At 73.6% G+C, this 48,907-nt stretch carries 40 protein-coding genes and 2 pseudogenes (1 of these 42 only partly in view); 22 read left to right on the top strand and 20 right to left on the bottom strand.

Annotated features, from left to right (window positions below; translation table 11 throughout):
• Nucleotides 1-374: 374 nt before the first annotated feature.
• Nucleotides 375-1,586 carry a tyrosine--tRNA ligase gene (gene tyrS / locus ML340_RS03535; RefSeq protein WP_240096725.1) on the bottom strand — a complete coding sequence of 404 codons (1,212 nt, stop codon included), beginning with the start codon at nt 1,584-1,586 and terminating at the stop codon, nt 375-377.
• 171 nt (nt 1,587-1,757) lie between these two features.
• Here tyrS and ML340_RS03530 point away from each other — a divergent pair, with 171 nt between their 5' ends.
• Together ML340_RS03530 and ML340_RS03525 are read left to right on the top strand one after the other, a co-directional pair.
• A complete protein-coding gene (locus tag ML340_RS03530) occupies nt 1,758-3,200 on the top strand; it encodes a M23 family metallopeptidase (RefSeq protein ID WP_240096688.1) in 1,443 nt (480 codons plus the stop codon).
• A gap of 24 nt (nt 3,201-3,224) precedes the next feature.
• A complete protein-coding gene (locus ML340_RS03525; protein ID WP_240096686.1) occupies nt 3,225-4,343 on the top strand; it encodes an anhydro-N-acetylmuramic acid kinase in 1,119 nt (372 codons plus the stop codon).
• Here ML340_RS03525 and ML340_RS03520 read toward each other — a convergent pair.
• The 3 genes from ML340_RS03520 to ML340_RS03510 all read right to left on the bottom strand — a co-directional run bounded on the left by ML340_RS03520 (nt 4,331) and on the right by ML340_RS03510 (nt 6,775).
• Nucleotides 4,331-4,600, bottom strand: a complete 270-nt coding sequence (locus ML340_RS03520; RefSeq protein ID WP_240096684.1) for a hypothetical protein — start codon at nt 4,598-4,600, stop codon at nt 4,331-4,333. The two genes, ML340_RS03525 and ML340_RS03520, sit on opposite strands and share 13 nt — an antisense overlap.
• 64 nt (nt 4,601-4,664) lie before the next feature.
• Entirely contained in the window at nt 4,665-5,960 is a 1,296-nt protein-coding gene (locus ML340_RS03515; protein ID WP_338064406.1) for an AmpG family muropeptide MFS transporter, read from the bottom strand.
• The gene (locus ML340_RS03510; protein ID WP_240096682.1) at nt 5,957-6,775 is read right to left on the bottom strand and encodes an exodeoxyribonuclease III; all 819 of its coding nucleotides are present in this window, start codon (nt 6,773-6,775) and stop codon (nt 5,957-5,959) included. Before ML340_RS03510 ends, ML340_RS03515 begins: the two co-directional genes overlap by 4 nt.
• 335 nt (nt 6,776-7,110) lie before the next feature.
• Here ML340_RS03510 and pyrE point away from each other — a divergent pair, with 335 nt between their 5' ends.
• On the top strand, nt 7,111-7,764 hold the full coding sequence (gene pyrE / locus ML340_RS03505) for an orotate phosphoribosyltransferase (protein ID WP_240096680.1): 654 nt from the start codon (nt 7,111-7,113) through the stop codon (nt 7,762-7,764).
• An 18-nt stretch (nt 7,765-7,782) separates the two neighbouring features.
• Nucleotides 7,783-8,472, top strand: a complete 690-nt coding sequence (locus ML340_RS03500; protein WP_240096678.1) for a hypothetical protein — start codon at nt 7,783-7,785, stop codon at nt 8,470-8,472.
• 42 nt (nt 8,473-8,514) lie between these two features.
• Here the strand turns inward: ML340_RS03500 and ML340_RS03495 are convergent, their stop codons facing one another.
• The 3 genes and pseudogenes from ML340_RS03495 to coaBC all read right to left on the bottom strand — a co-directional run bounded on the left by ML340_RS03495 (nt 8,515) and on the right by coaBC (nt 12,536).
• Entirely contained in the window at nt 8,515-10,848 is a 2,334-nt protein-coding gene (locus tag ML340_RS03495; protein WP_240096676.1) for a phosphomannomutase/phosphoglucomutase, read from the bottom strand.
• Nucleotides 10,849-10,858: 10 nt separating this feature from the next.
• Nucleotides 10,859-11,320, bottom strand: a complete 462-nt coding sequence (dut, locus tag ML340_RS03490; protein ID WP_240096674.1) for a dUTP diphosphatase — start codon at nt 11,318-11,320, stop codon at nt 10,859-10,861.
• A pseudogene (gene coaBC, locus ML340_RS03485) lies at nt 11,317-12,536 on the bottom strand (bifunctional phosphopantothenoylcysteine decarboxylase/phosphopantothenate--cysteine ligase CoaBC). Before coaBC ends, dut begins: the two are co-directional and overlap by 4 nt.
• Before the next feature lie 94 nt (nt 12,537-12,630).
• Here coaBC and radC point away from each other — a divergent pair.
• From radC to ML340_RS03465, 4 genes are all read left to right on the top strand, one after another.
• A complete protein-coding gene (gene radC / locus ML340_RS03480) occupies nt 12,631-13,305 on the top strand; it encodes a RadC family protein (protein ID WP_240096673.1) in 675 nt (224 codons plus the stop codon).
• 61 nt (nt 13,306-13,366) lie between these two features.
• Nucleotides 13,367-15,055: an arginine--tRNA ligase gene (argS, locus tag ML340_RS03475; protein ID WP_240096671.1), complete on the top strand. Its 1,689-nt coding sequence runs from the start codon at nt 13,367-13,369 to the stop codon at nt 15,053-15,055.
• Nucleotides 15,055-15,822, top strand: coding sequence for an SPOR domain-containing protein (locus tag ML340_RS03470; RefSeq protein ID WP_240096669.1), 768 nt, complete (start codon nt 15,055-15,057; stop codon nt 15,820-15,822). Before argS ends, ML340_RS03470 begins: the two co-directional genes overlap by 1 nt.
• A 458-nt stretch (nt 15,823-16,280) precedes the next feature.
• Nucleotides 16,281-17,042, top strand: coding sequence for an SDR family NAD(P)-dependent oxidoreductase (locus tag ML340_RS03465; protein WP_240096667.1), 762 nt, complete (start codon nt 16,281-16,283; stop codon nt 17,040-17,042).
• Between the two features lie 32 nt (nt 17,043-17,074).
• On the opposite strand, the gene speA is transcribed toward ML340_RS03465, so the two are convergent.
• Nucleotides 17,075-18,964: an arginine decarboxylase gene (gene speA, locus ML340_RS03460; RefSeq protein WP_240096665.1), complete on the bottom strand. Its 1,890-nt coding sequence runs from the start codon at nt 18,962-18,964 to the stop codon at nt 17,075-17,077.
• A gap of 114 nt (nt 18,965-19,078) precedes the next feature.
• Between speA and speE the strand changes: the two genes are divergently transcribed.
• Nucleotides 19,079-19,933, top strand: coding sequence for a polyamine aminopropyltransferase (speE, locus tag ML340_RS03455; protein ID WP_240096663.1), 855 nt, complete (start codon nt 19,079-19,081; stop codon nt 19,931-19,933).
• Between the two features lie 115 nt (nt 19,934-20,048).
• Nucleotides 20,049-21,926: a GGDEF domain-containing protein gene (locus tag ML340_RS11965; protein ID WP_240096662.1), complete on the top strand. Its 1,878-nt coding sequence runs from the start codon at nt 20,049-20,051 to the stop codon at nt 21,924-21,926.
• 25 nt (nt 21,927-21,951) lie between these two features.
• Here the strand turns inward: ML340_RS11965 and ML340_RS03445 are convergent, their stop codons facing one another.
• Complete coding sequence (locus tag ML340_RS03445; RefSeq protein ID WP_240096660.1) at nt 21,952-22,290, bottom strand: P-II family nitrogen regulator; 339 nt, start codon at nt 22,288-22,290, stop codon at nt 21,952-21,954.
• A gap of 200 nt (nt 22,291-22,490) precedes the next feature.
• Between ML340_RS03445 and ubiK the strand changes: the two genes are divergently transcribed.
• Together ubiK and ML340_RS03435 are read left to right on the top strand one after the other, a co-directional pair.
• Complete coding sequence (gene ubiK / locus ML340_RS03440; RefSeq protein WP_240096720.1) at nt 22,491-22,757, top strand: ubiquinone biosynthesis accessory factor UbiK; 267 nt, start codon at nt 22,491-22,493, stop codon at nt 22,755-22,757.
• 11 nt (nt 22,758-22,768) lie between these two features.
• Nucleotides 22,769-24,286: a YifB family Mg chelatase-like AAA ATPase gene (locus tag ML340_RS03435; RefSeq protein ID WP_240096658.1), complete on the top strand. Its 1,518-nt coding sequence runs from the start codon at nt 22,769-22,771 to the stop codon at nt 24,284-24,286.
• A gap of 30 nt (nt 24,287-24,316) precedes the next feature.
• Here the strand turns inward: ML340_RS03435 and aceA are convergent, their stop codons facing one another.
• Nucleotides 24,317-25,618: an isocitrate lyase gene (gene aceA / locus ML340_RS03430; RefSeq protein ID WP_240096656.1), complete on the bottom strand. Its 1,302-nt coding sequence runs from the start codon at nt 25,616-25,618 to the stop codon at nt 24,317-24,319.
• Between the two features lie 39 nt (nt 25,619-25,657).
• Nucleotides 25,658-27,292, bottom strand: a complete 1,635-nt coding sequence (aceB, locus tag ML340_RS03425) for a malate synthase A (RefSeq protein WP_425608273.1) — start codon at nt 27,290-27,292, stop codon at nt 25,658-25,660.
• A 120-nt stretch (nt 27,293-27,412) separates the two neighbouring features.
• Here aceB and ML340_RS03420 point away from each other — a divergent pair, with 120 nt between their 5' ends.
• Nucleotides 27,413-28,381 carry a LysR family transcriptional regulator gene (locus ML340_RS03420; RefSeq protein WP_240096652.1) on the top strand — a complete coding sequence of 323 codons (969 nt, stop codon included), beginning with the start codon at nt 27,413-27,415 and terminating at the stop codon, nt 28,379-28,381.
• A 21-nt stretch (nt 28,382-28,402) separates the two neighbouring features.
• Here ML340_RS03420 and ML340_RS03415 read toward each other — a convergent pair whose 3' ends face one another.
• Both ML340_RS03415 and ML340_RS03410 read right to left on the bottom strand, forming a co-directional pair.
• Nucleotides 28,403-29,407 (bottom strand): isoaspartyl peptidase/L-asparaginase family protein, encoded by a 1,005-nt coding sequence (locus tag ML340_RS03415; protein ID WP_240096719.1) that lies wholly within the window; start codon nt 29,405-29,407, stop codon nt 28,403-28,405.
• Nucleotides 29,408-29,587: 180 nt separating this feature from the next.
• Nucleotides 29,588-30,151: pseudogene (locus ML340_RS03410) on the bottom strand (cyanophycinase); the annotation flags it as partial.
• A gap of 270 nt (nt 30,152-30,421) precedes the next feature.
• Between ML340_RS03410 and ML340_RS03405 the strand changes: the two are divergent.
• The 3 genes from ML340_RS03405 to ML340_RS03395 all read left to right on the top strand — a co-directional run bounded on the left by ML340_RS03405 (nt 30,422) and on the right by ML340_RS03395 (nt 35,190).
• Nucleotides 30,422-31,003 carry an RNA polymerase sigma factor gene (locus ML340_RS03405; RefSeq protein ID WP_240096650.1) on the top strand — a complete coding sequence of 194 codons (582 nt, stop codon included), beginning with the start codon at nt 30,422-30,424 and terminating at the stop codon, nt 31,001-31,003.
• A complete protein-coding gene (locus ML340_RS03400; protein ID WP_240096648.1) occupies nt 30,984-32,060 on the top strand; it encodes a FecR family protein in 1,077 nt (358 codons plus the stop codon). The genes ML340_RS03405 and ML340_RS03400 overlap by 20 nt, the downstream gene beginning before the upstream one ends.
• Before the next feature lie 94 nt (nt 32,061-32,154).
• Nucleotides 32,155-35,190 (top strand): TonB-dependent receptor, encoded by a 3,036-nt coding sequence (locus tag ML340_RS03395; RefSeq protein ID WP_240096646.1) that lies wholly within the window; start codon nt 32,155-32,157, stop codon nt 35,188-35,190.
• 37 nt (nt 35,191-35,227) lie between these two features.
• On the opposite strand, the gene ML340_RS03390 is transcribed toward ML340_RS03395, so the two are convergent.
• From ML340_RS03390 to oleC, 7 genes are read right to left on the bottom strand one after another with little or no spacing between them, the layout of a single operon-like run.
• Nucleotides 35,228-35,848 carry a lysophospholipid acyltransferase family protein gene (locus ML340_RS03390; protein ID WP_240096644.1) on the bottom strand — a complete coding sequence of 207 codons (621 nt, stop codon included), beginning with the start codon at nt 35,846-35,848 and terminating at the stop codon, nt 35,228-35,230.
• A 5-nt stretch (nt 35,849-35,853) separates the two neighbouring features.
• On the bottom strand, nt 35,854-36,297 hold the full coding sequence (gene arfB, locus ML340_RS03385) for an alternative ribosome rescue aminoacyl-tRNA hydrolase ArfB (RefSeq protein ID WP_425608272.1): 444 nt from the start codon (nt 36,295-36,297) through the stop codon (nt 35,854-35,856).
• A gap of 16 nt (nt 36,298-36,313) precedes the next feature.
• Entirely contained in the window at nt 36,314-37,033 is a 720-nt protein-coding gene (locus ML340_RS03380) for a pseudouridine synthase (protein ID WP_240096640.1), read from the bottom strand.
• A gap of 2 nt (nt 37,034-37,035) precedes the next feature.
• Nucleotides 37,036-38,700, bottom strand: coding sequence for a ubiquinone biosynthesis regulatory protein kinase UbiB (ubiB, locus tag ML340_RS03375; protein ID WP_240096638.1), 1,665 nt, complete (start codon nt 38,698-38,700; stop codon nt 37,036-37,038).
• Entirely contained in the window at nt 38,697-39,335 is a 639-nt protein-coding gene (locus tag ML340_RS03370) for a ubiquinone biosynthesis accessory factor UbiJ (protein ID WP_240096636.1), read from the bottom strand. Before ML340_RS03370 ends, ubiB begins: the two co-directional genes overlap by 4 nt.
• 35 nt (nt 39,336-39,370) lie before the next feature.
• The gene (oleD, locus tag ML340_RS03365) at nt 39,371-40,369 is read right to left on the bottom strand and encodes a 2-alkyl-3-oxoalkanoate reductase (protein WP_240096634.1); all 999 of its coding nucleotides are present in this window, start codon (nt 40,367-40,369) and stop codon (nt 39,371-39,373) included.
• Nucleotides 40,366-42,021, bottom strand: a complete 1,656-nt coding sequence (gene oleC / locus ML340_RS03360; RefSeq protein WP_240096632.1) for an olefin beta-lactone synthetase — start codon at nt 42,019-42,021, stop codon at nt 40,366-40,368. Before oleC ends, oleD begins: the two co-directional genes overlap by 4 nt.
• Before the next feature lie 98 nt (nt 42,022-42,119).
• Here oleC and ML340_RS03355 point away from each other — a divergent pair, with 98 nt between their 5' ends.
• From ML340_RS03355 to cas5e, 6 genes are all read left to right on the top strand, one after another.
• Nucleotides 42,120-42,500 carry a YkgJ family cysteine cluster protein gene (locus ML340_RS03355; protein WP_240096630.1) on the top strand — a complete coding sequence of 127 codons (381 nt, stop codon included), beginning with the start codon at nt 42,120-42,122 and terminating at the stop codon, nt 42,498-42,500.
• A 116-nt stretch (nt 42,501-42,616) separates the two neighbouring features.
• Nucleotides 42,617-45,184 (top strand): CRISPR-associated helicase Cas3', encoded by a 2,568-nt coding sequence (gene cas3, locus ML340_RS03350; RefSeq protein WP_240096628.1) that lies wholly within the window; start codon nt 42,617-42,619, stop codon nt 45,182-45,184.
• Nucleotides 45,165-46,766: a type I-E CRISPR-associated protein Cse1/CasA gene (gene casA, locus ML340_RS03345; protein ID WP_240096627.1), complete on the top strand. Its 1,602-nt coding sequence runs from the start codon at nt 45,165-45,167 to the stop codon at nt 46,764-46,766. Before cas3 ends, casA begins: the two co-directional genes overlap by 20 nt.
• A complete protein-coding gene (casB, locus tag ML340_RS03340) occupies nt 46,763-47,281 on the top strand; it encodes a type I-E CRISPR-associated protein Cse2/CasB (protein WP_240096626.1) in 519 nt (172 codons plus the stop codon). Before casA ends, casB begins: the two co-directional genes overlap by 4 nt.
• A gap of 22 nt (nt 47,282-47,303) precedes the next feature.
• Entirely contained in the window at nt 47,304-48,446 is a 1,143-nt protein-coding gene (gene cas7e / locus ML340_RS03335) for a type I-E CRISPR-associated protein Cas7/Cse4/CasC (RefSeq protein WP_240096624.1), read from the top strand.
• 9 nt (nt 48,447-48,455) lie between these two features.
• Nucleotides 48,456-48,907, top strand: partial view of a type I-E CRISPR-associated protein Cas5/CasD gene (gene cas5e / locus ML340_RS03330; RefSeq protein WP_240096622.1) — the 5' portion only. It continues 265 nt past the right edge of the window; only the first 452 of its 717 coding nucleotides appear in the window; it begins with the start codon at nt 48,456-48,458; the stop codon falls past the right edge of the window.

Here is a 48,907-nt window from a genome sequence, read left to right as displayed (position 1 = left end):
GCTGTACGTGTACTTGCGTACGAATACTTCAAGAATTGAGGTTCTGTTCGAACGTCTGCCATGGACAACCGTCCACTGCCAGACGCCCGCACAAGTCACCTGCGCACACTGTCAAAGATCCGAAAGACCAGCCTCAGCGCCGTCTCCCATCCCCTCAGATCGCTTACCGCCCGAGGGAGCCGCACATCATACAGGGCTTTGCAAGAACGTCAACACCCTAGATGCCGGTTTTTTGCGGCCCGGTGCCGCAGGTCTGCGGCGCCGGGTCGAAAAGAATAGCGCACCCTGCGGCGCCGCAGCAAGCCCTGTTCGCCACCGGCACGGTCGCCATGGCGCCCAGCGGGCGGACGCCGCGCCGGCCGCGAGCGCAAGGCTCAGGCCGTGCGCAGGCGCACGCGCGCGAAGGTGCGCTTGCCGACGGCGAGCACGCCCTCGAAGCCGGGCGCGAACACCCGCGCCGCGTCCTCGAACACCACGCCGTCGATCCGCACCGCGCGCTCCCTGAGCTTGCGGTGGGCCTCGGAGTTGCTGGGCATCAGCCCGGCCGCGACCAGCAGCGCGGCGATCCGCAGCCCCTCGGCCGGCACCACCACCTCCTGCAGCGGCAGGCTGGACAGGTCGCCCTCGCCGCGCACCGCGGCATGCCAGCCGGCGACCGCGCGCTCGGCGGCTTCCGCGCCGTGGAAGCGCGCGGCCAGCTCGCGCGCCAGCCGCAGCTTGACGTCGCGCGGGTTGAGCGCGCCCGCCTCGACCTCGGCGCGCAGCCGGCGCGCTTCGCCGATCCCGATCTCGAAGCTGAGCAGCTCGATCCAGCGCCACATCAGCGCATCGCCGATCTTCATCGCCTTGGTCACGATGTCGATCGCCGGCTCGTTGATGCCGATGTAGTTGCCGAGCGACTTGCTCATCTTGTGCACGCCGTCGAGCCCTTCCAGCAGCGGCATGGTGAGCACCACCTGCGGCGGCTGCCCGTAGTGCTCCTGCAGGCCGCGGCCCATCAGCAGGTTGAACTTCTGGTCGGTGCCGCCGAGCTCGACGTCGGCGTTGAGCGCGACCGAGTCGTAGCCCTGCACCAGCGGATACAGGAACTCGTGGATGGCGATCGGCTGCTGCGCCGCGTAGCGCTTGGCGAAGTCGTCGCGCTCGAGCATGCGCGCCACGGTGTGCTGCGCGGCCAGCCGGATCATGTCGGCCGCGCCCATCTGCCCGAACCACTCGCTGTTGAAGCGCACCTCGGTGCGCGCGCGGTCGAGCACCTTGAACACCTGCTCGGCGTAGGTGCGGGCGTTGGCCTCGACGTCCTCGCGGGTCAGCGGCTTGCGGGTGGCGCTCTTGCCGGTGGGGTCGCCGATCATCCCGGTGAAGTCGCCGATCAGGAAGATCACCTGGTGCCCGAGGTCCTGGAACTGGCGCATCTTGTTGAGCAGCACCGTGTGGCCCAGGTGCAGGTCGGGCGCGGTGGGATCGAAGCCGGCCTTGACCCGCAGCGGGCGGCCGAGCGCCAGGCGCGCCTGCAGCTCCTCGGGCTTGAGGATTTCCTCGCTGCCGCGGGCGATCAGGTCGAGGGCATGGGCGATGTCGGACACGGCGATCTCGCTGGCGGGCACGCCCGGAGCGTGACCGGAGTGTTTGGAAGGGGTTAAGGTAGCGTTAAATCCGCTCGACGAAAAAGTCTTGCGGATTCAATGGGTTGACGCACCCATGGCCGGCCCCTATGGTAGCGCGTTGACGCCATCGTCACGCGAGGCCATCACCCAATGACGGATCCGACGCAGGCTGCGGCGCACGAGGCCGTTCTCCAGCACAACCTCGCCCGCGCCCGTGCCGACGCCGCCCGTGATGCCGCGCAGCCGCCGCTGGCGCGCGCCTTCAACGGCCGCTGGACGCGCCGCCACTGGGCGCATGCCAGCCTGTTCGCCACCATCGGCATGCTGTGCGCCGCGATCGTGCCGGGTTTCTCCGGCGCGCTGGCGCCCGCGCCGGCGCACACCCAGCGCATGGTGCTGGCGCTGCCGCTGCCGCGCCTGAAGGCCGGCGCCGACGACGGCGACCGCTGGCAGTCGGTGACCCTGCGCCCGGGCCAGACCCTGAGCGAGGTGTTCGCCGAACTGGGCATCCCCTACAGCCAGCTGCAGGCGGTGATGCAGCATCCGAAGATCGCGCCGGCCCTGCGCCGGCTGCGCCCGGGCACCCAGCTGAGCTTCAACCTGCCGGCCGACGGCACCGTGCGCGCGATGCGGATCGAGGCCGCCCCCGCGATCGGCGACGACCCGGTCGAGCTGCAGTTCGACGGCAGCGCGGTGCGCGAGCAGGCGCTGCCGCAGGAAGTCACCACCCGCACCGTGGTCCTGACCGGCAAGGTCGGGCGCTCGCTGTTCGCCTCCGCGCGCAAGCTCGGGCTCGGGCGCGAGCAGCTGCGCCAGCTGACCGACGAGATGTTCAAGTACGACATCGACTTCGATTCGGACCTGGACGCCAACGACCGCTTCAGCGTGGTGGTCGACCAGACCTGGAAGAACGGCCAGCTGGTGCACACCGGGCCGGTGCTGGCGGCGACCTTCACCGTGGACGGCCAGCTCAAGAGCGCGTTCCGCTTCGAGCGCGACGGCAAGCCGGAGTACTTCACCGCCGACGGACGCTCGCTGCGGCGCCCGTTCATTCGCATGCCGATCCCGTACGCCCGCGTGACCTCCGGCTTCGGCATGCGCCGGCACCCGGTGCTCGGGCTGATGCGCGGGCACATGGGCATCGACTATGCGGCCGGCACCGGCACCCCGATCATGGCCGCGGGCGACGCGCGGGTGGCGTTCGTCGGGCGCAAGGGCGGCTACGGCAACACCGTGATCCTCGACCACGGCGGCGGGCGCACCACCCTGTACGGGCACATGTCACGCTTCGCCAAGCTGCGGGTCGGCCAGCACGTGGCGCAGGGCACGGTGATCGGCTACGTCGGCAGCACCGGGCTCGCCACCGGGCCGCACTTGCACTACGAATTCCGCCTCAACGGCGTGCACGTCAATCCGCTGAAGATGACCCTGCCACCGCCGGCGCCGCTGTCCGGGCCGGCGCTGGTCGCCTTCAAGCAGGAGACCCGGCGCGCGCTGGAGAAGATCCGCGAGGTCGAGGACGTGGTGTTCCAGCTCGACGACACCCGGGTCGCCGACACCACGCCCGCCGGCCGCCACGGCCGCCGCGGCTGATCCGCCCCGCCACAGGCCATCCCGATGCCGGGCGAGCTGTACCTCGGCCTGATGTCCGGCACCAGCGCGGACGGCATCGACGCGGCGGTGGTGGAGTTCGACGACGGCGCCGACGGCCGCCTGCAGGCGCGGCTGGTCGCGGCCCACACCCGGCCCTGGGATCCGGCGGTGCGCGCGCGCCTGGTCTGGCTGGGCCAGGGCGGCGCGCTGGATTCGCTGGACGAGCTGGGCGAACTCGACGCGCAGGTCGGCGAGGCGTTCGCCGCCGCCGCGCTGGCGGTGCTGGCGCAGGCCGGGCTGCCGCCGGCGGCGATCCGCGCGATCGGCTCGCACGGCCAGACCGTGCGCCACCGCCCGTACGCCGCGCATCCGTTCACCCTGCAGATCGGCGATGCCGGGCGGATCGTGGAACGCACCGGGATCACCACGGTCGCCGACTTCCGCCGCCGCGACCTCGCCGCCGGCGGCCACGGTGCGCCGCTGCTGCCCGCGCTGCACCACGCCCTGCTGCATGCCGCCGAGGAGCCGCGCGCAGTGCTCAACCTGGGCGGCATCGCCAACCTCACCCTGCTGCCTGCGCACGGCCCGGTGCGCGGCTTCGACACCGGCCCGGCGAACGCGCTGATGGACCTGTGGTGCCACGAGCACACCGGCCGCCCCTACGACGAGGCCGGCGCCTGGGGGGCGACCGGGCAGGTCGATCCGGCGCTGCTGGAGCGCCTGCTCGAGGACCCCTGGTTCGCCCAGCCGCCGCCCAAGAGCAGCGGCCGCGAGCACTTCCAGCGCCGCTGGCTGGCCGCGCGCCTGCAGCCCGGCCTGCGCCCGGCGGACGTGCAGGCCACCCTGCGCGCGCTGACCGTGCGCACGGTCGCCGAGGCGCTGCGGCGCGAGCAGCCGGACACCCGCCGCCTGCTGGTGTGCGGCGGCGGCGTGCACAACCCGGTGCTGCTGCAGGCGCTGGCGGAGGCGCTGCCGGAGCTTGCGGTGCAGTCCACCGCCGCGTTCGGGCTGGACCCGGACCACGTGGAGGCGATGGGCTTCGCCTGGCTGGCGCGGCAGACCCTGCGCGGCGCGCCCGGCAACCTCGCCAGCGTGACCGGCGCCGCCGGCCCGCGCGTGCTGGGCGCGGTCTACCCGGCCTGAGGCGGGATCCCCGGCAGGCGCCCGATCAGGCCGAAGCCGGGGTCGTCGGGCACCTGCTGCAGGGCGCTGATCGCGCGCCGCAGGGCATCCTCCTCCTCCGCATCCAGACGCCGGCGCAGCGCGTCCTCGCAGGCGCGCAGGCCCTGCTCCAGCACCTCCACCAGCACCGCGTGGGTGGTGATGCCCTGGGCCTCGGCCAGCCGCCGCAGGCGGCCGGCCAGCTCCGGGGACAGATCGCGCAGCACCAGGTCGGTCATCGGGCCTCCTGCGGGACGCGGCAGCAAGGGGATTGTGTACCCGCGCGCCGGGGCGCCGGCAAGGTCATCCATCGGCGTGCGCGGCGCGGCCGTCGCCGCCGAGGTCCAGCCGCGGCAGCACCCGGAAGAACAGCAGCATCGCCGGCACCCCGGCCAGCGCGGTGATCCAGAAGTAGGTGCCGTAGCCGGTGACGGTCACGATCGCGCCGGACACCGCGCCCAAGAGCTTGCCCGGCAGCATCACCAGCGAGGAGAACAGCGCGTACTGGGTGGCGGTGAAGCGCTGGTTGACCAATGCCGACAGGAACGCGACCAGGGTGGTGCCCTGGAAGCCCTGGGCGAGGTTCTCGCCGGAGATCACCACGGTCAACCGCAGCAGGTCGCCGTGCGCGCCGACCAGCCAGACGTACAGCAGGTTGCTGGCCGCGCCCAGCACCAACCCGGCCAACAGCGGCCCGCGGATGCCCCAGCGCGCCACCGCGACGCCGCCGAGGAACACCCCGCCGATCCCGACCCAGATGCCGTAGACCTTGCTGATCGCCGCGATCTGGGTCTTGCTGTAGCCCTGGTCGAGGTAGAACGGGGCGAGGATGCCACCGCCGAGCGACTGGTCGGAGACCTTGGCCAGCAGGATGAAGGCCAGCACCGCCAGCGCCAGCGCGCCGCCGAAGCGCCGGAAGAAGTCCGCGAACGGCTCCACCACGCCCTCGCGCAGGCCGGCGCGCCAGCCGGCCGCGCGCACCCGCGCCACCGCCGGTTCGCGCGCCAGCAGCACCGCCGCGACCGGCACCAGCATCAGCGCCGCCATCAGCCGGTACACGCTGCTCCAGTCGATGTGGTCGGCCAGCACCAGCGCCAGCGCGCCGGTCATGATCAGCGCGATCCGGTAGCCCAGCGAGTAGGTGGCGACCAGCGCGCCCTGCGCCTCGGCCGGGGCGATCTCCACCCGGTAGGCGTCCACCGCGATGTCCAGGGTCGCGCCCGCGAACGCGACCGCCACCGTCACCCACACGAAGCCGGCCAGCCGCAGCGGAGTCAGCTGCGCCATCACCAGCAGCCCGGCGATCACCGCCGCCATCGCCAGCAGCAGCCAGCCGCGGCGCTGCCCGAACCGCCCCAGCAGCGGCAGCCGCCAGCGGTCGACCAGCGGCGCCCACAGGAACTTCAGGGTGTAGGCGAGGCCGGCGCTGGCGATCAGGGTGATCTCCTTCAGCTCGATCCCGCGCTCCTTGAGCCAGTAGGCCAGGGTGCCGGCGACCAGCAGGAACGGCAGCCCGGAGGCGAAGCCGAAGAAGAACATCGTCCACGCCGCCGGCTGTGCGAACGCCTGCCACACCCGCGGGCGCGCCGCGCGGCTCATCGCGCGTGCCCCGGGGCGCCGTAGTCGACCAGCACCGGCGCATGGTCGGAGAACTTCGGCTCCGGGAAGATCGCCGCGGCGCGGATGCCGGCGGCGATCCCCGGCGTGCACAGCTGGTAGTCGATCCGCCAGCCCACGTTGTTGGCGCGCGCGGCGCCGCGCTGCGACCACCACGAATACTCCACCGCCTCGCCGCGCGCGACCCGGAACGCGTCCTTCCAGCCGTACGCCGGCGGCGGGGTGAGGCCGTCGCCGTAGGGATCGGCGATCAGCGCATTGAGCCAGGCGCGCTCGTGCGGCAGGCAGCCGGAGTTCTTCTGGTTGCCGCTCCAGTTCTTGATGTCGCGGCGCGAGCGCACGATGTTCCAGTCGCCGCACAGCACGTACTGGCGGCCGCTGGCCAGCCAGCCGTCGAGGATCGGCCGCAGCCAAGCCATCACCCGTTCCTTGAACGCCTGCCGCTCCGGCCCCGAGCTGCCCGAGGGCAGGTACAGGCTGACCACGCTGAGCGCACCGAAGCGCAGCTCGAGGTAGCGGCCCTCGTCGTCGAACGCGTCCCAGCCGAGGCGGTCGCGGACCGCGTCGGGCGCGTGCCGGCTGTAGATCGCCACCCCGCTGTAGCCCTTGCGCGTGGTCGCGTCCTTGAACCAGGCGCGGTAGCCGGCCGGGCGCAGCGCCGGCACGTCCAGCTGGTGTTCCTGGGCCTTGGTCTCCTGCACGCACAGCACGTCCACGTCCTGCGCGGCGAACCAGTCGAAGAAGCCCTTGCTCGCCGCCGAGCGCAGGCCATTGGCGTTGAAGGTGAGGATGCGCATGCGCGTCCGCCGGCCGCAAAGCGGCGAGGGTAGCCGAACCCCGCCGCCGCCGCACCCGCCATCGCCGCACCCGCCATCGCCGCACCCGCCATCGCCGCACCCGCCATCGCCGCACCCGCCATCGCCGCACCCGCCATCGCCGCACCCGCCATCGCCGCACCCGCCATCGCCGCACCCGCCATCGCTGCTCCCGCCATCGCTGCTCCCGCCATCGCTGCTCCCGCCATCGCTGCTCCCGCCATCGCTGCTCCCGCCATCGCTGCTCCCGCCATCGCTGCTCCCGCCATCGCTGCTCCCGCCGCAGCGGATCACCTGCGGCATGGGACAATCCCGGCATGACCGAGGACCACCGCACCCGCTTCCTGCGCCTGGCGCTCGCCGCCGGGGCCCTGCGCTTCGGCGAGTTCACCCTGAAGTCCGGGCGGCGCAGCCCGTACTTCTTCAACGCCGGGCGGTTCGACTCCGGCGCCGCGCTGGCGGCGCTGGCGGCCTGCTACGCCGACGCGGTGGACGCCGCCGGGCTCGAGTTCGACCTGCTGTTCGGCCCGGCCTACAAGGGCATCCCGCTGGCCACCGCGCTGGCCTGCGAATACGCCCGCCGCGGGCGCGACCTGCCGCTGGCGTTCAACCGCAAGGAGGCCAAGGACCACGGCGAGGGCGGGCACCTGATCGGCGCCCCGCTGGGCGGGCGCCGGGTGCTGCTGGTGGACGACGTGATCACCGCCGGCACCGCGGTGCGCGAGGCGCTGGCGCTGCTGCGCGAGGCCGGCGCCACCGCGGCCGGGATCGTGGTCGCGCTCGACCGCCAGGAGCGCCTGCACGAGGCGGACGGCGAATCCGCGGCGGCCGCGCTGCGCCGCGAGTACGGCCTGCCGGTGCTGGCGGTGGCCGGGCTCGACGACCTGCTTGCGTTCGCCGGGCAAAGCGCGGAACTTGTGGCGCACCGCGACGCCCTGCGCGCCTACCGCGCGCGCCACGGCAGCGCCTGATCCCGCCGGAGAGCCCGCATGCGTGCCGCCCCTCGCCTCCTGCCGCCGTCCCTGCTGGTCGCCGCCGGCCTGCTGGCCGCCGGCATGGCCGGCGCCACCCCGCAGTCCTCGCCCGCACAGAAGAAGATCTACTGCTGGGACGAGGGCGGGCGCCGGGTGTGCGGCGACGCCCTGCCGGCCGAGGCCGCCGACCGCGCGCGCACCGAGATCAACCCGAAGAGCGGGCTGGCGACCGCGCGCATCGGGCGCGCGCTGACCCCCGAGGAGCGGCTGGCCGCGCAGCAGGCCGAGGAGGCCGCGCGCCGCCAGCAGGAGGCGCTGGCGCAGGCCAAGCGCCGCGACCTGGCGATGGTGGAGTCGTACCAGACCGAGGCCGACCTGCGGCGCGCCTTCGGCGAGCGCATCGCGCTGGTGGACGAGGCGATCAAGACCAGCCGGCTGGGCGTGGCCAACCTGCGCAACAGCCTGAGCAGCCTGCTGCGCCAGGCCGGCGACCGCGAGCTGGGCAGCGAGCCGGTGCCCAAGGGGCTGGCCGACGCGATCCAGTCGCGCCACGGCGAACTGCTGCTGCAGCAGCGCATCCTCGCCGACCAGGAACGCGAGCGCGCGAGCCTGGACGCCGAGCTGAACGACGCGCTCGCCCGCTACCGCGCGATGAAGGCCGGCCAGCCGGTCGCGCCGGCGGCCACCGCCAACGTCACCCCCTGAGCCTGCGCCAGCGCCCGGTCCGCGCGCGCGACCGCGCCGGGTTCAGAACGGCAGCGCCAGCCCCGGATCCAGCGCCAGCAACTGGGCGCGGAAGGCCTCCTGGATGCGCGCCATCGCCGCCGGGCTGTCGGCGTCGAAGCGCATCACCACCACCGGGGTGGTATTGGAGGCGCGCACCAGGCCCCAGCCGTCCGGCCAGTCCACGCGCACGCCGTCGATGGTGGTGATGCGCGCGCCCTCGAAGCGCGCCTGCGCGCGGAAGCGCTCCACGAACGCATGCGGGTCGGCATCCGGCGCCGGCAGCTTCAGCTCCGGGGTGGACACCCCCGACAGCACCGACTCCAGCAGCGCGGTCGCCGGCTGGTCCGCGGCGTCCACGATCTCCAGCAGGCGCGCGGCGGCATAGAGCCCGTCGTCGAAGCCGTACCAGCGTTCGCCGAAGAAGAAATGGCCGCTCATCTCGCCGGCGAGGGCCGCCTCGGTCTCGCGCATCTTGGCCTTGATCAGCGAGTGCCCGGTCTTCCACATCAGCGGGCTGCCGCCGTGGCGCAGGATGTGCCCGGCCAGCTGGCCGCTGCACTTGACGTCGTAGATCACGGTCGCCCCCGGGTTGCGCTGCAGCACGTCGGCCGCGAACAGCATCAGCAGGCGGTCGGGGTAGATCACCTTGCCGCTCGCGGTGACCACGCCGAGGCGGTCGCCGTCGCCGTCGAACGCGATCCCGAGGTCGGCCTGCAGGCGCTGCACGATCTGCACCAGCGCCTCCAGGTTGCGCGGGTCGCCGGGGTCGGGATGGTGGTTGGGGAAGTCGCCGTCGATGTCGCAGTACAGCCGCTCGACCTCGGCGCCGATCGCCTCCAGCACGCGCGGGCCGAGTTCGCCGGCGGCGCCGTTGCCCGCGTCCACCACCACCTTCAGGCGGCGCCCGAGCTGGATGTCGCCGGCGATCCGCGCCACGTAGTCCTCGCCGATGTCGCGCTGCTCCAGCCCGCCCGGGTGCGACGCGGTGTACAGGCGGTCCTCGGCGATGCGCGCGTGCAGGTCGGCGATCGCGTCGCCGGACAGGGTCTCGGCACCGACCACGATCTTGAAGCCATTGTAGTCCGGCGGATTGTGGCTGCCGGTGACCGCCACCCCGCAGCCGGTGCGCAGGTGGTAGGTGCCGAAGTAGACCACCGGGGTCGGCACCAGGCCGATGTCGACCACGTTGCGCCCGGCCTTGCGCAGGCCGGCGATCAGCGCCTCGGCCAGCATCGGCCCGGAGTGGCGGCCGTCGCGGCCGACCACGATCTCGTCCAGGCCCTGTTCGTGCATCAGGCTGCCGATCGCCTGCCCGATCAGTTCGGCCACCCCGGCGTCCAGGGTCTGCCCGACCACCCCGCGGATGTCGTAGGCGCGGAAGATGCCGCGGTCGATCGCCACCGCGGCGGTCGGCGCGGCCGCGGCGGGCGCCGCCACCGGCGCGGGCTTGGGCGCGGCCGCCGGCGCCGGGGCCGGCTGCTGGGCCTGCAGTTCGGCCAGGGTCGGCGCGGGCGGGCCGGCCTCGCCGCCGGCCTGCAGCAGGCGCGGACGCACCACCAGCCACAGCATCAGCGCCAGCCCGACCAGCACTCCGCCGGCGACCAGCGCCGCCCCGCCCGGCAGGTCGAACGGGGTGTGCGCCACGTCCGGCGCGGCCGCGGCAATGCGCAGATCGGTCCCCGGCACCGGGGTGCCGAGCGCCTCGGCGGCATCCGCGCGCGCGTCCTCGCCGCGCGCGACCACGCTGCGCCCGCCCTGGCGCAGGGCCAGATAGGTGTGCTCCGGCAGCGCCACCGCGGTCACCGCATCGGCGATCCGCCCCAGCGGCAGCTCGACGTAGGCCAGCACGGGAGGATCGGCATCCGCGACCGGCGCGGCCAGTGCCAGCCAGTCGCGGCCATCGTGGCGCACCGCGCGCGCCACCGGCTTGCCGGCCGCCAGCGCCGCCTCCGCCACCGCCAGCCGGCCGTAGCCGGTGCGCGGCAGGCCGGCGTACTGCGCATCCAGGTCCTGCGGCCAGACCTCCGCCTGGCGCGCCTCCGGCCAGCCCTGGCGGAGCGCCTGCGCGGCCGCGGCCGGATCCCCGGCCTGCAGCGCGGCGCGCACCGCCGGGCTGGCCAGCAGCGCCTGCAGCTTGCCGGTGTCGGCCGCCAGCGCGCGCTGGACGCCGGAGGCGGCCTCGTCGCGCGCCAGGGTGAGGGTGTCCACCCGCGCCTGGTCCCACCAGCGCAGGCCGCCGCTGACCGCCATCCACAGCCCCAGCCCCAGCAGCAGCAGCGCCAGCCACGGCAGCGCGCGCAGCGACTGCTCGCGGCCGAGCCGGATCGGAAGCCCGCGCTTGTCTTGCTCGTCCATGCGCTCCCCTTCAGCGCAGCCCGGTATGGCCGAAGCCCCCGGCGCCGCGCGCCGTTGCGTCGAAAGTATCCACCACCTGCAGCATCGCGCGCACGACCGGCAGCAGCACCAGCTGCGCGATGCGGTCGCCCGGCATCACGGTGTACGGCATCCGCCCGCGGTTCCAGACGCTGATCAGCAGCGGGCCCTGGTAGTCGGCGTCGATCAGGCCGGTGCCGTTGCCGAGCACGATCCCGTGTTTGTGCCCGAGCCCGGAGCGCGGCAGGATCACCGCGCACAGCCCGGGATCGGCGATGTGGATGGCCAGCCCGCTGGGGACCAGCGCGGCATCCCCGGGCGCGAGCCGCAGCGGCGCCTCCAGCGCGGCGCGCAGGTCGAGGCCGGCGCTGTGCGCGGTGGCATAGGCCGGCAGATCCCATTCCGCGCCGAAGCGCGGATCGAGCAGCTTGACCTGCAACTGGTGCGGGCTCATGCCAGCCGCTCCGCGAACAGCCGCACCAGCTGCGCGGCCAGCACCGCCTTCGGCGCCGGCCCGAGCGCCTGCGCCGTGCCGGCGCGGTCGAGCACCAGCAGCGCGTTGTCGTCGCTCTCGAAGCCCTGCGCGCCGGGGCCGACCCGGTTCGCGCACACCAGATCCACGCCCTTGCGCTCCAGCTTGGCGCGCGCGTAGGCGGCCACGTCGTGGGTCTCGGCGGCGAAGCCGACCACCAGCCGCGGCCGCTGCGGGTGCGCGGCGACCGCGGCCAGGATGTCGGCGGTGCGCACCAGCTCCAGCACCAGCCCGTCCTGGCCGGGCGCCTTCTTGAGCTTCTCGCGCGCGACCGTGCGCGGGGTGAAGTCGGCCACCGCGGCGGCCCCGACATAGACGTCGCAGGGCAGCGCCTGCAGCACCGCGGCGTGCATCTGCGCGGCGCTGCGCACGTCGGTGCGCGCCACCCCGGGCGGGGTGGGCAGCTGCACCGGGCCGGCCACCAGCTGCACCTGGGCGCCGGCGGCCTGCGCGGCGGCGGCGATCGCAAACCCCATCTTGCCGCTGCTGCGGTTGCCGAGGAAGCGCACCGGGTCGATGTCCTCGTAGGTGGGGCCGGCGCTGACCAGCACCCGCCGCCCGGCGAGCAGGCCGCTCATGCCGCCACCTGCGCCAGCGCGGCCACGATCGCCTCCGGCGCGGCCATCCGTCCGGGGCCGGATTCGCCCTCGGCCAGCGGGCCGTCGTCCGGGCCGACCAGGCGCGCGCCGCGCGCCTGCAGGGTGGCCACGTTGGCCTGGGTGGCCGGGTGCCGCCACATCCGGTGGTTCATCGCCGGCGCCAGCAGCAGCGGCGCCTCGCTGGCCAGGCACAGGGTGCTGACCAGATCGTCGGCCAGCCCGTGCGCCAGCCTCGCCAGCGTGTTCGCAGTGGCCGGGGCGACCACGAGCTGCTGCGCCCAGCGCGCCAGCTCCAGATGGCCCATCGCGGCCTCCGCGGCGGCGTCCCACAGCGTGGTGCGCACCGGCCGGTGCGAGAGCGCCTGGAAGGTCTGCGCCGCGACGAAGCGCTGCGCGTTCTCGGTCATCGCCACCTGCACCTCGGCGCCGGCCTCGCGCAGCCGGCGCACCAGCTCGGCGCTGCGGTAGGCGGCGATCCCGCCGCACACGCACAGCAGCACGCGGCGATCGCGCAAGGGGCCGGACGCGGCGGCGGACATCGGGGTTCCCTGACTGACGGCTCGGGCCGCAGCTTACCCGATGCGCCCGCCGCTTCCGATCCTGCCGATGCGCGCGCGGGGCGATGCTGGCGGCATGTCGATCCGCACCTGGCCCTGCGAGGAACGCCCGCGCGAGAAGCTGCTCGCGCGCGGCGCCGGCGCGCTCTCGGACGCCGAGCTGCTGGCCGTGCTGCTCGGCTCCGGCAGCGGCGGGCGCGACGCGGTGGCCTGCGCGCGCACGCTGCTGGCGGCGCAGGGCGGGCTGCGCGGGCTGCTGGACCGCCCGCCGCGGGCCCTGACGTCACTGCCGGGGCTGGGGCCGGCGCGCGCCTGCGCACTGGCGGCGGCGCTCGAGCTCGGCCAGCGCCACCTCGCCGCCGGCTTGGCGCGCGGCGAACTGCTGGCGGATCCGGCCGCGGCCGGGCGCTACTTCGCGCAGCGCCTGCGCGCGCGCGAGCGCGAGGTGTTCGCCCTGCTCTACCTCGACACCCGCCACCGCGCGCTCGGCTTCGAGGAGCTGTTCCACGGCGGCCTCGACGGCGCCGAGGTGCACCCGCGGGTGGTCGTGCAGCGCGCGCTGGCGCACGGCGCGGCGGCGGTGATCGCCGGCCACAACCACCCGAGCGGGAACCCGGAGCCGAGCGCCGCCGACCACGCGCTCACCCGGCGCCTGGCGCAGGCGCTGGCGCTGGTGGACATCCGCCTGCTCGACCACCTGGTGATCGGCGACGGCCCGCCGGTGTCGCTGGCGGCGCGCGGCCTGCTGTGACGGCCGCGGCGGGCGGCTCGCGTACAATGCGCGTCCGTCGAACCGCCGTCGTCCGCGTCCCGTGAAAGCCCCGCTGCGCGCCCTGATCGACCAGGGCCTGACCGCCCTGCGTTCCGCCGGCACCCTGCCGGCCGACCTACCCACGCCGGAGTACGTGGTCGAACGCCCGAAGGAGCGCGCGCACGGCGACTTCTCGACCAACGTCGCCATGCTGCTGGCCAAGGCCGCGCGCAGCAACCCGCGCGCGCTGGCGCAGGCACTGCTGGACGCGCTGCCGCCCTCGGACCTGGTCGCGCGCGCCGAAATCGCCGGCCCCGGCTTCATCAACTTCCACCTGAGCGCCGCCGCCTGGCAGCAGCAGGTGCGCCAGATCCACGCCGAGGCCGACCGCTACGGCCACAACACGAGCGGCGGCGGCAGGACGGTGGGCGTGGAATACGTCTCCGCCAACCCGACCGGCCCGCTGCACGTCGGCCACGGCCGCGCCGGCGCGATCGGCGACTGCATCGCGCGGGTGCTGGCCGCCAACGGCTGGGACGTCCGGCGCGAGTTCTACTACAACGACGCCGGGGTGCAGATCGAGAACCTGGCGCGTTCGGTGCAGGCGCGCGCCAAGGGCGTGAAGCCTGGCGACGCCGGCTGGCCGGCGGAGGCCTACAACGGCGACTACATCGCCGAGGTCGCGGCCGCCTACCTGCGCGGCGAGCGCGTGGAGGTGGACGGCCACGTGGTCGTCGCCCAGGCGGACGCCGACGACCTCGACGCCATCCGCCGGTTCGCGGTGGCCTGGCTGCGGCGCGAGCAGAACGCGGATCTGGCCGCGTTCGGGGTCGCGTTCGACGTGTATTTCCTGGAGTCCTCGCTGTACGCCGACGGCAAGGTGGAGGAGACCGTGCGGCGCCTGGTCGCCAACGGCCACACCTACGAGGAGGGCGGCGCACTGTGGTTGCGCACCACCGACTTCGGCGACGACAAGGACCGCGTCATGCGCAAGTCCGACGGCAGCTACACCTACTTCGTGCCGGACGTGGCCTACCACCTGTCCAAGTGGCAGCGCGGCTACGTGCGCGCGGTCACCGAGCTCGGCGCCGACCACCACGGCTCGCTGGCGCGCGTGCGCGCCGGGCTGCAGGCGCTGGACTGCGGCATCCCGCCGGGCTACCCGGACTACGTGCTGCACCAGATGGTCACGGTGATGCGCGGCGGCGAGGAGGTGAAGCTCTCCAAGCGCGCAGGCAGCTACCTGACCCTGCGTGACCTGATCGACGAAGTGGGGCGCGATGCCACCCGCTGGTTCCTGGTCGCGCGCAAGCCGGATTCGCAGCTGGTGTTCGACATCGACCTGGCGCGCGCGCAGAGCAACGACAACCCGGTCTACTACGTGCAGTACGCGCATGCGCGCATCTGCAGCCTGCTGCGCCAGGCCGAGGAGAAGGGGCTGGCGCACGATCCCGCGCGCGGGCAGGCCGCGCTCGCCCGCCTGGACGACACCCCCGCGCTGGAGCTGCTGCGCGCGCTGTCGCGCTTCCCCGAGGTGGTGGAGGCGGCCGGCGCGACGCTCGAGCCGCACCTGGTGGCGCAGTACCTGCGCGAGCTGGCGCAGGCCTTCCACGGCTGGTACCACCAAAGCCCGGTGCTGGTGGACGACGCCGACCTGCGCGACGCGCGTCTGGCGCTGGCGCTGGCCACCCGCCAGGTGCTGGCCAATGGCCTCGACCTGCTGGGCGTGTCCGCCCCGGAGCGCATGTGATGGCGGCGCGGCGCGGCAAATCGCAGGCGCGCCGGCACGGCAGCGGCGGCCTGCCCGGCTGGGCCTGGCTGCTGCTGGGCGTGCTGATCGCCCTGCTGGCGGTGCTGCTGGTGCCGCGCTGGCTGAAGTCCGGCGGCGGCGACGGCTTCTTCCGCCCGACCCCGACCCCGAACCCGGACGCGCGCCCGGCCGCGCCGAGCGCGGAGGGCGAGGCGATCGCCCCCGACGTCGCCCCGGCAGCCGCGCCGGAGAAGCCCAAGGCGCCGCAGTTCGACTTCTACACCCTGCTGCCGGGGCAGGAAGTGGCGATGAGCGATGCCGAGCTGGCCGCCAGCGCCAAGGCCGAGGCCGCCGCGCAGGCGCGCGCCGCGCGCGAGGCCGCCGCCGCGGCCCAGGCCGCCGGCCAGGCCGCGCTGCCGGCCCCGCTGGAGGACGCGGCCGCCAGCCCGGCAGCGGGCACCGCCACGACCGCCGCGCCGGCACCGGCGTCCGCGCCCGCCAGCACCCCCACCCCGGCGGCCAGCGCACCCGCGCCGGCCCGCTACCTGCTGCAGGCCGGCGCCTACGGCGCCTCCGGCGATGCCGAGGCGATCAAGGCCAAGATCGCCCTGCTCGGCCTGAACGCCCGGGTGGAATCCGCGCAGATCGGCGGCAAGACCGTCTACCGCGTGCGCCTGGGGCCGTACGGCAGCGCCGCCGAACTGGCCGAGGCCAAGGCCAAGCTCGCCGACGGCGGGCTGCCGGCGATCGCGGTCAAGACCCAGTAGGCGCCGCGCCGGTCGCAGCGCCTGCGCCAGCCGCCGCGCCGGCTGGCGGCGCGGAGGGCGCGATGGCGATCGAGGCGGCGCTGATCAAACCGGCGCTGGCGGCCGTGCTCGCGCTGCTGCGCCGCGGCCGCGAGGCGCGCCTGCGGCGCCATGCCGAGGCAGCGGTGCGCGAGGCCATCCGCGAATGCTGGCCGACCCCGACCACAACCGGGTGCAGGCCAAGATCGCGATCGCCCGCGCGGCCGGCCTGCTGTCCGCCGACGTGCTGCTGGCCGAGGCGATGCTGCGCAAGCACTGCCGCAACCCTGCAGCACGGCGCACGCACGCCGCCGCCCCGACGCGGCGACCGCACCGGAGCCGCCCGCGCCCCGCCGCCGTTCGCCCGGGGCCTGGGCGCACCGCGGCGATCCGCCTGTGCTGCGCTCCGCCGCGGGCGCTGCCTTGCCTACAATCGCGCGATGGACACCCCCGCCCCGCGCACCGCCCTGGTCACCGGCGCCACCGCCGGCTTCGGCCTCGCCATCGCCCGCCGCCTGCATGCCGCCGGCTGGCAGGTCATCGCCACCGGCCGCCGCCGCGAACGCCTCGACGCGCTGCAAACAGAACTGGGCGAGCGCCTGCACCCGGCCTGCTTCGACATCCGCGACGCCGACGCGCAGCGCGCCGCGCTCGAAGCGCTGCCGGCCGGCTTCCGCGACATCGACCTGCTGGTGAACAACGCCGGCCTCGCGCTCGGGACCCGGCCCGCGCAGGAGGCCCAACTGGCGGACTGGACGACCATGATCGCGACCAACGTCACCGCGCTGGCGACCCTCACCCACGCCCTGCTGCCGACCATGATCCGCCGCCGCGGCGCGATCGTGAACATCAGCTCGGTCGCCGGCCACTACCCCTACCCCGGCGGCAACGTATACGGCGGCACCAAGGCCTTCGTCAGTCAGTTTTCGCTCGGGTTGCGCTCCGACCTGCACGGCACCGGCGTGCGCGTGACCAGCATCGAGCCGGGCATGGCCGAGACCGAGTTCACCCTCGTGCGCACCCATGGCGACCAGGCCGCCTCCGACCGCCTGTACGCCGGCGCGCATCCGCTCCGCGCCGACGACATCGCCGAGGCGGTGCACTGGATCGCGCACCTGCCCGCGCACGTCAACATCAACCGGCTCGAGCTGATGCCCACCACCCAGTCGTTCGCCGGGTTCCAGGTCGCGCGCGAGGGCTGACCCGGCGCCGGGGCCGCGCGCGGCCCCGGTGGTCAGGCCAGCGGTTCGTCGCTGAGGTAGGTGTAGGCGGTCAGGCCGCGCTCGAGGGCTTCGTTCAGGCGCTCGGCCTCGGGCTTGCTGAGGTCGGCGGCGCCGACCAGGGCGCGGTAGCGGCGGCGCAGGTCGTCGAGCTTGTAGCCGACGTAGTCGAGCATCACGTCGGTGGTGTCGCCGCGGCGCTGCTGCGCCAGCCGGTAGCCGTCGCCGTCCAGGCGCACCTCGATCGCGTCGGTGTCGCCGAACAGGTTGTGGATGTCGCCCAGGATCTCCTGGTAGGCGCCGACCAGGAAGAAGCCGATGCGGTAGCGCTCGCCGGGGCGCAGGGCGTGCAGCGGCAGCGCGCTGTCGAGGTCCTCGTTCTCGACGTAGGTGTCGATCCGGCCGTCGGAGTCGCAGGTGAGGTCGGCGATCACCCCGCGCCGGGTCGGGGCCTCGTCCAGGCGCTCGATCGGCGCGATCGGGAACACCTGGTCGATCGCCCACACGTCCGGCACCGACTCGAACACGCTGAAGTTGACGAAGTACTTGTCCACCAGCCGCTGGTTGAGCTCGTCCAGCAGGTCGCGGTGGCTCTTCTCGTCGTAGCGCAGGCGCGCCTTGACCGCGTGCGCGATGGCGTAGAACAGGTCGTCGATGCGCGCGCGCTGGACCAGGTCGATCTGGCCGAGCGCGAACAGGGCCTGGCCCTCGCTATGGGCCTGCGCGGCGTCGTGGAAGATCTCGGTCGGCGGGCGCTGGCCGAGCTCGGCGTGCAGCTCGCGCAGCTGGCGCACCGGGTGCGACTCGTCGGGGTTGTGCGGCGGCACCCGTCCCTCCGGCGCGCGCTCGACCTCGCTGACGTTGGCCACCAGCACCGCGTGGTGCGCGGTCATCGCGCGCCCGCATTCGGTCACGATCCGCGGCGGCGCCAGCGCGTGCGCGGCGCAGGCCTCGGCCAGCGGCTGCACGATGCTGGAGGCGTAGTGCGCGAGGTTGTAGTTGACCGAATTGTAGGAGCGCGAGCGGGTGCCCTCGTAGTCGATGCCGAGGCCGCCGCCGACGTCCATGTAGCGGATCGGCGCGCCCAGGCGCGAGAGCTCGACGAAGTAGCGGGTGGCCTCGCGCATGCCGTTGGCGATGTCGCGCACGTTGCTGATCTGGCTGCCCATGTGAAAGTGCAGCAGCTGCAGGCAGTCGCCGAGGCCGGCGTCGCGCAGGTGCTTCCAGGTGTCCAGCAGCTGGCGCGGGGTCAGCCCGAACTTGGCCTTGTCGCCGCCGCTGTTCTGCCACTTGCCGGCCCCCAGCGAGGCCAGCCGCATGCGCACGCCGAGCGCGGGCTGGACCCCGAGCGCGGCGGCCTCCTCCAGCACCAGGCGCAGCTCGGAGGGCTTCTCGATCACGATGAAGGTGGCCAGCCCCAGCTTGCGCCCGATCAGCGCCAGGCGGATGTACTCGCGGTCCTTGTAGCCGTTGCACACCACCATCCCGCCCGGGCGCGAGAGCGCCAGCACCGCCATCAGCTCCGGCTTGCTGCCGGCCTCCAGGCCGAAGCCCTCGCCCTGCTGCGCGGCCAGGGTGCCGGCCACGCCGGCGTGCTGGTTGACCTTGATCGGGTACACCGCGGTGTAGCCGCCGGCGTAGTCCCAGTCCTGCTGCGCCTGCGCGAACGCGGCCTGCAGCCGGCGCAGGCGGTCCACCAGGATGTCCGGGAAGCGCACCAGCAGCGGCAGCTTGGCGCCGGACTTCATCGCCGCGTCCACCACTTCCGGCAGCGCCACCTGCGGGCCGTCCGCGCCGCGCGGGCGCACCGCGATGCGGCCGGCCGGATCGACGTCGAAATAGCCGTCCGCCCAGTGCGGGATCGAATAGGTCTTGCGGGCGTGGTCGGGCGACCAGGAGGACATGGCGGCGGCGCCTGCGGCGTGGGGGAGGCGCATTGTAGGGCCTGCCCGCGGCGCGGTCGTGGCCGCCATCGCCGCTCCGCTACAATCCGGCCCCCTTCCCCGGAACCGATGCCCATGCCCGACGCCCGCTGGCTGCACGAATGCTTCGACAAGACCGGCTCGGCGATCGGCTTCCGGGTCGAGGCCAAGCTCGACGAGGTGCGCTCGCCGTTCCAGCACATCGAGATCTACCGCTCCAGCGACTGGGGCAACGTCATGCTGATCGACGGCGCGATGATGCTGACCAGCCGCGACAACTTCCTCTACCACGAGATGATGGCGCACCCGGCGCTGTTCACCCATCCCGATCCCAGGCGGGTGGTGATCATCGGCGGCGGCGACTGCGGCACCCTGCGCGAGGTGCTGCGCCACCCGGGCGTGGAGCAGGCCGTACAGTGCGACATCGACGAGCAGGTCACGCGCATGGCGGAGAAGTACTTCCCCGAGCTGTGCGAGTCCAACGGTGATCCACGCGCCGAGCTGCTGTGGGACGACGGCATCGCCTACATGGCCCACTGCGCGCCGGCCAGCGTGGACATCGTGATCGTGGACTCCACCGATCCGGTCGGCCCCGCCGAGGGGCTGTTCAACCGGGCGTTCTTCGAGAGCTGCCACCGCGCGCTGAAGGACGATGGCATCCTGGTCCAGCAGAGCGAGTCGCCGCTGGCGCTGCTGGACCTGATCCAGGCGCTGCGCGCGGAGATGGGCAAGGCCGGCTTCGGGAGCTTCCAGACCCTGCCGTTCCCGCAGCCCTGCTACCCCACCGGCTGGTGGAGCTGCACGATGGCGAAGAAGGCCGCGAACGCCAGCTTCGCCTTCCGCGAGGCCGATGCCCGCGCCAAGCCCTTCCCCACCCGCTACTACAGCGCCGACGTGCACAAGGGCGCGCAGGCGCTGCCGCCGTTCGTGGCGGAGGCCCTCGGCGGCTGACCGCCGCCGCGCCGCCGGCGCGGCGTATGCTCTGCGAAGACGCCGGCGCGGCCGGCGCGGGGGAGCGGCGCAGGTGCAGGGCAGGCAGCCAGCGTGCGGCGGTCGGCGGCGGCGTGTGGCAGGGGCCGCCGCGCTGGCGTGCGCGCTGTGGCTGACGCTACCCGCCGCGCCGGCCCGCGCCGATCCGCCCGCCGCGACCCGCGCGCAGGCGTTCGACGCCACCCTCGCGCGCTTACAGGCCCCGGCGTCGCTGAACCTGTCCAGTGACGCCTACGAGGCCGAGCTGCAGCGCCTGCGCGTGCAGCTGCCGCCCGGCGACCGCGCGCGCGAGGCGCGCCTGCGCGCCTACGACTGCGGCAGCCTGCGCTGGCAGGACGCGCAGGCCAGGCTGGCCTATTCCGAACAGGCGGTGGCGCTGGCGCGCGCGATGCGCGACCACGAGTCGGAGGCCCGCGCGCTGCTGTGCCAGGCGGTCTACCTCGGCCGCACCCGTGGCAGCGTGCGCGCGCTGCCGCTGCTTACGCGCGCGATCGCACGCCTGGACGACGGCCGCTTCCCGCGCCTGCAGGCGGAGGCGCTGGAACTGCGCGGCAGCCTGCTGTCGGACCTGGGCGAGCAGGCGCGCGCCCTGCTCGACTTCCAGCGCGCGCGCGCCGCCTACCGGCGCGCCGGCATCCCCGGCGAGGTCGAATCGCTGCAGCTGCAGCTGGCGGCCAGCTACCGCCGGATCGGCGACTGGGACCAGGCCGCGCGCCTGCTGCAGCCGCTGCTGGCGCTGCGGGCGCAGCGCGGCGATGCCGAGGGCATCGCGACGGTGCGCATCCAGCTCGGCTATCTCGCCGTCGAGTCCGGGCACGCCGACCGCGCGGCGCGCGAGTTCCGCGCCGCGCTGGCCGCGGCGGCGCCGCTGCAGAACCGCTATTCCGCCAACGCCGCCCGCCTCGGCCTGGCCGAGGCGCAGCTGGCGCAGGGCGACACCGCCGGCGCGCAGGCCAGCCTGCGCGCGGCCGCGGCCGGCTTCCACGCCGACCGCGACGACGAATCCGATGCCCTGCTGTTGCTGCTGGAAGGCCAGGCGCTCGCCCGCGAGGGGCGGCACGCCCAGGCGCTCGAGCGCTACCGGCGCGCGCAGCCGCTGATCGAACGCGACGGCAACCTGCGCTACCAGGCGCTGCTGTACCGTGCGCGCGCGGCCAGTGCGCAGGCCCTGGGCCGGCTGCCGCAGGCGCTGGCCGACTACCAGCGCTACATGGAGCTGCAGGCGGCGCTGCAGGCGCGCATGCGGCTGGAGCAGAGCCGCCTGCTCGAGCAGGAGAACGAGATCCACCGCCGCGACCTGGAGAACCAGCGCCTGCGCGCGGAGGCCGCCCTGCGCCAGGCCGAGCTGGACGCGGCGCGGCGGGTGCGCCGCTGGCAGGCGCTGGCGCTGGTCTCCGCCGGCCTGCTGCTGGCGCTGCTGGCCGCGCTCGCCTGGCGCCAGCGCGCACGCTCGCGCGCGCTGGCGCGGCTGGCCCTGCAGGACCCCCTGACCGGGGTGGCCAACCGCGCCGCTCTGGAAGCGACCGCGGCGCGCTGGCTGGCCGCGGCGCGCCGCGAACAGTGGCCGCTGTCGGCGCTATTGCTGGACCTGGACCACTTCAAGGCGGTCAACGACCGCTACGGGCATGCCGCCGGGGATGCGGTGCTGCGCGCCTGCGCCGCGGCCTGGCAGGCGCAGCTGCGCGGCAGCGACCTGCTGGCCCGCACCGGCGGCGAGGAGTTCTGCGTGCTGTGCGCGCAGACCGACGCCGAGGCCGCCGCCGCGGTCGCCGCGCGCCTGCTGCAGGCGACCCGCGCGCTGCGCCTGCCCGCGGTCGATCCGCAGCTGCAGGTGCGGGTCAGCATCGGCATCGCGCAGTGGGAGCGCGGCGAGAGCCTGGCCGTCCTGCTCGACCGCGCCGACGCCGCGCTCTACCGCGCCAAGCAGCGCGGGCGCGACCGCTGCGAGCGCTGAGCGCCGCGCTGCGGCGCGCGCCGGCTCAGAGCGCGTCGGCGTCCAGTTCGCCGGTGCGGATGCGCACCACCCGCTCCAGGTCCCACACGAAGATCTTGCCGTCGCCGATCTTGCCGGTGCCGGCCGCGCGCATGATCGCATCGGTGACCGCCTCCACCTGGTCGTCGGTCACCGCCACCTCGAGCTTGATCTTGGGCAGGAAGTCGACCACGTACTCGGCACCGCGGTAGAGCTCGGTGTGCCCCTTCTGGCGGCCGAACCCCTTGACCTCGGTGGCGGTGATGCCGGTCACCCCGACCTCCGCCAGCGCCTCGCGCACGTCGTCCAGCCGGAACGGCTTGATGACCGCCATCACCATCTTCATCCGCGTCCTCCGATGCCTGCCTGCGCGCGCCGCGCGCGCCGGCGCCGAGCATAGCGCGCCGCGGCGGTGCATACTGGCCGCGCGGCGGGCGGTTCCCCGACCCGCCGCCGGGCCGCGCGCCGACGGCAGGCGGCCTACGCCCGGTGCAGGCTGGCCGCACACCCGCCACGCCGGATCCCGCTGCCATGAGCCCCGTCCCGATGATCGACCTCGCGCAACTGGATGACCTCGCCCGCCGCCTCAGCGCCCTGGTGCCGCCGGGCCTGCGCGACACCCGCGAGGAATTGCAGCAGAACTTCAAGGCCGTGCTGCAGGCGGGACTGGCCCGCCTCGATCTGGTGACCCGCGAGGAATTCGAGGTGCAGCGCCTGGTGCTGGCGCGCACCCGCGAGAAGCTGGAGGCGCTGGAACGCCAGCTCGACGCCCTCGCCGCAGGCGGCGACGCCCCGACCCCGCCGCAGCACTGAGGGCCGCCGCCATGGGCCTTGCGGTCGTGCACGCGCGTGCACGGGTGGGCGTGCGCGCGCCGGAAGTCCGGGTCGAAGTGCACCTGGCCGGCGGGCTGCCGGCGATGTCGATCGTCGGCCTGCCCGAGGCCGCCGTGCGCGAGGCCAAGGACCGGGTGCGCGCCGCCATCCAGTGCGCGCAGTTCGAGTTCCCGGCGCGCCGGATCACGGTCAACCTCGCGCCGGCGGACCTGCCGAAGGACGGCGGGCGCTACGACCTCGCGATCGCGCTGGGCATCCTCGCCGCCAGCGGCCAGCTGCCGGTGGAGGCGCTGCAGGGCTGGGAGTGCATCGCCGAGCTGGCGCTGACCGGGGAGCTGCGCGCGGTGGACGGCGTGCTGGCCGCGGCGCTCGCCGCGGGCGAGGCCGGGCGGCGCCTGCTGGTCGCCCCCGGCAACGCCGCGGAGGCCGCGCTCGCGCGCCAGTGCGCGGTGCATCCGGCGCGCTCCCTGCTGGAAGCCTGCGCCGCGCTGGAAGGCCGGCGCACGCTGGCGCGGGCCGTCCCGCCCGCCGAACCGGCCGCCGCGGCGCTGCCGGACCTGGCCGACGTGCGCGGACAGGCGCAGGCACGGCGCGCGCTGGAGATCGCCGCCGCCGGCGGCCACCACCTGCTGCTGGTCGGCCCGCCCGGCAGCGGCAAGACCCTGCTGGCCTCGCGGCTGCCGGGCCTCCTGCCGGAACCGGACGAGACCGAGGCGCTGGAAGCCGCCAGCATCGCCTCGGCCAGCGGGCGCGGGCTGGATCTGGCGCGCTGGCGCCAGCGTCCGTTCCGCGCGCCGCACCACACCGCCAGCGCGGTGGCGCTGGTCGGCGGCGGCGCCGACCCGCGGCCGGGCGAAATCTCGCTCGCCCACCACGGCGTGCTGTTCCTCGACGAGCTGCCGGAGTGGAGCCGGCACGCGCTGGAAGTGCTGCGCGAGCCGCTCGAATCCGGGCGCGTGCACATCTCGCGCGCGGCGCGCCAGTGCGAGTTCCCGGCGCGCTTCCAGCTGGTCGCGGCGATGAACCCCTGCCCCTGCGGCTGGGCCGGCGACCCCTCCGGCCGCTGCCTGTGTCACGACGAGGCCATCCGCCGCTACCGCGCGCGCATCTCCGGCCCGCTGCTGGAGCGGATCGACCTGCACGTGGAGGTGCCGCGGGTGCCGCCGGCGCAGCTGCGCGGCGACGGCCCGCCGGGGGAATCCAGCGCCGCCGTGCGTGCGCGCGTGGTCGCCGCGCGTGCGCGCCAGCTCGCGCGCGCGGGCTGCATGAACGCCGCGCTCGACCGCGCCGGCACCGACGCGCATTGCCGGCTCGCCCCGCGCGACGCCGCCCTGCTCGAGCGCGCCGTGGAAGCCCTGCAGCTCTCCGCGCGCTCGCTGCACCGCATCCTGCGCGTGGCCCGCACCATCGCCGACCTCGCCGGCAGCGAGGCCATCGCCACCGCCCACCTCAGCGAAGCCATCGGCTACCGCAACCTGGACCGCGGGCGCGCGCGCACGGCCGCCTGAGCCCGCCCTCGCCCCGGCGGTGCCGACCGCTCAGGCCGCCACCCGCTCGCCGTGGAACTGTTCCTCCTCGGTGCTGCCGCGCAGGGCCACGGTCGCGCTGTGCTGGCCCTGGATGGTCTGGGTGACCGCGTCGAAGTAGCCGGTGCCGACCTCGCGCTGGTGCTTGACCGCGGTGAAGCCGCGGTCGGCGGCGGCGAACTCCTTCTCCTGCAGTTCGACGAACGCGCTCATCTGCCGGCGTGCATAGCCGTGCGCGAGCTCGAACATGCCGTAGTTGAGCGCGTGGAAGCCGGCCAGGGTGATGAACTGGAACTTGTAGCCCATCGCGCCCAGCTCGCGCTGGAACTTGGCGATGGTGGCGTCGTCCAGGTGCTTCTTCCAGTTGAACGAGGGCGAGCAGTTGTAGGCCAGCAGCTTGCCCGGGAACTTGCGGTGGATGGCCTCGGCGAACTTGCGCGCGAACGCGAGGTCCGGCTTGCCGGTCTCGCACCAGACCAGGTCGGCGTACGGCGCGTAGGCCAGGCCGCGGCTGATCGCCTGCTCCAGGCCCTTGCGGGTCTTGAAGAAGCCCTCCACGGTGCGCTCGCCGGTGCAGAACGGCTGGTCGTTCTCGTCGATGTCGGAGGTCAGCAGGTCGGCGGCCTCGGCGTCGGTGCGGGCGATGATCAGGGTCGGCACCCCCATCACGTCGGCGGCCAGGCGCGCGGCGGTCAGCTTCTCGATCGCCTCGCGGGTCGGCACCAGCACCTTGCCGCCCATGTGCCCGCACTTCTTGACGCTGGCCAGCTGGTCCTCGAAGTGCACGCCGGCGGCGCCGGCCTCGATCATCGCCTTCATCAGCTCGAACGCGTTGAGCACGCCGCCGAAGCCGGCCTCGGCGTCGGCCACGATCGGCTGCAGGAAGTCGATCGAATCGTCGCCCTCGGCATGGTGCAGCTGGTCGGCGCGCAGCAGGGTGTTGTTGATGCGCTTGACCACCGCCGGCACCGAGTTGGCCGGGTACAGCGACTGGTCGGGGTACATCTCGCCGGCGAGGTTGGCATCCGCCGCGACCTGCCAGCCGGACAGGTAGATCGCCTTCAGCCCGGCCTTGACCTGCTGCATGGCCTGGTTGCCGGTGAGCGCGCCGAGCGCATTGACGAAATCCTCGGTGTGCAGCGACTTCCACAGCTTCTCCGCGCCGAGCCGCGCCAGCGAGTGCTCCACGTGCACGGTGCCGCGCAGGCGCACCACGTCCTCGGCGGAATAGGTGCGGGTGATCCCGGCCCAGCGCGGGTTGTTGGCCCAGTCCAGCTTCAGTTGCTCGGCGGTCGGCAGGCAGGCGTGCTTCATGGTGACCTCGTGGTGTGTCGGTGAGTGGGGCGGGTGGGTTCAGTCCAGCCGTTCGTAGGCCGGCAGGGTCAGGAACGGGGCGAGTTCGTCGGCGTGGGTGAGGCGGTCGAGGATCCCGATCGCCTCCGCCACCCGGCTCGCGCCGGGCAGCCCCGGGATGGCGCGCAGGCGGCTGGGCAGCGCGATCAGGGCGCGCTCGAACAGGGCAAAATCGACCGGGGTGCCGTCGTCCAGCGCCAGCGGCTCGCCGCCGCCGTCCGCGTGGTGCAGCCATTGCCACAGCTGCGCGCGCGCGATCTCGGCGGTGGCGGCGTCCTCCATCAGGTGGTGGATCGGCACGCAGCCGTTGCCGTCCAGCCAGGCCGCGAGGTAGCGCACGCAGACCTCGACGTTGCCGTCGAAGCCGGCGCGGGTGATGGTGCCGCGGCACGGCTGCAGCAGATCGGCGGCCTCCACGTGCACGTCCGCGCGGGCGACGTGCAGCTGGTTGGGGCCGGGCATGCGCGCGTCGAACACCTCGCGCGCCAGCGGCACCAGCGCCGGGTGCGCCACCCAAGTGCCATCGTGGCCAGCGCTGACCTCGCGCAGCTTGTCCGCGCGCACCCGCGCCAGCGCCTCGGCGTTCGCCTGCGGATCGTGCGCGATCGGGATCTGCGCGGCCATCCCGCCCATCGCGTGCGCGCCGCGGCGGTGACAGGTCTGGATCAGCAGCTCCGAATACGCGCGCAGGAACGGCTGCACCATCGTCACCTGGCTGCGCTCGGGCAGCACCCGGTCACGGTGCCGGCGCAGGGTCTTGATGTAGGAGAAGATGTAGTCCCAGCGCCCGCAGTTGAGGCCGACCACGCGGCCCTTCAGCGCGTGCAGGATCTCGTCCATCTCGAATGCGGCCGGCAACGTCTCGATCAGTACGGTGACCCGGATCTGCCCGCGCGCCAGCCCGAGCGCGTCCTCGACGTGGGCCAGCACCGCCTCCCACAGCGCGGCCTCCTCCATCGCCTCCAGCTTGGGCAGGTACAGGTAGGGCCCGCGGTCGCGCGCGGCCAACGCCTGCGCGTTGTGGAAGCAGAACAGCCCGGCGTCGAACAGCGCCCCGGCCAGGCGCGCGCCGTCCACCCGCACGTGCTTCTCGTCCAGGTGCCAGCCGCGCGGGCGCACGATCAGCACCGCCTGCTCCGCCGCGGGCTTGAGCGCGTAGTGCTTGCCGTTGTCCGCGGTGAACGCGAGGGTGCCGGCGACCGCCGCGCGCAGCGCCTGCTGGCCGGCGACGAGGTTGCCCCAGGTCGGCGCGGTGGAGTCCTCGAAGTCGGCCATGTAGCAGTTGGCGCCGGAGTTCAGCGCGTTGATCACCATCTTCGGGTCCACCGGCCCGGTGATCTCCACCCGGCGGTCGCGCAGCGCGGCCGGGGCCGGGGCCACCGTCCAGTCGCCAGCGCGCAGGGCGGCGGTGTCGGCGCGGAAGTCCGGCAGCGCGCCGGCATCGAAGGCCTGCTGGCGCGCGCGGCGGGCGGCCAGCCGCGCCTGGCGCTCGCCCTCGAAGCGGCGGTGCAGGTCGACGAGGAAGGCCAAGGCGGCCGGGGTCAGCAGGGCGTCCTGGCCGGGGACGGCGGCCGCCAGCACCTCGACGGGGGCCGGCGCGGGGTCGGGCTTGGGCTGGGCGGCAGGGGCATGCAGGACGGCGGACATCGCAGGCGGGGTAGTGACACGGGACTGTCACCATCCGCCTGCGTGTGGTATTTGACAACCGAGATTTATCAATGCCAGATATTTGATTTAAAAATAATCATCGCAACCATGTCCGGCACCGACGCCAGCCCCCCGCGGTTTTCCTACAAAGGCTCGCGCCTGAAGCCGCTGCGCGCGTTCTGCCAGGTGGCGCGGCTGGGCTCGGTCAGCCGCGCCGCCGAGGCCCTGTTCCTGAGCCAGCCGGCGGTCACCCTGCAGCTGCAGGCGCTGGAGCGCGAGCTCGGGGTGCGCCTGCTCGAGCGCAGCGGGCGCCGGCTGACGCCGACCCGCGAGGGCGAGCTGCTGTACGCGATGGCGCGCCCGCTGGTGGAGGGGCTGGACACCCTGGCCAGCCGCTTCCGCGAGCAGGTGCGCGGGCTGGATGCCGGCGAGCTGCACGTGGCCGCCGGCAGCTCGACCATCCTGTACCTGCTGCCGCCGATCGTGGAGGCGTTCCGGCGCCAGCACCCGGACGTGCGCCTGAGCCTGCACAACGTCACCGGCGCCAGCGGGCTGGACCTGCTGCGCAGCGACGCGGTGGACCTGGCGGTCGGCTCCATGCTGGACGTCCCGGCCGACCTCGCCTACGCCCCGGCGCGACGCTACGAGCCGATGCTGATCACCCCACCCGACCATCCGCTGGCGGCCAAGCCGGAACTGGCGCTGGAGGACCTCTCGCCGTACGGGCTGATCCTGCCGCCCAAGCGCCTGACCACCTACCGGCTGGTGGACCTGGTGTTCCAGCAGAACCGGGTGCCGTACACGGTGGCGCTGGAGGTCGGCGGCTGGGAGGTGATCAAGCAGTACGTGGCGATGGGGCTGGGGATCAGCATCGTCACCGCGATCTGCCTGACCGAGGCCGACCGCCAGCGGCTGGCCGCGCGTTCGCTGGCGCGCTGGTTCCCGGCGCGCAGCTACGGCGTGGTGCTGCGCCGCGGCAAGGTGCTCTCGCCGCAGGCGCGCGCGTTCGTCGCCCTGATCCAGCCGCAGGCGCTGGCCCCGCGCGGCTACGACGAGAGCGGCCACTCCGAACGCTGAGGCCCGCCGTGGGCCGCCCGTTCAGCGCGGCAGCGGCAGCGGGTCGTCGCGGTAGATCGCCACGTGCGGCACGCCGTCGGCGCCGATCCAGCCGCGGTACATGCCCGGGGTGTTGAACGGGAACGCCACGCTGCCGTCCGCGCCGAGCGCGATCGCGCCACCGTCGCCGCCGGCCCTGGGGATGTCGCGGTCGATTACGCCCTCCGCTGCCTGCGCCAGCGGCTGCCCGGCCAGGCGCACGCGCGCGCAGATCTCGTGCGCGGCGGCGCTGCGGATGTAGTACTCGCCCCAGCCGGTGCCGGAGACCGCGCAGCGCGCGTCGGCCCAGGTGCCGGCGCCGATGATCGGGGTGTCGCCGACCCGCCCGTAGCGCTTGTTGGTCATCCCGCCGGTCGAGGTGCCGGCCGCCAGGTGCCCCGCCGCGTCCTGCGCCAGCGCACCGACGGTGCCAAAGTAGGCCTTGCCCGGCAGCACCAGCACCGCCTTGCGCGCGGCCGCCGCGCGCTCCTCCTGCCGCGCCTTCTGCAGCGCGCGCCAGCGCTTCTCGGTGCGGAAGTAGGCCGGATCGACCAGGGCGATGCCGTGCTCGCGGGCGAAGCGCTCGGCGCCCGCGCCGATCAGCATCACGTGCTGCGAGTGCTGCAGGATCGCGCGCGCCAGCAGGATCGGGTTCTTGACCCGGTGCAGCCCGGCGGCGGCGCCGGCCAGGCCGGTGGCGCCGTCCATGATCGCCGCGTCCAGTTCGTTGCGGCCGTCGTGGGTGAACACCGCGCCGCGGCCGGCGTTGAATTGCGGCGCGTCCTCGAGCACGGTGATCGCGGCGGTGACCGCGTCCAATGCGCCGCCGCCGCCCTGCAGGCGCGCATGCCCGGCGCGCAGGGCGGCCTCCAGCGCGCGCCGCGCCGCGGCCTCCTCCTCCGCGCTGAGATCGCCCGGCTCGACCCCGGCGCCGCCGTGGATCACCAGCAGCGGCGCGTCCAGCCGCACCAGCACGCCGTCGCGCACGGCGTAGCGGTCCTGCCGCAGCGGCTGCTCGACCCGCCCCTCCGGCAGCCACAGGGTGGAGCCGATCCCGGCGACGGTGACGGTGAACGGCGCCAGCTGCATCGGCTTGCCGTCCTCCTGCGCCGGCAGCAGGCGGCCGCGGATCACGGTCGCGCCGGCGCCCGGCGCGGCGGCATAGACCCGCGCGCGGCCGTCGCCCTCGACCGCGACCGCGGCATCCTCGTCCACGCCCAGCCCGACCAGCGGCCGCCCCGCGAGCTGCTCGGCCTTGGCCAGGAACGCGACTAGCCGCCCAAGCCGCCCGCGCTCGGAAAAGTGGGTATCGGTGATCACCCCCTGCAGCAGCGGCAGGCGCAGGAAGTCGGTCTCGATGGTGTTGCCGTCGCCGAGCGGATCGAGCAGCGCGCGCGGCGCGATCTGGCTGCCGCCGTCCATCGCGCCGTATAGGTATTCGCCGAGCATGGCCAGCCCGGCGCTGGTGCCGCCGAGCGGCTTGCCGGCGCGCACGTGCGCCTCCAGCGCCGCCGCCAGCGGGGTGTCGCGCCAGAAGCGCACGTAGCGCGACTGGTCGCCGCCGGCGATGAAGATGCCGTCGGCGCGCGCCAGCGCGCGCAGCACGCGCGGGTCGGAGGCCCCGGCGCGGTCCTTGAACACGAAGGTCTCCGCCGAGGCGATCCCGCCGACCTGGCGGTAGAACTCCTCGCCGATCTGCCCGCCCTGCGAGGCGCGCAGGATCACGATGTGGCCGTGCCCGGCCTTGGCCATGAACCAGCGCAGCGCATCCAGGTTGCGGTCGCCGCCGCCCATCAGCAGCAGGCCGGGACTGACCGCGCCCGGGGTCGGCGCGGCCGGATCGCCGAGCAGGTAGTGGTCCACGTCCGCCGCGCGCGCCGGCGCCCACGCCAGCAGCGCCGCCAGCCCCCATGCCATGCCCCGGATCCAGCCCATCGCGTCCCCTCGCGTCGCTTGCCTCTGGCTTGGGACGAAGTGTGGCCCGATTTCCCCCAGCCATGCCGGCTCGGCTATGGTGCGGGCATGTCCGAGGGGCTCGACCGCTGGTTCGTGGAGCAGGTGCTGGTGCACGAGGCGGCGCTGCTGCGCTACCTGCAGCGCCACCTGCCCGGGCGCGAGGACGCCCGCGACCTGTGCCAGGAGGCCTATGCGCGGGTGTACGAGGCCGCGGCGCGCCAGCGCCCGGCGCAGCCGCGCGCGTTCCTGTTCACCTGCGCCCGCCACCTGCTCACCGACCGCCTGCGGCGGGCGCGGGTGGTCTCGATCGAGCCGCTGGGTGATCTCGACCCGTCGTTCGTCCTGATCGACGAGTGCGCGCCCGACCGCTGGTGCGGCGGCCGCCAGGCCCTGCAGCGGCTGGCGCGCGCCTTCGACGCCCTGCCCGACCGCTGCCGCGAGGTGGTGTGGCTGCGGCGGGTCGAGCAACTGTCGCAGAAGGACGTGGCCGAACGCCTGGGGATCAGCGAGAAGACCGTGGAGAACCACATCGCCCGCGGCATGCGCCTGCTCGCCGACGCCCTGTTCGGCGGCGAGGGCGCGGTGGATGCCGCCGTCGCGGAGGCGCGCTCCGGCGCGGAACATCGGAATGGCCAGTCCTCCGACTGACACCGGCGCGGCCGCGCGGATCGAGGCTGCGGCCGCGGCGTGGCTGGCGCGCCGCGACGCCGGCGCATGGGCGGATGCCGATGCCGCCGCGCTGGAGGCATGGCTGGCACAGGATGCGCGCCACCGGGTCGCCTTCCTGCGCCTGCAGGACGCCTGGCAGGCCAGCGATCGGCTGCAAGCGCTGGGCGCCGGCTGGCGCGGCAAGGGGGTGCCGGCGCGCGGGCAGTGGGCGGCACCGCCGGCGGACCGGCGCGCCCAACTGCTGGCCGCGGTCGCCATGCGGCCACCGTCCGCATCGCCCGCCGGGCGGGGGGAGCGCCGCGCGTGGCGCGCCCTGGCCGCGGGCCTGCTGGGGGTGGCGGCGCTCCTGCTCCTGCTGCTGCAGCCGCAGGCGCCCGCGCCGCGGCCGCCTGCGCCGGTGGTGTACGCCAGCGCGCGCGGCGAGGTCGCCACCCACGCCCTGGCCGACGGCTCGCAGGCGACCCTGGCCGGCGCCAGCCGGATCGCGGTGCGCTATGCGCCGGATCGCCGCGCGGTCACCCTCGAGCGCGGCGAGGCGCTGTTCGCGGTCGCCAAGGATCCGGCGCGTCCGTTCGTGGTCAGCGCCGGTGGCTATGCGGTCACCGCGGTCGGGACCCGCTTCGCGGTCCGCCACGACCTGCCGGGCACCCTGCGGGTGGTGGTGACCGAAGGCCGCGTGCGCCTGCAGGCGGCCGACCCAGCGCAGCCCTCGACCCTGCTGCCGGCCGGCAGCGTGGCCGAGGTCGAGGCCGGACGAGTGCTGCTGCGCAGCCTGCCGGCGGACGCGGCCGCGCGCCTGCTCGACTGGCAGCAGGGCTGGCTGGTGTTCGCCGACACCCCGCTGGCGGAAGCGGTGGCCGAGTTCAACCGCTACGCGCCGCAGCCGCTGGTGCTGGCCGATCCCGCGCTGGCCACGCTGCGCATCGGCGGGCGCTTCCGGCGCGACAACCAGGCCGGCTTCGTGCGCCTGTTGGAGGCCGGCTGGCCGGTGCGCGCCGAGCGCCAGGGCGAGCGCATCCTGCTCTACCCGCGCTGAGGCCGCGCGCCGGCGCTGCGCTTGGGGGATGCGCGCGGCTGGTTCGTCACCAGCACAGGAACGCGCCCCGTCGGGCGCGCCGGGGAACCCACGCATGCCGTCGCACCGCCCGTTGCGCGCCGTGCTGCTGGCGCTGGCCTGTTCGGCCGCGCTCGCCGCGCAGGCGCAAAGCCCGATCGTCCGCTTCGACATCCCGGCCGGCGACCTCGCCGCCGCGCTGGACGCCTACGCCCGTCAGTCCGGCACCCAGCTGGTGTACCGCGCCGACCAGCTCCGGGGCGCGCGCAGCAATGGCGTGCGCGGCGCGCTCAGCCCCGGCGACGGGCTGGCGCGGGTGCTGGCCGGCAGCGGCTTCGCCGCGCGCACGGACGCCTCCGGGGCGGTGCTGATCGTGCCGCAGGCCGCGCCGCCGGCGCGCCCGGCCGCGTCCCGCCCGCCGGCGGCCGCGGCCGAACCGGCCGCCCCGGTGACCGAGCTGCAGACCGTGCAGGTGACCGGCTCGCGCATCCCGCGCAGCGAGGTGGAAGGGCCGGCGCCGATCACGGTGATGACCGCGCAGGACATCCAGGCCGCCGGCTACACCACGGTGCCGGAGGTGCTGCGCGCGCTGACCCAGAACGGCGGCGAGACCCAGAGCCAGCAGTCCGCGGGCGGCGCCGACTTCTCGCCCGGCGCGCAGCAGGTGGACCTGCGCGGGCTCGGCCCCAACCACACGCTGGTGCTGGTCAACGGCCGCCGGATCGCCGACTTCCCGCTGCCGTTCCAGGGCCGCAGCAACTTCACCGACGTCTCCGGCATCCCGCTGGGCATGATCGACCGCATCGAAATCCTGACCGGCAGCGCCTCGGCGATCTACGGCTCCGACGCGATCTCCGGGGTGGTCAACTTCATCCTCAAGCAGCGCGCCGACGGCACCACCCTGAGCTACCGGATCGGCGCGACCGCGCGCAACGATGCGATCTCGAACGTGCTCAACCTGTCCGGCGGCTTCAGCCGCGGCGGCTTCGACCTGATCGCCGGGCTGGAATACCGCCGCCAGGAACCGCTGTGGGGCTTCCAGCGCAAGCAGCAGGATTCCAGCCTGGACGCGCCCAACCCGGCGCGCTACGGCTACCCGCCGCGCAACTTCCTGATCACCGACTACTACGACGACTACATCGACCCCGGCCAGGCCACCTGCGATGCGCTGGCCTACCTCAACCAGGGCACCATGCAGTACAGCCGCCGGCGCGGCTACGGCTACTACTGCGGCAGCCCGGCCTCGGTCGCCTACCGCACCATGCTGAGCAAGCGCGACGGGATCAACACCTACGCCTCGCTGCACTACGACTTCGCCGGCGGCACCCGCTGGTTCGCCGACCTGCAGCTGGGCCGGCACTCGGTGGCACTGTTCCGCAGCCCGCGCTCGTGGTCGCTGATGCAGGCCGACGGCAACGAGGAGGGCTATTTCTACAACCAGGCCACCGACCAGGTGGAGTACTGGCAGCGGGTGTTCACCCTGGAGGAGATGGGCGGCCTCGGCAACGGCATGGTGCGCACGGTGCAGAACACCTTCGGCGCCACCACCGGCCTGCGCGGCACCTTTGCCCGCGACTGGGACTGGGAGCTGTCGTTCAGCCACTCGCAGTACAAGGCCCGCATCCGCTGGCCGCAGATCGTGGCGGCCAAGGCCAACGCGCTGTTCCTCGGTCCGCTGCTCGGCTACGACGGCGACGGCCTGCCGATCTACGACGCCGATCCGGCGCGGCTGTACACCCCGCTCACCCGCGCCGAGTACGACAGCATCGCCGCCACCACCACCTACCACCCCGAATCGGCGACCCAGACCCTGGCCCTGACCCTGACCCAGGGCGAGCTGTTCGCGCTGCCCGGCGGCAGCGCGGGCTTCGCCGCCACCGCCGAGCTCGGGCACCAGCGCTACGACCTCAAGCCCGACCCGCTGGCGCTGCAGTACTACTACTACAGCTGGAAGGATTCCGACGGCAAGGGCAGCCGCGACCGCTGGGCGCTGGCCAGCGAGCTGCGCATGCCGGTGCTGGCCTCGCTCAACCTCAGCCTGGCCGGCCGCTACGACCAGTACCGCTTCGCCGGGCGCAGCCTCGGCAAGGCCACCTGGAGCGGCGGGATCGAGTGGCGCCCGCTGCGCAGCCTGCTGGTGCGCGGCTCCTACGGCACCGCGTTCCGCGCGCCCGACCTGCACTATGTGTTCGCCGGCCCCGGCAACGACGAGACCACGGTGATCGACTATTACCGCTGCGCCAGCGAGGAGCCGGGCGTGCCGATCGAGGACTGCAGCTACAACGACCAGGGCATCATCCGCGGCCGCGCCGGCAACCGCGCCCTGAACGCCGAGACCAGCACCTCCTGGACCGCCGGGCTGGTGTGGTCGCCGTCGGCGGCGGTCGACGTCTCGCTGGACTGGTTCGACATCGACATGCGCAACCAGGTCGAGGACCTGCGCGCGAACGAGGTGATGCAGAACGAATGGCGCTGCCGCACCGGCCAGCTGGACCCGGCCTCGGCGATCTGCCGCGACACCTTCGCGCGGATCGTGCGCACCCCCACCGGGCGCATCTACAGCGTGTACGTCAACCCGATCAACATCGCCCGCGAGCGCACCAGCGGCGTGGACGCCAGCGCCAACCTGAAGTGGGACACCGGCTGGGGCCGCTTCGGCTTCAGCGGCAGCTACACCTGGGTGCGCCGGCACGAGATCCGGGTGTATCCGGACGAGCCGGTGATCGACCAGTTCGCCGTCAACAGCGGCTACGACATCCCGCGCACCAAGGCCAGCGCGCGCCTGTGGTGGGACCGCGAGGCGTGGACGGTCTCGCTCACCGGCAACCGCCTCGGGCGCCTGCCCAACGGCTGGTCGTACGACAAGGTGTGGGAGCCCGGCGACCCCGGCCCGTGGATCCCGGCGACCTGGCGCTACAACGGCAGCGTGCAGTACCGCTTCGGCGAGCACGCGCGGCTGGCGCTGAGCGTGGTCAACCTGACCGACGCGATGCCGCCCAAGGACCCGACCTACACCAGCTACCCGTACTACGACATCGCCTGGTTCGACACCCAGGGCCGCACCTACTTCCTCGAGTTCACCTACAAGTTCGGCGGCGGCCGGCTCGACTGAGCGCGGCGGCGCGGGTCGCGCACCGCGGCCCGCGCCCTCAGTCCGGCGGCTGCACCACGTCGTGGTGGCGGCCGCGCCAGGGCCGGTACCAGCGCTGGATGCGCGCGATGTCGGCGGCCATGTCCTCGCCCAGCGTGAACGGCGGGCCGATCCCGATCACCCGCCGCGGGTAGTCGAAATAGGCCGGCAGCACCGGTACCCCGGCCCCCTTGGCGATCCGCCAGAACCCGGGTTTCCAGCGCTCCACCGGCTTGCGCGTGCCCTCCGGCGCGATCGCGTACCACAGCCGCGGCTGCCCGCGCAGCAGCGCGATCGCCTGCTCGACCACGCCGTGCGGCGCGCGCCGGTCGACCCCGATCACGCCCTGCCAGCGCAGCAGCGGGCCCAGCAGCGGCACCTGCATCAGGGTGTGCTTGCCGAGCACGGTCAGGCGGATGCCGAGCGCGAGCTTGGCGGCGAAGCCCCAGATGCCGTCCCAGTTCGAGGAATGCGGCGCGGCGATCACCACCACCCGCGGCAGGTCCGGGAACTGGCCCTCGATGCGCCAGCCGCCGAGCCGCAGCACCGCGCGCCCGAGCCATTCCAGCACGCGGTTGCGCGGCATCCGCGGCACCTGCGGCGGCAGCGGCGGGATCCGCGGCGGCGCGGCCTCCGGCATCGGCCTCACTCCCAGCCCCGCCCGCCGCGGCCCTGCTTGATCGCCGCCCGGCTGCGCTTCTCGCCCAGGCGGTGCTCCCTCGAAGCGCGGGTGGGCCGGGTGGCGATCCGCGGCCTCGGCGCCTGCAGGCCGGCTTCGATGAAGTGGGCCAGGCGTGCGCGCGCATCGGCGCGGTTGCGCTCCTGGGTGCGGAAGCGCTGCGCGGCGATCACCAGCACGCCGTCCGCGGTCACCCGGCGGTCGCGGCGCGCGAGCAGGCGCACGCGCACGGCGTCCGGCAAGGACGGCGAGCCGGCGACGTCGAAGCGCAGTTCGACCGCGGTGGCGACCTTGTTGACGTGCTGCCCGCCGGGGCCGGACGCGCGCACGAAGCGCTCGACCAGTTCGGCATCGTCGATGTCCAGGGTCCCCACCCGCATGCGGCGGATTGTAGGCGGGTTGGCGGCCAGCACCACGCCGGCGACCTCATCCGCCGGCCGCGGGCGGCGCGAACAGCGCCAGCGCGCGCGCGAACTCGGCATCCACCGGCGCCTCGACCACGACCGCGTGGCCGCCGTGCGGGTGCGCGAACGCCAGCCGGCGCGCGTGCAGCAGCATGCGGTGGATGCCGAGCTGGCGGAACTGGCGGTTGTGGCGGCCGTCGCCGTGGCTGGTGTCGCCGATCAGGTGGTGCGAGATGTGCTTGAGGTGGCGGCGGATCTGGCGGAAGCGCCCGGTGCGCGGGCGCGCGCGCAGCCAGGCATAGCGCGAGGTCGTAAACCCCGCCGACGGCAGCGGCAACTCGCAGGTGGCCAGCACCTCGAACTCGGTCAGCGCGGGCTTCTTCGCCGGCTTGCCGGGCCCGCCGTCCAGCGGGTGGTCGACCACGAATGCGCACTCGCGCGGCCAGCCGCGGCAGATCGCCCAATAGTCCTTCTCCACCGCCTGCGCCATGAACGCACGCCCGAGCGCCCCGGCGGTCTCCGCGTCGAACGCCAGCAGCAGGCAGCCGCTGGTGGCGCGGTCCAGCCGGTGAAGCAGGTGCACCGGCGCGGCGAACTGCGCGCGCAGGCGGTCGGCCAGGAAGTCGGTCTCGCCGCGCGCCAATGCGCTGGCGTGCACCATCAGCCCGGCCGGCTTGACCACCACTGCGAGCCAAGCATCGCGGTACAGCACCGGCAGCGGATCCGCGCAGGGAGCCGCCATGCCTAGCGCGGCCGCGGCGGCCACGCCGCCAGCAGCGCCCACAGCCCGCCGAGGCCGGCGATCCAGGTCGAGACCGGCAGCGCCAGCAGGCGCGGGCCGCCGGCATCCATCACGTACAGCACCGCCGCCACGATCAACAGGCCGACCCCGAGGATCGAGGCCACCACCCGCCGCTGCAGGCCGAGCAGGCCCTGCGCGATCGCGCGCACGTCGGCCGAGCGCATCTGCAGTTCGTGCCGGCCCTGCACCTGCTGCTGCAGCCAGGCGTACACCAGCCCGGGCATCTCCGGGGCGTGGGTGACCAGCTCCGGCAGCCGGCGCCGGAACTCGGCCAGCAGCCGCTGCGGGCTGTAGCGCTCGGCCAGGATCTGCTCCAGCACCGGGCGCGCCACCGCCCAGATGTCGAGGTCGGGATCGAGCTGGCGGCCGACGCCCTCGATGTTGAGCAGGGTCTTCTGCAGCAGGATCAGCTGCGGCTGCAGGGTCAGCTCGTAGCGCTGCGCGGTGCGGAACAGTTTGGACAGCACCTCCGCCAGCGAGATCTGCGCCAGCGGGCGGGTGAAGTACGGCTCGCACACCGCGCGCGCGGCCGCCTCCAGCTCGTCGAGGCGGATGTGCGCCGGCATCCAGCCGGCCTGCACGTGCAGCTCCGCGATCCGCCGGTAGTCGCGGTTGAAGATGGCCATGAAGTTCTCGGCCAGCCAGTACTGATCCTCGCGCGAGAGCTGGCCCATGATCCCGAAGTCCAGCGCGATGAAGCGCGGGTTGGCGCGCCGCTGCGGGTCGGGATCGACCCAGATGTTGCCGGCGTGGGCGTCGGCGTGGAAGAAGTTGTCGCGGAACACCTGCTGGTAGAACACGCGCACGCCCTTGGCCGCCAGCGCCCTGCGGTCGATCCCGGCGGCATCCAGCGCGGCGATGTCGTCGGCCGGGATGCCGCGCACGCGCTCCATGGTCAGCGCGCGCTCGCCGGTGTGGCTCCAGATCACCTCCGGCACGTACAGGTCGGGCGAGCCGGCCCAGTTGCGCCGCAGCAGGCTGGCGTTGCCGGCCTCGCGCTGCAGGTCGAGCTCGGCGGCGAGGGTGTTCTCGATCTCGGCCACGATCGCGCGCGGACGGATCTTGTCGGCGTTGGGATGGGTGCGCTCGACCAGCTGCGCCAGCCACGCCAGCAGCGCGATGTCGGCGGCGATCTGCGCGCCGATGTCCGGGCGCAGCACCTTGACCACCACCTCGCGCCCGCCGGGCAGGCGCGCGGCGTGCACCTGGGCGATGCTGGCCGAGGCCAGCGGCTGCGGGTCGAACGCCTCGTACAGCTCGGCGATCGGCCGCCCCAGCGCCTGTTCCACCAGCGCCTGCGCCTGCGCGCCGGGGAACGGCGCCACCCGGTCCTGCAGCAGCGCCAGTTCGTCGGCGATGTCCGCCGGCACCAGGTCGCGGCGGGTGGACAGCACCTGCCCGAACTTGACGAAGATCGGCCCCAGCTCCTGCAGCGCCAGGCGCAGGCGCGCGCCGCGCCCGAGCCGCGCGACCTCGCCGGAGGCGCGCGGCACCAGCGGCCGCATCAGCCGCAGCCAGCGCTCGGCCGGGGTATCGTCGAGCAGGGTGTCGAGGCGGTAGCGCAGCAGCACCCGGCCGATCCGCCACGCGCGCAGCGCCGGCCTCATGCCGGCAGGCCCCGCGCGCGGCGCAGGCGCGCGATCCGCGCCGCCAGCCGCTCGACATCGTCGCGCAGCGCGTCCACGTCGTCGTGGAAGGCCTCCAGCTCCGCGCGCCCGACCACGTCGCGGCCCTCTTCGGTCAGGTACTCGGCGCCCATCTGCGCCAGTCCGCGCCCGGCGCGGCCAGCCCCGCGCAGCGCGGCCGCCAGCGCATCCGCCACCTGCACCCCCAGCACTTCGCCGAACACCTGCACGAACGGCTGCTGCCAGTCCGGATCGAAGCCGCGCGCCAGCTGCTGCAAGCGGCGCGCCAGCTCGGCATCGCCCTCGATCCGCAGTTGCCCGACCGGCGCGGCGCCGGCCTCGCGCAGCGGCGGCAGCTGGCGCAGCAGCGCGCCGAGGGTGGCGCGCACGCCGAGGTCGGGGGCCTGCGCCGGATCCGGCGGGCCGACCCGCAGCGCCGCGCCGTCCACCCGGATCTGCAGCGCCAGCGGCGGCGCCGCCAACTGCAGCGACACCCGGCGCCCGTCCAGCGCCGCCAGCGCGGCGCGGGTGTCCGGATCGAGTGCCAGCAGGCGGTTGAGCGCACGCTCCAGCGCGCGCCCGGCGAGTGGCTTCCAGTCGAAGGGCAGCGGCGTCATCGCGCCATTGTAGGCGGCGTGGCCGGCCGCCGCGCTCAGCCGCCCTGCCACGCCGCCTGCAGCCGGCGCAGCCCCTCCTCGAACCCGACCCGCGGCACATAGCCGAAGTCGCGCTGCGCCGGGGCCATCGAATACCAGTGGGTGGTGGCCAGTTGCTCCGCCAGGAAGCGCGTCAGCGGCGGCTCGCCGCGCAGCGGCAGCGCCCGCCACAGGCCCTCGCAGACCGCGCCGATCGCATAGGCGGCGCCGAACGGGAGCGAGGCCTGCACCTCCGGCGCACCGGCCGCGCGCAACAGCGCGTTGAGCGTCTCGCGCAGGCTGCGCGGATCGCCGTTGCTGATGAAGTAGGCGCGCCCGGCGCAGGCCGCACCGGGCGCGAGATGCTCGAGGGCGTCCAGATGCGCCTGCGCGGCGTTGTCGATGTAGGTCGAGTCGATCAGGTTGCTGCCGTCGCCGACCAGGCGCAGGCGCCCGGCGCGCGCGCGCGCGACCAGCCGCGGCAGGATGTGGTTGTCGCCCGGCCCCCAGATCAGGCGCGGGCGCAGGGCGACGGTGGCCAGCGTCGCGTCGTTGGCCGCCAGCACCTCGCGCTCGGCGACGATCTTGGTCGCGGCGTAATGCGCCTTCACGTCCTCGCCGTAGGGCACCGTGTCGGCGCTGCCGCCGGCCACCGGACGGGTGGCGCGGTGGGTCACGCTCGGGGTCGAGGTGTAGACCAGCCGGCGGATGCCATGCATGCGGCAGGCCTCCAGCACGTGACGGGTGCCGAGCACGTTGGCGCGGAAGTACTCGGCCTGCGGGCCCCAGGCCCCGGCCTTGGCGGCGTTGTGCAGCACCGCGTCGTAGCCGCCGGAAAATGCGCGCAGCACCGCCTCGCGGTCGGCCAGATCGGCCTGCACCTGCTGCACGCCGAGTGCATCCAGCGCCGGATAGCGGCTGCGGCTGACGCTGGTCACCCGCGCCCCGCGCGCCAGCAGCGCGCGGCACAGCGCCTGGCCGAGGAAGCCACCGCCGCCGGTCACCAACACGTTCATGCGATCTCCTTGTGCAGCTGGCGCGCCGCCCAGGCCGCTAGTTTTTCGCGGCCGATCTTGGCGTTGTGGCGGATGTCCACCGGGAACGGCCTGGGATAGTGCAGGAAGTGCGCGATCTTGGCGGTGTGCACGAAGCCGTCGGCGCGCTGGCGCAACTCCCCGGCGATCCGCGGCCAGGCGCCCGCCCGCACGCCCTCCGCCAGCTCCACGCACAGCACCGGCACCTGCGCGCCCTTCGCCCCCACCCCGACCAGCGCGCTGCGCGCCACCTCGGGATGGCTGTTGAACACTGGCTCCACCTGCTCGGTGCACAGGATGGTGTGCGCGTCCACCACCACCCGCTGCGACTTGCGCCCGCAGAACCACAGCCGGCCCTCGGCGTCGAACCAGCCGAGGTCGCCCATGCGGTGCACGATGCGCTCGCCGCCGCCGGGCAGGGCCTCGCGGATCTTGGCGAGCGCGGTCTGCGCGTCGCGGTTGAAGTAGGCATCGGTGGCGCTGGGGCCGGCGACCGTGATCTCGCCCACCTGCCCCGGCGCGACCTGCAGGCCATCGTGCCAGTCGGGGATCGCGCCGTCGTCGATGCGGATGATGCGCACCGTATTGCCCGCCACCGGGCGCCCGACGCAGGTGCCGGCGCCATGCTCGGTGCGGGCGCGCAGGGTCAGCAGCTCGCGGCCCTCGATCACCGCCACCGGCAGGCATTCGGTGGCGCCGTAGGGCGTCCAGAACTGCGCCTGCTCCGGCAGCAGGGCCAGCATCCGCTCCACCACGTCCGGCGGCACCGGCGCACCGGCGCTGGTGACCCGGCGCAGGGTCGGCAGCGGCTGGCCATGGTCGGCGAGCACGCGCATCAGGGCCGGCGAGCCGAACAGCTGGTCGGCGCCGAAGCGCGCGATCGCCGCGTGCAGCTTGCGCGGGTCGGCGCGCGCCGGGCGCGTGGGGTCCATGTCCGGGATGATGCTGGTCAGGCCGAGCGCCGGATCGAACAGCGCGAACGGCGGGAAGGTGGGGAAATCCACCCCGCCCGGCGCGATCCCGAACGCCTCGCGCAGCATGGCGATCTGCGCCACGAAGTGGCGGTGCCGGTACACCACGCCCTTGGGCACGCCGGTGCTGCCGCTGGTGAACACGATCGCCGCAACCTCCTCGCCGTCGGTCGCGGCCAGCTGCGGCCCGGCGCCGGCGCCCTCGGCCTCGACCCGGGCCAGGGTCGCATCCGCCAGCAGCGGCCAGCGCCCGGTGCTGATGCGCACCCGCGCCGCGCGCGCCCAGCCGAGCAGCGTCTTGGCCAGCAGCGCCAGCGGGATGCCGATGAACGCCTGCGGCCGTGCCTCGTCCAGGCACTGCTTGAGCGCGCGCTTGTCGATCCCGGGATCCACCAGCACCGGCACCGCGCCGGCCTTGAACAGCGCGAACATCAGCAGGAAGAACTCCGGGGTGGGCCGCACCATCACCACCGTGCGGGTGCCGCGCACGATCCCGCGCCGCGCCAGGCCGGCGGCGATCGCATCGCTGCGCGCATCGAGCTCGGCATAGGTCAGCGCCAGATCGTAGCGGCCGCCGGCGCCGGGGCAGCGCATCGCCACCTGGTCCGGGCGCTCGCGCGCCAGCCGCGGCAGCGCCGCGGCGATGTTGCAGGGTTCGCTCATGCCGGCATTATCGCCGCTCGCGCGCCCACGCCCGCGGCTTGCGCGGCGGCATCCCGCGGCGAACAATCACCGCCCCGCCCGCCGCGCATCGCCCGCGCATGCATCCCTGCCTGACCTGCGGCGCCTGCTGCACCCAATACCGCGTCGCCTTCCATTGGATGGAATCGGACGCGGTGACCCCGGGCGGGGTGCCGGCCGCGCTCACCGAACGCGTGGACGCCCACCGCCTGTGCATGCGTGGCACCTACGCCCCGCCGATCCGCTGCGTGGCGCTGGACGCCGACATCGGCCGCCACGCGCGCTGCACCATCCATCCCCACCGCCCCTCGGTCTGCCGCGAAGTGCCCGCCTCTTGGGAATTCGGCCAGCCCAGCCCGCAGTGCGACAAGGCCCGCCGCGCCCACGGCCTGCCGGTGCTGACGCCGGACGACTGGATCGGCGTGGCGGAAAGCGAGAAGAATCCGCTGCCTAGGGGATAGCGGCAGGCTTCAGGGTCATCCTTCAGACCACAGTTCTGATACCGTTGCTTGGTATCCGTGAGCGCTGCGATCAAGGAATAATCGCCTCACGCGGCCACCCAAAGGGGGTGTATTGCATGGATGCCATGAAGCCGCAGCCGCCCTGGGGAAAATTCCGTCCAGCCGGCGGTGATCGTCACCCGCTGGCCGACCATTGCCTGGATGTCGCCGTCACATTCCGCCATCTGTGCGATCTGCCACTGATCGCACGGCTCGGAACCCTCAGCCCCACCCAGTGTGACCGCCTTGCCGTCGTCGCTTTCCTGCATGACTTCGGCAAGTGCAACCGCGGCTTCCAGGCCAAGATCGATCCAGCCCCGCGCGACACCGCGGGGCATGTGCTTGAAGCCGCGGCCCTGCTGTTCGACCTGCAAGACCTCCGGCCGCCCGGATGGACCGCGCTGCTGACCGATATTGCCGGCTGGTTCGGCGACGAGGAACAGGCGCTGCAAGTGCTGCTGGCCAGCGTCTCCCATCACGGCCGCCCGGTATCGAAAAACGACTATCGCGGTGCTGGCATCGACCGCTCGGCCAGGCGCTGGTGGACCGCTGCTTCTGGCTACGACCCGCTGGCGGCGCTCGATGCCCTGGCAGCGGCCGCACGCAACGTGTTTCCTGCGGCTTTCGACCCCGACATTCCGCCGATCGACGCCACTGCTGCGCTGCAACAGCGTTTTGCCGGGCTGGTGATGCTGGCCGACTGGATCGGCTCGGACACGCAGTTCTTCCCCTATCGGGCCAGCCCGACCGAAGACCGCATGGCGCTGGCTCGGGCGGCAGCGCGGCGGGCCTTGCGCAGCATCGGGCTGTCGCCTCCGCCGCATCGCCAGCCCAAGCCGTTCAAAGACACGTTCAAGTTCTGCCCCACGCCGTTGCAAGCCGCGCTGGCCGGGGAGATCGCCCCCGATGAGGACACCCGGCTGCTGCTGGCCGAGTCCGACACCGGCTCGGGCAAGACCGAAGCGGCATTGGCCTGGTTCTTCCGTCTGTACGCGCAAGGAAAGGTCGATGGGCTGTACTTCGCCTTGCCCACGCGCGTAGCGGCGCGCGAGCTGTATGGCCGGGTACTCGCGGCCGTGCACTCCGCTTTCGACGGTGACGACCGTCCTGGACCGGTGCTGCTGGCCGCCCCTGGTTATGTCCAGGTGGACGGACAGGCGGTCGGCACGATGCTGACCGACCCGCAGGGCACGCTGTGGGACGACAGCGCGGCCGATCAGCGCCGCGAGCGCCTGTGGTCGGCCGAGCGGCCCAAGCGCTTCCTCGCCGCGCCGATCGCGGTCGGCACCATCGACCAGGCGCTGCTGTCGGCCCTGCAGGTCAAGCACAGCCTGCTGCGCTCGGTCTGCTTGGATCGGCATCTGCTGGTGGTCGATGAAGTCCATGCTTCCGACCCCTACATGCGCGAGGTGCTGCGCGCGCTGTTGCGCGGGCATCTCGCCCGCGGCGGCTGGGCGCTGCTGCTGTCGGCGACCCTCGGCGAATCCGCTGCCGCGGCGTATTTCGAACGCGACCCGGTGCCGTTTGCCCAGGCCGTGCAACGACCCTATCCCTTGCTGTCCGCGCGGCAAGGCGCCTGGCCGATGCCCGCCCCGCGCGAGCGCCGTATCGAGGTGACGACATCGCCGACATTGACGCACGACGACGCGCTATTGCCGGATCTGGCCGCGGCGCTGCAAGCCGGCGCGCGGGTGCTGGTGGTGTGCAACACCGTGGCGCGGGCCAATGCGTTGTTCCGCGGCGTCGAGGCGTATCTGGAGCAACATCACCCCGAGCTGCTACCCGCCCTGTTCGGCCTCGATGGCGTGCGCTGTCCGCATCACGGCCGCTTCGCGCGCGAAGACCGCGAACGGCTCGATGCGGCCGTGACGGCACAGCTGGGCAAAGGTTCCCCCGCCGGCCCTCGCCTGCTCGTCGGCACGCAGACCCTGGAGCAGAGCCTGGACATCGATGCCGACTGGCTGATCACCGACTTGGCGCCGATGGACGTGCTGATTCAGCGCATCGGCCGCCTGCACCGGCACACCCGTGCCGAGCGCCCCAAGGGCTTCGAGACGCCGCGGGTGCTGGTGCGCGTGCCCGACCGCGACCTCGACGCCCTCCTTACCCGCGATGGGTTGCTGTGCGGCCCGGCCGGGCTGGGCAGCGTCTACCCGGACGGGCGCGTCCTCGCGCTGACCTGGCAATCGCTGGCCGCAGATCCCGTCTTGCGGCTCCCGGCCCAGGCCCGCGCGCGCATCGAAGCCGCCACCCATCCGGAGTGCTTCGCCCGGTTGCCCGAACCTTGGCCGGCGCACGGCGCGGCCATCGAAGGCAAAGAACTCAGCGAAATCCGCCAGGCGCTGCGCTCGGTCGTCGACGACCGGCCGTTCGGCGACCTGCACTACGCCGACAAAGGCGAACGCGTGCTCACCCGCCTTGGCCGACCGACCTTCGACATCCCGTTGGCCGCGCCGATGCGTTCGCCCCTTGGCGCGATGATCTCGCGCATCTCGATCCCCGCGCATTGGCTTGGCGAGCGCAACGTGCCCGAGCAAGTGCAGGGACGACAGGAGGCTGCGGGCTTCTCGTTCTCAATCGGTGAGACGGCCTTCCGCTATACCCGCCTCGGCCTGGAGAAAAACGATGCACGACTTGCTCAATGACCCCTTGATCGGCGTGCGCACCGCGCAGGGATCGCAGCGCCTGAATTTGCCCGAGTTATTGGCTGCGCTGAGCGCCGGCCAGATCGAGGGCTACACCGGGCTGCGCGCCCATCAGGCCGACCCCTGGCATGTGTTCCTGGTGCAGCTGGCCGCCAGCATCCAGGCGCGACGCCCCACCAACGCCCTGCCCACCGACGCGGCCTACTGGCGCGAGGGACTGCTCGATCTGTCCGACGGTATTCCCGAGGCCTGGCAGCTGGTGGTGGAGGACGTAACCAAGCCGGCCTTCATGCAGCACCCGTGGAAAAGCTGGGAGGCCGAGGCGGCAGATTACGGGGTGAAAACCAGCCGCGGGCAGACCGTGTTCGACCCCAAGGCCAGCTCGCCGGATGAGTTGGACGTGCTCGTCACCGCCAAGAACCACGACGTCAAGATGGCGCGCGTCACGGCGGATTCGGTGGAGGCCTGGATTTTCGCGTTGGTGGTGTTGCAGACCACCAGTGGTTTTCTCGGCAAGGGCAACTACGGCATCGTGCGCATGAACGGCGGATTTGCCAGCCGCAGCATCGCCGCCTGGGTGCGCGACCTCCACCCCTCGGCCCGATTCGCCGACGAAACCCGGGCGCTCGCCCGCCTTCGCGAGCCAGTCTGCCGCGAGTCGCGCTATCCGCAGCGCGGCATCGTGCTCACCTGGCTGACCCACTGGAACCGCAAGCAGCACCACCTTAGCCTCGATCAGCTCGAACCCTGGTTCATCGAAGCCGCCCGCCCGATCCGCCTGTGGCCGCGTGCAGAGGGCGGGTTGATGGCACTGGGGGCCACCAGCGAGGCGCGGCAGATCGGCCCCAAGACGGCCGAGAACGGCGACATCGGCGACCCCTGGACCGCCATCAACGTCGGCGACAAAAAGAAAGGTCGATCCGCCCTCACCCTTTCCGATGACGGATTCACCCCCCAGCGCCTAACCGACCTGCTGTTCGAACAGGGCTTCGAGCTCACCCCGCTGCAACGGCCACCGGCAGGTGAGGGCGATGGCTGGTTCGTGGCGTCCTGCCTGGTGCGCGGGCAGGGCACCACGGAAGGCTTTCACCGCGCCCAGATCCCCGTTCCCGCCAAAGCCCGCCGCGCCCTGCTGCAAAAGGCGAACCGGGAGACGCTGGGGAAACTCGGGCAGCAGCTGCTGGGCGATGCCAAGGACGTGCAACGGGCCCTGGCCACGGCGCTGACGGTCTTGAGCGAGGGCGGGCCGGACAAAGCGGATTTCGAGCGCGTCGAGACATGGATCAAGGCGGCACGCGCCGGCTTTGCAAAGACCTGGGAACCGCACTACTTCCCCACCCTCTGGCGCGGCGCCGACGAGGCCCATGAGGCGGTGCGCCATGACTGGCAGCAGCGCCTCGTCGATGCCGGCCAGGCCCTGCTCGATGCGGCCGCCGCCCGTCTGCCGCTGCCGTCCAACCGGCGCTGGCGGGCGCTGACGCAGGCGCAGAGCGCCTGGCGCGGCATGTTGCACAAGGCCGGCCTGCCCCTGCCGGGGCGCGCCGCCACCGAAACCCCCGAACCCGAGGAGCAAACGGTATGAGCGAACCCGCCCCCACATCCCCCAAGGCATCGCCCCTCGCCAGCACCGTGGGCCGCCTGGCGCATGCCATCGGCGCCGAGCACTATCCCAATGGCGACCGCGCCGCGCTGCGCCGCTGGGCGCCGGGCCAGCCGCTGCCGCTGGCCTTCTACCGCCTGTGGCTGCGCCAGATCGACGCCGACCTTCCCGCCGAGGCTGCGACCCAAGCCTGGATGCAGCTGGCCTGGAGCCTTGCCACGCTGGGCGCGGAGGCCCACACACCCGGGCGCCCCTGGGGCCAAGCGCTGGCCGAAAGCGGCTTTGCCGAAGGCCGGCTGGAACGGCTGCTCTCCGCCCCCGACGACGTGCGGCCAGACCTGTTCATGGCCGCCGTGCGCTTCCTCGCCGCCAAGGGCGAGCGCTTCGACCTCACCGAGGCCGCCCGCTTCCTGCTCACCACCGACGCCGACAAGCGCGAAGCCGTGCATCGCCGCATCGCCCAGGCCTTCTACCGCCATCTGCCCAAGAACGACTGATCCTCACCGCAAGGAGCCGCTGATGTTTCTGCAGATCCACACCCTCACCGCCTACCCCGCCAGCCTGCTGAACCGCGATGACGCAGGATTGGCCAAGCGCATTCCCTTCGGCAACGCCGTGCGGCTGCGCGTCTCCTCGCAGTGCCTGAAGCGGCACTGGCGCGAGGACCTCGCCCCCCGGCTGCCCGAACTCCCTGACGGGCAGCGCACCCGCGCCTTCTTTACCCGAACTGTGCTGCCGCGCGCCGTCGCGGCCGGCGTGCCAGAAGACCTGGCCAAGAGCCTGATCGAGCCGCTGGCCAAAGCCGTGATCGACGGCGGCGTCAAGGAAGGTGGCGATCTGAACCAGCCGGTGCTCTTTGGGCTGCGTGAAGCCGACTACTTCGTGCAACTGCTGCGCGAGGCCAGCCAGGCGGGTGACCCAAAGAAAGCGCTGGAGGAGCGGCTGAAATCCAAGGAGGAAAAAGACAACCTGAAGGCGATGAGCAAGTCGGCCGCGGGCCTGACCGCCGCACTCTTCGGCCGCATGGTCACCTCCGACCTGCTCGCCCGCGTCGATGCCCCGGTGCATGTCGCGCATGCCTTCACTGTGCACACCGCCAACACCGAGATGGACTATTTCACGGTGGTGGACGACCTCAACCGCGAAGATGAAACTGGCGCGGCGCACGCCAACCAAGCTGAACTGGGCGCCGGCCTGTACTACGGCTACGTGGCCGTGGATGTACCGCTGCTGGTTTCCAACCTCACCGGCTGCGAGGCGAGGGACTGGCGCGCCCAGGATGGCAGCACCGCCCGGCGCGTGCTGGAGGCCCTGATCGACAGCATCCTGCGCCAGAGCCCCGGCGCGAAGAAGGGCAGCACCGCGCCCTACGCCTGGGCCGATGCGCTCTACCTCGAAACGGGACGCAGCCAGCCGCGGGCGCTGTCGAACGCCTTCCTCGATGCCCTGCGCCCGGAAGGCAAGAGCGACCTGCGCAACGCGGCACTCAGCCGCCTGGCGGCTTATGTCAAGCAGCTTGATGCGATGTACGGCGACCCAGCCGAGGGCGAGACGCGACACCTCTCCACCACGCTCGAGCAGCCCGCGCAGCTCCCGCCCAAACAGCCGGTGCCGCAGGCCGTGGCGGCGGCGCTGGATGCCATCTTTGGCCCCCAGGCATGAGGCCCCGGCATGGACGTACTGCTGCTGCGCCTCGATGCGCCCTTGATGAGCTTCGGCGCCGTGGTGGTGGACCAGAACCATCCGGTCTGGCGTTTCCCCGGCGTGGCCATGCTCACGGGCCTCTTGGGCAATGCCCTGGGCTGGGATCACCGCGACACCCACCGGCTGCAGGCCCTGCAGGACCGGCTGCGCTTCGCCGCCCGCTGGGATGCCGAACCGGAGTTGCTGACTGACTACCAGACCGTGGACCTGGGGCAGGATTTCCTGGTCGATACCGGCTGGACCACGCGTGGGCGCCGGGAGGATCGGAAAGGCGACAAAAAGAACGCCACCGGCACCCATATCCGCCACCGCGACCACTGGGCCAACGGCGTCGCCACCATCGCCCTGGCGCTGGACGGAGAAGGCGACCTCGGCCTTGCGGCCCTGGAGCAGGCATTGCGCTTTCCCGCCCGGCCGCT

The sequence above is a fragment of the Thermomonas flagellata genome, from assembly GCF_022419185.1.
GTDB classification, from domain to species: domain Bacteria; phylum Pseudomonadota; class Gammaproteobacteria; order Xanthomonadales; family Xanthomonadaceae; genus Thermomonas; species Thermomonas flagellata.
Note: the sequence above shows the minus strand (reverse complement) of the source record. Positions and strands in the feature narration are given on the sequence as shown.

What these genes read in the sequence shown, in the direction of transcription:
- ML340_RS03495 (WP_240096676.1), bottom strand. Translation starts at nt 10,848, where the DNA reads ATGGACGAGCAAGACAAGCGCGGGCTTCCGATCCGGCTCGGCCGCGAG.
- ML340_RS03405 (WP_240096650.1), top strand. Translation starts at nt 30,422, where the DNA reads ATGTCCGAGGGGCTCGACCGCTGGTTCGTGGAGCAGGTGCTGGTGCAC.
- ML340_RS03510 (WP_240096682.1), bottom strand. Translation starts at nt 6,775, where the DNA reads ATGCGCATCCTCACCTTCAACGCCAATGGCCTGCGCTCGGCGGCGAGC.
- ML340_RS03370 (WP_240096636.1), bottom strand. Translation starts at nt 39,335, where the DNA reads ATGACGCCGCTGCCCTTCGACTGGAAGCCACTCGCCGGGCGCGCGCTG.
- speA (WP_240096665.1), bottom strand. Translation starts at nt 18,964, where the DNA reads ATGTCCTCCTGGTCGCCCGACCACGCCCGCAAGACCTATTCGATCCCG.
- ML340_RS03470 (WP_240096669.1), top strand. Translation starts at nt 15,055, where the DNA reads ATGGCGGCGCGGCGCGGCAAATCGCAGGCGCGCCGGCACGGCAGCGGC.
- ML340_RS03420 (WP_240096652.1), top strand. Translation starts at nt 27,413, where the DNA reads ATGTCCGGCACCGACGCCAGCCCCCCGCGGTTTTCCTACAAAGGCTCG.
- ML340_RS03500 (WP_240096678.1), top strand. Translation starts at nt 7,783, where the DNA reads ATGCGTGCCGCCCCTCGCCTCCTGCCGCCGTCCCTGCTGGTCGCCGCC.
- pyrE (WP_240096680.1), top strand. Translation starts at nt 7,111, where the DNA reads ATGACCGAGGACCACCGCACCCGCTTCCTGCGCCTGGCGCTCGCCGCC.
- radC (WP_240096673.1), top strand. Translation starts at nt 12,631, where the DNA reads ATGTCGATCCGCACCTGGCCCTGCGAGGAACGCCCGCGCGAGAAGCTG.
- dut (WP_240096674.1), bottom strand. Translation starts at nt 11,320, where the DNA reads ATGAGCCCGCACCAGTTGCAGGTCAAGCTGCTCGATCCGCGCTTCGGC.
- ML340_RS03435 (WP_240096658.1), top strand. Translation starts at nt 22,769, where the DNA reads ATGGGCCTTGCGGTCGTGCACGCGCGTGCACGGGTGGGCGTGCGCGCG.
- ML340_RS03465 (WP_240096667.1), top strand. Translation starts at nt 16,281, where the DNA reads ATGGACACCCCCGCCCCGCGCACCGCCCTGGTCACCGGCGCCACCGCC.
- ML340_RS03520 (WP_240096684.1), bottom strand. Translation starts at nt 4,600, where the DNA reads ATGACCGACCTGGTGCTGCGCGATCTGTCCCCGGAGCTGGCCGGCCGC.
- ubiB (WP_240096638.1), bottom strand. Translation starts at nt 38,700, where the DNA reads ATGAGGCCGGCGCTGCGCGCGTGGCGGATCGGCCGGGTGCTGCTGCGC.
- ML340_RS03515 (WP_338064406.1), bottom strand. Translation starts at nt 5,960, where the DNA reads ATGAGCCGCGCGGCGCGCCCGCGGGTGTGGCAGGCGTTCGCACAGCCG.
- oleD (WP_240096634.1), bottom strand. Translation starts at nt 40,369, where the DNA reads ATGAACGTGTTGGTGACCGGCGGCGGTGGCTTCCTCGGCCAGGCGCTG.
- cas7e (WP_240096624.1), top strand. Translation starts at nt 47,304, where the DNA reads ATGTTTCTGCAGATCCACACCCTCACCGCCTACCCCGCCAGCCTGCTG.
- cas3 (WP_240096628.1), top strand. Translation starts at nt 42,617, where the DNA reads ATGGATGCCATGAAGCCGCAGCCGCCCTGGGGAAAATTCCGTCCAGCC.
- ML340_RS03400 (WP_240096648.1), top strand. Translation starts at nt 30,984, where the DNA reads ATGGCCAGTCCTCCGACTGACACCGGCGCGGCCGCGCGGATCGAGGCT.
- ML340_RS03525 (WP_240096686.1), top strand. Translation starts at nt 3,225, where the DNA reads ATGCCGGGCGAGCTGTACCTCGGCCTGATGTCCGGCACCAGCGCGGAC.
- casA (WP_240096627.1), top strand. Translation starts at nt 45,165, where the DNA reads ATGCACGACTTGCTCAATGACCCCTTGATCGGCGTGCGCACCGCGCAG.
- ML340_RS03395 (WP_240096646.1), top strand. Translation starts at nt 32,155, where the DNA reads ATGCCGTCGCACCGCCCGTTGCGCGCCGTGCTGCTGGCGCTGGCCTGT.
- casB (WP_240096626.1), top strand. Translation starts at nt 46,763, where the DNA reads ATGAGCGAACCCGCCCCCACATCCCCCAAGGCATCGCCCCTCGCCAGC.
- ML340_RS03380 (WP_240096640.1), bottom strand. Translation starts at nt 37,033, where the DNA reads ATGGCGGCTCCCTGCGCGGATCCGCTGCCGGTGCTGTACCGCGATGCT.
- ubiK (WP_240096720.1), top strand. Translation starts at nt 22,491, where the DNA reads ATGATCGACCTCGCGCAACTGGATGACCTCGCCCGCCGCCTCAGCGCC.
- ML340_RS03445 (WP_240096660.1), bottom strand. Translation starts at nt 22,290, where the DNA reads ATGAAGATGGTGATGGCGGTCATCAAGCCGTTCCGGCTGGACGACGTG.
- oleC (WP_240096632.1), bottom strand. Translation starts at nt 42,021, where the DNA reads ATGAGCGAACCCTGCAACATCGCCGCGGCGCTGCCGCGGCTGGCGCGC.
- ML340_RS03530 (WP_240096688.1), top strand. Translation starts at nt 1,758, where the DNA reads ATGACGGATCCGACGCAGGCTGCGGCGCACGAGGCCGTTCTCCAGCAC.
- aceA (WP_240096656.1), bottom strand. Translation starts at nt 25,618, where the DNA reads ATGAAGCACGCCTGCCTGCCGACCGCCGAGCAACTGAAGCTGGACTGG.
- ML340_RS03355 (WP_240096630.1), top strand. Translation starts at nt 42,120, where the DNA reads ATGCATCCCTGCCTGACCTGCGGCGCCTGCTGCACCCAATACCGCGTC.
- speE (WP_240096663.1), top strand. Translation starts at nt 19,079, where the DNA reads ATGCCCGACGCCCGCTGGCTGCACGAATGCTTCGACAAGACCGGCTCG.
- ML340_RS03390 (WP_240096644.1), bottom strand. Translation starts at nt 35,848, where the DNA reads ATGCCGGAGGCCGCGCCGCCGCGGATCCCGCCGCTGCCGCCGCAGGTG.